Genomic DNA, 41,784 nt, shown 5'->3' on the forward strand with positions numbered 1-41,784 from the left:
CGGACTTCCAGATCGCGCCGCCCTCCGAGCCGGTCAAGGCCCGCCGCACCACCCGCCCCCGCAAGGTCGCGGAGGCCGCTCCGGCCGCCGAGGCCGCTCCGGTGGCCGTGGCCGAGGAGGCCCCGGTCAAGCCGAAGCGCACCCGCAAGGTCGCGGTCGCCGAGACTGCCCCGGAACCGGACTTCCAGATCGCGCCGCCCTCCGAGCCGGTCAAGGCCCGCCGCACCACCCGCCCCCGCAAGGTCGCGGAGGCCGCTCCGGCCGCCGAGGCCGCGGAGGCTCCCGCGAAGCCGAAGCGCACCCGGACCCGCAAGGTCGCCGAGGCGTAGGCCCGCTCCGCCGTACCGACGGCCCCGGTCCCCTGTCGTAGGGGGCCGGGGCCGTTGCCGTACTCCTACGGGCCGGTAACCTCGGGCCATGAGCAAGCCGCCCCGCCTCACGCTGCCGTCCGACGCCCGCGCGTACCGCCTCACCACCGCACGGGGCGCTTTCGCCGTGCACGAGGCCGGAGCGCCGACCCGGGGGACCGCCCTGCTGGTGCCGGGCTTCACGGGCAGCAAGGAGGACTTCATCGGCCTGCTGGAACCGCTGGCGGCTGCCGGTTACCGGGTCGTCGCCGTCGACGGCCGGGGCCAGCACGAGAGCCCCGGCCCCCGGGAGGAGGCGGCGTACGCCCTGGAGGAGCTGGCGCTGGACGTACTCGCGCAGGCCGAGGCCCTCGACGGGGGCCCCGTCCACCTGGTCGGCCACTCCCTGGGCGGACTGATCGCCCGCGCCGCCGTCCTGCGCGACCCGTCGCCCTTTGCCTCGCTCACCCTGATGAGCAGCGGTCCCGCGGCGATCTCCGAGGAGCAGCAGGCCCGTACGAAGCTGCTGGTGGCGGCGCTGGAGGCGATGCGCGGGGACATGGCCGGCATCTGGACGGCGATGCGTGCGCACGATCCGCAGGACGCGGTCCCGGACTCCCCCGAGCTGGCGCGCTTCCTGCGCGAGCGCTGGCTGGCCACCGTCCCGGAGCAGCTGATGGCCACGGGCCGCATCCTGGTCTCCGAGCCGGACCGGGTCGAGGAGCTGAGCCGGGTGGAGCTGCCCAAGCTCGTCGTGTCGGGGGAGGTCGACTACGCGTGGCCGGTGCCGCTGATGGACGACATGACAGATCGGCTCGGCGCTGAGCGCGTGGTGGTGCCGGGTGCCGAACACTCGCCGAACGCGGAGAACCCGCTGGTCACGGCGGGTGCACTGGCCGCGTTCTGGCAGTCGGTCGTTAGCGAGTGAAAAAATTTCCTTAGCGTAGGGAATGTTTGCCTCTTACACTTCGTTGGAACAGTGCAAGGAGAACACTGACGAAGGGAGAAGCCCGTGCGCTTCGAGATTCTGCGCCTGGACGATGTCGACGGATCCGCCGTGGACAGCACCGTCGTGGACGCGGCCTCCGTCAACCGGATCGTGCAGCAGGCCGCGTCGATCGGCCAGCGCATTCTGATCCGACCGGCCGAGAGTGCGTCCTCCTGACACTCCGCACCACCGACGACGTCGACGCCCCCCTGACCGAGAGCCGGCCAGGGGGGCGTTTGCCTGCCCAGGTGCCGGTCAGGCCCCGTGCACGACCTGCAGCACGCCGTTGATGATCTGCTGCACGGCAATGGCGGAGAGCATCATGCCGGCGAGCCGGGTCACGAGGACGACGCCGCCGTCCTTGATGATCCGGATGATCACGAGCGAGTAGCGCATGGTGAGCCACAGGACCACGTGCATGGCGGCGATGGCGGTCCACACCGACAGCTGGCCGCTGAAGCCGTCGGCCTTCTGCACGGCGAGGATGACGGAGACGATCGCACCGGGCCCGGCCAGCAGCGGCATGCCGAGCGGGACGAGCGCGACGTTCACGTCCTTGGTCTGCTTCGGCTCGTCGGTCTTGCCGGTGAGCAGGTCGAGTGCGATGAGCAGGAGCAGCAGACCACCGGCGATCATCAGCGCGGGTACGGAGACGTGCAGGTAGTCCAGGATCTGCTGGCCGCAGACACCGAAGACGGCGATGACGCCGAACGCCACACAGACGGCCTGCCAGGCCATGCGGCGCTGCACCTTGGCGGGGCGGCCGGAGGTCAGGGCGAGGAAGATCGGCGTGATGCCCGGCGGGTCCATAATCACAAAAAGCGTGAGAAAAAGGGATCCGAAGACGGCGAAGTCGAACACAGTGATGCCTTGCAGGAGAGAGGGGTGTTTCCAGGGAAGAGATGAGGGCGCCTAGGCGCGGGCGTCTCCACCGGCGCCGGGAACGGGGAAGGCCCCCGTCGCGCGGCGCGTGATCTCGCCGAAGATCTCGGGGTCGGTCGTGTACTCCCCGAGGCGGCAGGTCTTGCGGCTGCCGTGGTAGTCGCTGGAACCGGTCGTCAGCAGACCCAGCTCGTCGGCCAGGGCGCTCAGCCGGGCGCGCGTGTCGGCGTCGTGGTCCATGTGGTCCACCTCGATGCCGTCCAGGCCCGCGGCGGCGAGCTCGGCTATCGAAGACTCGGGCACGCAGTGGCCGCGCTTGGCGGCGCCGGGGTGCGCGAACACGGTGACGCCGCCGGCCGCCTTGACCAGGCGGATGGCGTCGAAGGGGTCGAGCTCGTGCTTCTCCGCGTACGCGCGGCCGCCGTCGGCGAGCCAGTCCGCGGTGAACGCGTCGGACACGGTGGGCACGACGCCCAGCTCGACGAGGGCGGTGGCGATGTGCGGCCGGCCGACGGAGCCGCCGCCGGCGATGCGGGCCACCTGCTCCCAGGTGACGTCGACGCCGAGGGCCCGCAGCTTGCCGATCATGGCCTGGGCGCGGGGGGTGCGGTCGTCGCGGACGAGCTCCCGCTCACGGGCGAACTCCGGTTCCTCGGCGTCGAAGAGGTACGCCAGCATGTGCACGCCGATGCCGTCGAGCCGGCAGGACAGCTCGATCCCGGGTACGAGGGTGAGACCGGCCGGTACGGCGGCGATGGCCTCGGGGTATCCCCTGACGGTGTCGTGGTCGGTCAGCGCCACCACGTCGAGCCCGGCGGCGGCCGCATTGCGGACCAGCTCGGCGGGGCTGTCGGTCCCGTCGGACGCGGTGGAGTGGGCGTGCAGGTCGATGCGCACGGCCGTGGCTCCAGGGTTAGCGGTGACGGGGGACACCTCAGGATACCTTCCGCCAGGACCGGATGTACCGGGCACGCAGGCGGGGCGGGCCAGGCCGGACACCGGCCCGGCCGGGGCTACGGCCCCAGGATCCGCGGGCTGAGCGCTCCACACGGCAGCAGTTCGAGCTCCGCCCCCGCGTCCCGCAGATCCGCCAGCACCAGTTCGTCGTACATCAGCAGCCCCGACTGCTCGGGCCACACCACCGCCCACAGCCACATCCCGCGCGCCTCGCCCGCGAAGACCGCCCGGTCTTCCGGGACGCCGTTCAGGTGCCACAGCGGCGTCGGCCGGCCCCCCGCCACCACCTTGGCGTGGGGCGGGGACGACACGTCGATGTACGCCCCCGGGTCCGGCCCGTCGATCCCCGCGAACCGCGCGCCCAGGCCGACGCCCAGTTCCTCCGCGATGAGCAGCAGTTCACCCATGCCGCCCAGCGGCCCGGGGCCCGAGCAGGCCACCGCCGTCCCGCGCCCCCCGCTGCGGTCGTCCCCGGCGGCCGCCACTCCGGTGAACAGCCACCCCAGCGGCAGCGGCCACGGCATCCACACCGGCACCTGGGCCCGGTTCACCACCACGCCCAAGCCCTCGACGCTGGGCGGGATCACGGGTTGCAGGGGATACACCGCGCCGTGCACCGCGCACTGCCAGGAGTCGGAGAAGAGGCCGGGCGCCCTGACCCGGCCACCGCATTTCGGGCAACTCGGTTCGCCCCTCATAAGATGCCACGCTCCTCCCCGCCCGGCGCGCCGTCAAGGCGCGATCACCCGTCCGGATGTGTCAGTCCAGCGTCACCGCGGTACGGAGAGGGTCCCGCAGATCCGTGCCGTGCGCGAGCCAGCGTTCCTGGAGGGCGGCGGCGCCGTGGACCCGCTTCCAGGCAGCCTCGTTCGCCGTCATGGGCAGCAGGGGGAGGAACTGGACCGGGTCCATGGGCTCGTCCAGTTCCAGGTCCTCCACGAGCCCGCCCGGCTCCGCGACGAGCACGGAGGTGAAGGGCGCGCCGTCCCACAGCGGCCCGCCCACGTCCAGTGACGCCCCCGGGGCCACCACCAGCCCTTCGACCTGCGGCGACGCGGCCAGCACCGCGAGCGGCCGCAGGAGTTTGTCGGTGGGTGCGAGGCCCGCCCGCACGGTCAGCACCAGCTCGGCGCGCGGTCCGCGCACCGGGTCGGCGACGACGGCGGTCGGGTCGGTCATCGGGTGGGCGGACATGCCCAGGGTCGCGTACCGCACGAGGTCACCCTCGGCGAAGCGGAGCACCTCGATGCGGTCGGTCCCAAGGAAGGTGACGGAGGCGCGGGCGTCGGGTTCGCCGAGCGCACTGCGCAGCCGGGCCTCGACGAGAGCCAGAATTTCTGCCATGGAGCGAGCATAGAACTCGTATCAGGCGGGTAAAGGGCGGGTCTTGACCATCCGTCGGCTGATAGTGTTGATCGCTGATCGGGGCCGCGCGGAGAACTGCGTTTCAAGGCTCCGAAGACAGGACGTCCCTCATGGGGGACCGGCCGGAGGAGGTGGGGCTGCAATGGATCGAAGTCGATCGTGCAGTACCAACCGCTCTTCCACTCCCCGCAGGGGCATGCACCGCCCCGTTTGATCACCCGGCGATCCCTCGTGATCGCCCTCTGATCGGTCGAAGAGCGACGGCAGACCTTTGTCCTCCCGTCCTGTTCCTTCCGTCCGGACGCCCGGCCCTGCCCGCCGGTCCGAGACGGAGGGCCTCCCACCCGTACGGTTCGCAGCCGTGCGTGCGAAGGAGCCTGTCATGTCGATGCTGCCCTACCTGCGCGCCGCCGTCCGTCCCGCGCTGCGCCGGTCCACGCCCGCCCAGCCCGGCTACGACACCACCCGCGATCCGTCGGCGACCAGCGCGGTCGTCGACTGCGCCGTGTACCGCGACGGCCGGCGCGCGCTCGGGTCGGCGTGTCTGACGCCGCGTGAGGCGATGCGGAGGGTCCGCGAGGACGGCGGGTTCGCCTGGATCGGGCTGCACGAGCCGACCGAGGCCGAATTCGCGGGGATCGCCGCCACGTTCGGCCTGCACCCGCTCGCGGTGGAGGACGCGGTCCACGCCCACCAGCGGCCGAAGCTGGAACGCTACGACGACACGCTCTTCACCGTCTTCAAGACGATCCACTACGTCGAGCACGCCGAACTGACCGCCACCAGCGAGGTCGTGGAGACCGGCGAGGTGATGTGCTTCACCGGCCCCGACTTCGTCATCACGGTCCGGCACGGCGGCCAAGGCTCCCTCAAGGGCCTGCGCCACCGCCTGCAGGACGACCCCGATCTGCTGGCGAAGGGCCCCTCGTCGGTCCTGCACTCGATCGCCGACCACGTCGTCGACGGGTACATCGCGGTCGCGGCGGCCGTACAGGACGACATCGACGAGGTGGAGAGCGCGGTCTTCGCCGCGCCCGCCAAGGGCAGTGCGCGCGGGGGCGACGCGGGCCGCATCTACCAGCTCAAGCGGGAGGTGCTGGAGTTCAAGCGGGCGGTCGCCCCGCTGCTGCGGCCGATGGAGCTGCTGAGCGAGCGCCCGATGCGGCTGGTCGACCCGGACATCCAGAAGTACTTCCGCGACGTCGCCGACCACCTGGCGCGGGTGCACGAGCAGGTCGTCGGCTTCGACGAGCTGCTGAACTCGATCCTCCAGGCGAACCTCGCGCAGGCCACGGTCGCCCAGAACGAGGACATGCGCAAGATCACCTCCTGGGCGGCGATCATCGCCGTGCCGACGATGATCTGCGGGGTGTACGGCATGAACTTCGACCACATGCCGGAGCTGCACTGGCGCTACGGCTATCCGATGGTGATGGCCGCGATCGCCGGCAGCTGCTTCGCCATCCACCGGGCCCTGCGCCGCCACGGCTGGCTGTAGGGCCCCGCACGGCACCGCCTAGTCTGTGGGCATGACTCTCAGCACGCTCGACCTGGCCCTCGTCGAGGAGGCCACCAAGAAGTCCGGCCTGATCTGGGTCCGCGGCTCCGGGGCCGACCGCGCCCTGTGGCACGCCTGGGTGGACGGCGCGGCCCACGTGCTGGGCGGCGGCCCCGGGGAGCAGCCGCTGCCTGGGCTCGTCGACGCGGGCTCCGCCGAGGTGACGGTGCGCAGCAAGGACAAGGGCGGCCGGCTGGTGGCCTGGACCGCGGCCGTACGGGAGCTCACACCCCGCGGCGAGGCGTGGGAGGCGGCGGTGGCCGAGCTCAAGGGCAAGCGGCTGAACGCGCCCGACTCGGAGGAGATGACCGACCGCTGGGCGCGCGAGTGCCGGCTGCTGCGTCTGGAGCCGGTGGCGGCGAGCACCGACCTGCCGAGCGGCTCGCTGGCCGCCGCCCCGCCGGCTTCGCCCGCGATCACCCGCAGGCCGGTCCCGGCCGGGCTGCCGAAGCTGCTGCTCAAGCGGAAGAAGGCGGCCCGCTAGCCGGGGCCGCTCCTCCGGCTGCTCCTGCTGCTTTCCCCGCCGGCCGGGCTGCCCCACCTGCTTCCCGGCCCGCCCCGCTCCTCCTACTTGGTGGGGTTCGCGCCCTGCCCGGAGCCCTTGCCCGGGCTCGGACTCGGCGCGGAGTCGCCGCCCTGGTCCTTGGTCGTCGGCAGCTGCGACCCGTAGTCGACCGTCTGGTCCTGCGCGGGCGGGTCCAGCGGGAACGCCTTGCCCCAGTCGGTCAGGTCCACCCGCCCCGCGCCTCCGGCGCGCTCCATGCGCAGCGGGTACGGGGTCCCCTGCAGGGAGACCGAGAGTTTGCCGCCCTTGCCCTGGTCCGCGGTGACCTGGACCGCGCGGGTCGGTCCGACCTTGGTGTAGTCGCCCTTGGCGAGCTTGCCGTCGAGCCCGAGCAGCCCGTCCAGCAGGACGTGCATGTCGGTGAACCCGCGGAACTGCTTGTAGGTGGGGTCGCTCTGGGGGACCTTCACGTACTTGTCGCCGAGCTTGCCCGCCGAGTCCGACTTCCCCCAGAACGCCGCGCTGGCCTTCAGGTACAGCTGGTCGCCCACGCGCAGCAGCTGGAAGGTGTCCTCCTGCGACTTGACCTCGCCGGAGCCGCCGTCCTTGCCGAGCCGCATGTCGAGCGTGAAGGACTTGCCGCCGCTGACGAGCGTGCCGGACAGGTGTACGGAGTCGGCGGATCCTGCCGCGGCCTTCGCCTTGTCCTCGATCTGGTCGGCGGAGAGCTTGCCGACGCCGTTCGTGCCCTCGTCGGGATCCGCCCCGCAGCCCGTGCCGGTGACGGCCAGGCCCGCGCACAGGACACCGACGAAGGCCGCCCGGCGCAGCCGTGCGGCGGGGAAGTAGGCGGTCACGGGCAGGTGCCTCTCGTCGTGCGCGGTCGAGCCGGGTGGGTCCTGGTCGAGCGGGGTGGGAGCGTCGTGGAGCGTTGCCGGGCAGCAGGCAGCGTACCCGCCCGTACCCGCGCACCCGGGGGGTGGTCGGCCGGGCAGCCCGGGCGGACCCGCCTGCCAGGGCGTCCGCTGCGGGCACGGGCTAGCCTGAGGGGCGCAAGGACTGTTGATCGACGCTTGAGGAGGCGCTCGCATGGCCGGTGGCGCCCCACGGATCTTCGTCTCCCATCTGTCGGGTGTGCCCGTCTTCGACCCCAACGGCGACCAGGTGGGCCGCGTCCGCGACCTGGTGGCGATGCTGCGCGTCGGCGGGCGGCCTCCGCGGCTGCTGGGCCTGGTGGTCGAGGTGGTCAGCCGACGGCGGATCTTCCTGCCCATGACCCGGGTCACCGGGGTGGAGTCCGGGCAGGTCATCACGACCGGTGTCGTCAACATGCGGCGGTTCGAACAGCGTCCCACCGAGCGGCTGATCCTCGGTGAGCTGCTGGACCGCCGGGTGAAGCTGGTCTCGACCGGCGAGGAGGTCACCGTCCTGGACGTGGCCATCCAGCAGCTGCCGGCCCGCCGCGACTGGGAGATCGACCGGATCTTCGTCCGCAAGGGCAAGGGCGGCGCACTGCGCCGGCGCGGGGAGACGCTGACCGTGGAGTGGTCGGCGGTCACCGGCTTCTCGCTGGAGGAGGAGGGCCAGGGCGCCGAGAACCTGGTGGCGACCTTCGAGCAGATGCGCCCGGCCGACGTGGCGAGCGTCCTGCACCACCTGACGCCGAAGCGGCGCGCCGAGGTGGCCAGCGCCCTCGACGACGACCGGCTCGCGGACGTCATGGAGGAGCTTCCCGAGGACGAACAGGTGGAGATCCTCGGCAAGCTGAAGGAGGAGCGCGCCGCCGACGTCCTGGAGGCGATGGACCCGGACGACGCGGCCGACCTGCTCTCGGAGCTCCCGGAACACGACCAGGAGCGGCTGCTGACGCTGATGCAGCCCGATGACGCGGCGGACGTGCGCCGCCTGCTGTCGTACGAGGAGAACACCGCGGGCGGCCTGATGACGACCGAGCCGATCGTGCTGCGGCCGGACGCGACGGTGGCGGACGCGCTGGCCCGCGTACGGCAGGCGGACCTGTCGCCCGCGCTGGCGGCGCAGGTGTACGTGTGCCGGCCGCCGGACGAGACGCCGACCGGCAAGTACCTGGGTACGGTGCACTTCCAGCGGCTGCTGCGCGACCCGCCCTTCACCCTGGTCAGCTCGATCGTCGACACGGGCCTGCCGCCGCTGACGCCGGACGCCTCGCTGCCGGTGGTGACCAGCTACCTCGCCGCGTACAACATGGTCGCGGTGCCGGTGGTCGACGAGAGCGGCTCGCTGCTGGGCGCGGTGACGGTGGACGACGTACTGGACCACCTGCTGCCGGAGGACTGGCGCGAGAAGGACTTCCACTCCGAGGAGGTCGTCCGTGGCCGGTGAGCGGGGGCGCGGGGACCAGGCGCGGGACCGCGAGCGGCGCCGGGAGCAGCTGCGCGAGCGGCGGGAGCGGCGCGAGCACGCCCGCGAGCACGGTGTGGCAGAGGCGGCCGAGCGGACCGAGCGGGCGGAGCGGGCGGAGCGGGCGGACCGCGCCGCCGAGCGGGCCGAACGGGCCAAGGCGGGGCTGGCCACCGGGTCGAGTGCGCTGACGCGCTCGCGGGTCCGCCTGGACCTGCCGCGGGCCAAGCGCCGCTCGCTGCTGCCCGAGTACGACCCCGAAGCCTTCGGGCGGCTGTCGGAGCGGGTGGCGCGCTTCCTCGGCACGGGCCGGTTCATCGTCTGGATGACGCTGGTCGTCGTCGTGTGGGTGCTGTGGAACGTCTTCGCGCCGGAGCACCTGCGCTTCGACCAGTACCCGTTCATCTTCCTGACGCTGATGCTGTCGCTGCAGGCCTCCTACGCCGCTCCGCTGATCCTGCTGGCGCAGAACCGGCAGGACGACCGGGACCGGGTCAACCTGGAGCAGGACCGCAAGCAGAACGAGCGTTCGATCGCGGACACCGAGTACCTGACCCGCGAGATCGCGGCGCTGCGCATGGGTCTGGGCGAGGTCGCGACCCGCGACTGGATCCGCTCGGAGTTCCAGGACCTGATCAAGGAGATGGACGAGCGGCGGCTGTTCCCGGCGGAGAGTGACGAAGGCGACCGCTAGCGGCCTTTCCGGAGGCAGGCTACCGAGCCGTACCATCGGGGCATGGCTACCGACACAAGCTCCGCCGCCGTGCCCGAGCAGGACGCGATCCTGGACGCGCTGGCGACGGTGAACGACCCTGAGATCCACCGGCCGATCACCGAGCTCGGCATGGTCAAATCGGTGGAGATCGGCGACGGCGGCGCCGTCGCCGTCACGGTCTACCTGACGGTGTCGGGCTGTCCCATGCGCGAGACCATCACGAAGAACGTCAGCGAGGCCGTGGAGAAGGTCGCGGGCGTCACCTCGGTGGCCGTCACGCTGGACGTGATGAGCGACGAGCAGCGCAAGGAGCTGGCGGCCTCGCTGCGCGGCGGCACCGCCGAGCGCGAGGTCCCGTTCGCCAAGCCGGGCTCGCTGACCCGCGTCTACGCGGTCGCCTCGGGCAAGGGCGGCGTCGGCAAGTCCTCGGTCACCGTCAACCTCGCCGCGGCGATGGCGGCGGACGGCCTGAAGGTCGGCGTCGTGGACGCGGACATCTACGGCCACAGCGTGCCGCGCATGCTGGGCGTGGACGGCCGCCCCACCCAGGTCGAGAACATGATCATGCCGCCGTCGGCGAACGGCGTGAAGGTCATCTCCATCGGCATGTTCACCCCGGGCAACGCCCCGGTGGTGTGGCGCGGGCCGATGCTGCACCGCGCCCTGCAGCAGTTCCTGGCGGACGTGTTCTGGGGCGACCTGGACGTGCTGCTGCTCGACCTGCCGCCGGGTACGGGCGACATCGCGATCTCCGTGGCCCAGCTGGTGCCCAACGCGGAGATCCTGGTCGTGACCACCCCGCAGCAGGCCGCGGCCGAGGTCGCGGAGCGGGCCGGCTCGATCGCCGTGCAGACCCACCAGAAGATCGTCGGCGTGGTCGAGAACATGGCCGGGCTGCCCTGCCCGCACTGCGACGAGATGGTCGACGTGTTCGGGACGGGCGGCGGCCAGAAGGTCGCCGACGGCCTCACCAAGACGGTCGGCGCGACGGTCCCGGTGCTGGGCTCCATCCCGATCGACGTCCGGCTGCGCGAGGGCGGCGACGAGGGCAAGCCCGTCGTCCTGTCGGACCCGGACTCCCCGGCGGGCGCGGCGCTGCGCACCATCGCGGGCAAGCTCGGCGGCCGCGCACGCGGGCTCGCGGGCATGTCGCTGGGCATCACCCCGCGCAACAAGTTCTGAGGGGCGGCGGCCCGGACCCGGGCCGCGCCGTGTGAGCCGTGTGAAGGGCACCGCTGGTCGGCGGTGCCCTTTGCCGTTCGCCCGGTACGTCCCGCGCGCCGCCTACTCGTAGGCGCTCAGGTCGCCGATCACCGAGAAGCCGAGCCCGTACGCGCTCATGCCCCGCCCGTAGGCGCCCAGGTGCACGCCGCCCCGCGTGGAGCCGGCCAGTACCCAGCCGAACTCCGACTCGCGGTAGTGGAAGGGGGTCGGCTCGCCGTCGACCGGCAGCGACAGCGTCGACCAGTCCGGCCCGTCGAGGTCGTCGGCGAGCTCCCAGGCCGCCTCGGTCTGCTGCTCCAGCCAGTCGTTGCGCAGGGTGTGGTCCATCTGGCCGGGCCAGCTGTAGGCCAGCAGCCCGGAACCGGCCAACCAGGCCGCCGAGGACACCGAGGTGGCCTCCAGGGTGCCGGTGCCGTCGCTGCTGCGGCGCAGCGGATTGCTCGCGACCGTGACGACCACCGCGAAGCGCTCCTTCTCGCCCGTCGCGAGCTCCCCGCGTACGGAGGGCTCGTCGCCGTGCCCGGTGGATCCGTGCTCGACGGTGCCGTCGGCTCCGGTGCCGACCTGCATGAGCCAGCGAGGGCCGGTGAAGGCCCCGTCCAGCCCGTACCAGGGGAACTCGGCCCGCAGGTACCCCTGGGCCGTCCGGCGGGCCGTCGGGACGGGCGTGGCCGCCTCCGGGGCGGCCTCGGGCGGCGCCTGCGGGGATGCAGGAGCCGGCGCGGCGGGTGCGGCAGGTGCGGCGGGCTCGGCGGCGGGCGCGGGTGCTTCGGCGGGCTGGGTCGCTACCCGGCTGCTGCTCGTCGTCTCCATCTGGGCGGCCTCTCGTTGCGTGGGGTCCGGAGCCGGCCCTCCCCCCCTCGCTTCGCTGGGGGGACCCTCCCCCTCACTCCGCTGGGGGACCCCCAAACCCTCGGGCGTCCCGGGTCCGGACTCATGGAGGATAGCCATCCGACCCGGGATCGCCTGGCAGGCCGCGCCTCAGGTGGCGTCGGCGTCGAAGGGGGCGCGCTGGTCGACGGCCGGGGCCGCGGGCTTCTTCAGCAGGTCCGGGCCGGTGGCGGCGGTCACGGCGGAGGCCCCGGAGGCGGGTGCGGTCTCCCGGCTGTTGACGGCGTCGGTGACCTCGTTCAGCTCCTTGCGGAGGTCGAAGCTGCTGCGGATCTCCCTGAGGTCCTCGTTCTCCGTCAGCTGCTTGCGGATGAACGTCTTCGGGTTCAGGTCCTCGAACTCGAAGTCCTTGAACTCCGGGCCGAGTTCGGAGCGGATGTCCTGCTTGGCGCTGTCCGAGAACGCGCGGATCTTCCGGATGAACCCGGACACGTCCTGGATCACCTTCGGCAGCTTGTCCGGACCGAAGACGAGAATGGCGAGCACCACGATCGTGACCAGTTCGAGTGCGCCTATGTCGTTGAACACCTTGCCGCTCCTCGGCTGTCTTCACTGCGGGCCCGCACCCACGGTACCCGGCGTTGTCCGACGGCCCCTACCTCGGTGCCGCATCCGCCGGGGTTTCTCCCCCGGACTTCGTCCCGGCGCCCCCGGCTCGTCATGATCCGTTGGCCGAACCGAGGACCATGTCCAGGGTGCGCTCCCGGCCCTCGCGGAGCACGGTCAGTTTCAGCGGGTCACCAGGGCGGTGGGCGCGGATCTTGACGATGAGCTCGTCGCCGCCGTGGACGCGCGTGCCGTCGACCTTGGTGATCACGTCGCCGCCCTTGAGCCCGGCCCGGTCCCCAGGCCCGTCGGGGGTGACGGCCGGTTTGCCGCCCTCGCCTCGGGTGGCGACGCGGGCCCCGTCTCCCGAGTACTCCATGTCGAGGGTGACCCCGATGACGGGGTGGGTGGCGCGGCCGGTGCGGATGAGCTCCTCGGCGACCCGCTTGCCCTGGTTGACCGGGATGGCGAAGCCGAGGCCGATGCTGCCGCTCTGCTTCGCGCTGTCGCCGCCGTTACCGCCCGCGTCGGCGCCGCGGATGGCGCTGTTGATGCCGATCACGTGGGCCTTGGCGTCGAGGAGGGGGCCGCCGGAGTTGCCGGGGTTGATCGGCGCGTCGGTCTGCAGGGCGTCGACGTAGCTGATGTCGCTGCCGTCGCCCTTGTCGCCGCCCGCGGTGATGGGCCGGCCCGTGGCGCTGATGATCCCGGCGGTGACGGTGTTGGAGAGGTCGAAGGGCGCGCCGATGGCCACGACCGGGTCGCCGACCTTGACGTTCTCGGAGTTCCCGAGGGCCAGCGGCCTCAGGCCCCTTACGCCGTCGACCTTGACCACGGCCAGGTCGTAGCCGGTGTCGCGGCCGATGAGTTCGGCGGTGACGCTGTCGCCCGTGCTGAAGGTGACCGTTATGTCCTTGGCCCCTGCGACGACGTGGTTGTTGGTCAGGATGTGCCCCTGCGCGTCGAGCACGAACCCGGTGCCGGTGCCGCCGCCGCCCGCGCTGCCGCGGACGTGCAGGGTCACCACCCCGGGGAGCGCGGCGGCGGCGATGCCGGCCACGCTGTCGGGGGCGCGGTCCTTGGCCTCCGCGGCCGCCTGCGGGAGCTCCAGGCGGGCGCCGGCCCGGCGCTCGGCGAGTACGCCGACGTAGCCGCCGATGCCGCCTGCGAGGAGGGCGGTGCCGAGGCCGAGGGCGACGGCCTGGCGCAGCACGAGGCCGCGGGCGGGCACCGGCGCCGACCTGCCGCCGTCCACCGTGTGGAACGGGCCGGCGGCCCAGGGGTCGTAGCCGGCGGGGGGCGCGCCCGCGGACCCGTCGGGCCGGCTCCACCAGGACGGAGCCGGTTCGGACTGCTGACTGTCGGCCATGGGCGCTCCCCGCGTACCTGTATCTCCGCGGCCGATTCAACCACCCCCAGGGGGTGTCCGGCGGATCACCGGCGGGTCCGAAGTCCGCGCAGGGCCCGGCTCAGGGCCTCAGCGACACCGGCTGCGGCGAGGGGGACAGCCAGGGATGCACCAGGGGTCGGGCGGTGAAGCCCGGCGCGGGGACGCGGTCGCGGGCCACGGCATCGGACACCGGGACCGCGGGTCCCGGCCTCGTCGCGGGGGCCTCGCCGTGCATCCGCGGGTCCACCACCCCGTCCGCCGGCAGGGAGCCGCCCAGCGCGAACGCGGCCAGCGACACCGCCCCGGCCGCGACGAAGGCGAAGCGCCGCCTCGGCCGCCCCACCTCGTGGATGCGGAAGCCCTGCTGCGGCGCGGTCGGTGCCACATGTCCGAACGGTCCCGACGGCCCGTCAGGGCCGTCCTCCGGCAGCCCCTGCAGGCGCGCCAGCAGACCCGCCGACAGGGGCGGCGGGGCACTTTCCACGAACATCGACTTCACCCGGCGCTGCGCGTCGGCCTCGGCCTTGCACTTCGCACAGGTGGCCAGGTGCGCCAGGACCCGCTCCCGCGCGTCATGGCTCAACTCCCCGTCCACCAGGGCGGCGAGACGGTCACCCAGGTGCTGTTCGGCAGGGGACGGACTGACTCCGCTCACTCGGCTCCGCCCTCTCCCCCGGCACCGGGCGTGCCCACCGCCGCCCCCGCCAGCGCACGCTGCTGGGCGCGGGCGCCGGGAGACCGGTGCTTGAGGGCCTTGCGCAGGTGCGAGCGGCCGCGGTGGATGCGGCTGCGCACGGTGCCGAGCTTGACCCCGAGCGTCGCGGCGATCTCCTCGTACGAGAGGCCTTCGATGTCGCACAGCACCACGGCGGCGCGGAACTCGGGCGCGAGCGTGTCGAGCGCCTGCTGCACATCGGCGTCGAAGTGGGTGTCGTGGAGCACCTGCTGCGGGGACGGCTCGCGGCTCGGCAGCCGCTCGGCGGCGTCGTCGGCGAGCGCGTCGAAGCGGATCCGCTGCTTGCGGCGGACCATGTCCAGGAAGAGGTTGGTGGTGATCCGGTGGAGCCAGCCCTCGAAGGTGCCCGGCGTGTAGGTGGACAGCGAGCGGAAGACGCGGACGAAGACCTCCTGAGTCAGGTCCTCGGCATCGTGCTGGTTGCCCGTCAGACGGTAGGCGAGGCGGTAGACCCGCGCACTGTGCGTGCTGACGATCTCCTCCCATGAGGGAGGGGTCCACGCCTGGGTGCCCGCATCGGCGGCAAAGGTCGCGGTGGTTGCGGTGGCAGCGGTGTGGAAGCGGTCAGCAATGTCGGTCACGGATTTCGGCTCACCAGCCGACCAGAAGAGGCGTCGGAATACACCTCCACGATCCACAGGCGCAGCCGCACCTCCCCTATCGGCTCTGGTGGTGTCCAGTGGAGTCCCTACCATAGCCACCCCTCCCGTCAGCTCCGGATAAGTGTTTTTGCAGTAACTTTGCACGGCCCTTCGGCCCTCCGGGCCGCCGATCTGCCCGGTGCCGTCCCATCTATCCCGCTCGGGCCCCGTCCCCGTGTCCCTTTTGCATCACTGTCTTTTCCTCGCTGCTTTCTTCAACGCCCGGTCCCATCTGCGGGTTCCCGACGTCAGCGGATACAGTCACCGTTGCGCCAACTATGGGGACAGGAGAGGGTCATTACCGGCAACCGGCAGACGAGCTGGGCGTTCGCCGACGCGTTTGTCGCCGAGGACGACGCTCTGCGGTGGGCCCGCGACCGGGCCAGGGAAGCGGGCCTGCGCTCCGTCTCCCCCGGCACCGGGGCCGCGCTGCGCCTGCTCGCCGCCACCGCCGACGCCAAGGCGGTCGCCGAAATCGGCACTGGCACCGGCGTCTCCGGCATCCACCTCCTGCACGGCATGCGCCCCGACGGCGTGCTGACCACCGTCGATCCCGAACCCGACCGGCAGGCCTTCGCCCGCCAGGCCTTCCGCGCGGCGGGCTTCGCCGGCAACCGGGCCCGCTTCATCCCCGGCCGCGCCCTCGACGTACTGCCCCGCCTCGCGGACGGCGGCTACGACCTCGTCTTCTGCGACGGGGACCCCACCGAGTCCCTCGACTACCTCGCCGAATCGTTGCGGCTGCTGCGCCCCGGCGGGCTGGTCTGCTTCGAAGGGGTCTTCTCCGACGGACGCACCGTCGACTCCTCGGCCCAGCAGGCGGAGGTCCTGCGCGTACGCGAGCTGCTGCGCAGCGTACGGGAGAGCCCGGCGCTGGAGGCGGCGCTGCTGCCGGTCGGCGACGGGCTGCTGTGCGCGGTCCGGCGCTGAGCCGAGGGCGCCGGACTCCAGGGGCCCGGAACACAACGCTGCCCCGACCGCGGTGAGCGGGTCGGGGCAGCGCAGGGAATACGGAGAATGCGGATGGTGACCGCAGTGCCGACGGCGTTAGCCGACAACCTTCTTCAGGGCGTCACCCAGGGCTTCCGCCTCGTCCGGGGTCAGCTCGACGACAAGCCGACCGCCGCCCTCGAGCGGTACGCGCATGACGATGCCCCGCCCCTCCTTGGTGACCTCGAGCGGGCCGTCGCCCGTCCGCGGCTTCATGGCCGCCATGCTCGTTCCCCTTCCTGAAACCAGCTCATCGTCAGCCGACGGCCCCATTCAGGCGCCTGGAACCCGGCATCGAACACATTGCTTCTTGGCCATTATCCCGCATGTCAGGACCCGATGACCAACATCGGCCGGGAACGCTTGGGCAACGCGCTCGGCCAAAACCACTCATTTCGGGGATGTGCCTGCGATACTTCGCCGCCGCACCCCGCGTCCGCCCCGCGCTCCGTTTGACGCACATCACATGCCCCGGCCCCGCGCGGTCCGCCATGCTGACCCTTGGACCGGCCGGTACCGGCCGGTAGCCAAGCCCGCGACGAAGGGGGACCCCCGCCATGGCCGACAGCGTGCTCTACGAAGTGACCGACGGACTCGCCACCATCACGATCAACCGTCCCGACGCCATGAACGCCATGAACACCGAGGCGAAGGTCGCGCTGCGCGACGCGGTCCAGGCCGCGGCCGCGGACCCGGCCGTACGGGCCGTTCTGCTCACGGCGGCCGGAAACCGCGCCTTCTGCGTCGGCCAGGACCTCAAGGAGCACGTCGAGAACCTGGCGGCGGACCGCGCGAACGGGTCCACGCTGACCATGAACACGGTCGCCGACCACTACAACCCCATCGTGCGGGCGCTCACCGAGATGCCGAAGCCGGTCGTGGCCGGGGTGAACGGGGTAGCGGCCGGGGCGGGCTTCGGCTTCGCGCTGGCGGCGGACTTCCGCGTCGTCGCCGACACCGCCTCCTTCAACACCTCGTTCGCGGGCGTGGCGCTGACCGCCGACTCGGGGGTCTCGTGGACCCTGCCCCGCCTGATCGGCGCCTCCCGCGCCTCCGACCTGCTGCTGTTCCCCCGCTCGGTGAAGGCGCAGGAGGCGTACGAGCTGGGCATCGTGAACCGGCTCGTCCCCTCGGACGCGCTGCATGCGGAGGCGGAGGCGGTGGCCCGCACCCTCGCGGCCGGCCCGACGGTCGCCTACGCCGCGCTGAAGGAGTCCCTCGCCTACGGGGCCTCCCGCTCCCTGCCGGAGGCCCTGGCCCACGAGGACACGCTCCAGGCCCGTGCGGGTGCCTCCGAGGACCACGCGATCGCCGTCGAGGCCTTCCTCTCGAAGCAGGCCCCGAAGTACCTGGGCCGCTGACCCCGGCGCCGCTGCCCCCGGCCCCCGCCGCTCAGGCGGGGGTACGGGCGGTGCAGGCGGCGAGGTGGTCGTTGACCAGGCCGCAGGCCTGCATCAGGGCGTAGGCCGTGGTCGGGCCGACGAACCGGATGCCGGCCTTCTTGAGGGCCTTGGACAGCGCCGTCGACTCGGGCGTGACGGCCGGGACCTCGGCGATCGACTGCGGTGCCGGGCGCCCCGGTTCGGGGGCGTGCGACCAGATCAGGGTGTCCAGTTCGCCCGGCTCCCACGCGGCGAGCACCTTCGCGTTGGCGAGCGTCGCCTCGATCTTGGCCCGGTTGCGGATGATCCCCTCGTCGGCGAGCAGCCGCTCCACGTCCGTCTCGTCGAAGCGGGCGACTGCCGCGATCTCGAAGTCCGCGAAGGCCTTGCGGAAACCCTCCCGCCGCCGAAGGATCGTCAGCCAGGACAGACCCGACTGGAAGGCCTCCAGGCAGAGCCGCTCGTACAGGGCGTCGTCCCCGCGCAGCGGACGGCCCCACTCCGTGTCGTGGTACGCGATGTAGTCCGCGGTGGCGAGCGCCCACGGGCAGCGCAGGCCCCCGTCCGGGCCGGCGAGGGCGGTCACCGGTCACCCCCGGCCTTGTGCAGGTCGACCTCGGACTCCCCGGCCTCCCTCGCGGGCGCAGCCGCAGCCGCATGCCCCGCCGCCGCACGCCCCGCCGGGGAAGGCGCCGCCGCTGCCGCCGTGAGCTCCGCGATCCGCGCCTCCCGCTCGGCGAGCTCGGCCGCGAGGCGCTCCAGCACCTCGTCCACTTCGGCCATGCGGTAGCCGCGCGGCGCCACCGGCAGCCGCAGGGCGTCGATGTCGGCCCGTACGACGGGACGGTTCTCCGGCAGCCCGTCGGCCACCCGGTCCGGCTCCGCCTCCGGCAGGACTGCCTCGGAACCACCGCCGACCACGGCGAGGGTGACCGCGGCGACGACCACGACCAGCGCGATCAGCAAGAACCAGAACACGATCAACTCTCCCTGAGAAGCTGCCGGGGACCTGGGGGACCCACTCCGGTCACCAGGTTAAGGTCGCAGGCGAGGCGCGAGGGCCGCCGGAGGAGGAAAGAACGGAATGCTGCGACTGGGCAGGCGCGAGTTCGACACCCACGAGCCGGTGATCATGGCCATCGTGAACCGGACGCCGGACTCCTTCTACGACCAGGGCGCGACGTTCCGCGACGAGCCCGCCCTGGAGCGGGTCGAGCAGGCCGTGGCCGAAGGCGCCGCGATCATCGACATCGGCGGGGTCAAGGCCGGCCCGGGCGAGCATGTCGACGCGGCCGAGGAGGCCCGGCGCACCGTGGGCTTCGTGGCCGAGGTGCGGCGCCGCCACCCCGACGTGGTGATCAGCGTGGACACCTGGCGGCACGAGGTCGGCGAGGCGGTCTGCGGGGCCGGGGCCGATCTCCTCAACGACGCGTGGGGCGGTGTGGATCCGAAGCTGGCGGAGGTGGCCGCCCGCCACGGAGCCGGGCTGGTCTGCACGCACGCCGGCGGGGTCGAGCCGCGCACCCGCCCGCACCGGACCGCGTACGAGGACGTGATGGCGGACATCCTGCGGGTCACCGTCGGGCTGGCCGAGCGGGCGGCGGCGCTGGGGGTCCCCCGGGACTCGATCATGATCGACCCGGGGCACGACTTCGGGAAGAACACCCGCCACTCCCTGGAGGCGACCCGCCGCCTGGCGGAGATGGCGGAGACGGGCTGGCCGGTGCTGGTGTCCCTGTCCAACAAGGACTTCGTGGGCGAGACCCTGGACCGGCCCGTGAAGGAACGCCTGCTGGGCACCCTGGCCACGACGGCCGTCTCCGCCTGGCTCGGCGCCCAGGTCTACCGGGTCCACGAGGTGGCCGAGACGAAGCAGGTCCTGGACATGGTGGCGTCCATCCAGGGCCACCGGCCCCCCGCAGTCGCCCGCCGGGGCCTGGCCTGACCCGCCGGGGGCTCTGCCGGGCCGCCCCGGCGGCCGGAGGCGGGCGCAGCCGCTCGGCGCCGGGGAGGCGCCCCGGCGCCGAACCGTGCGAGAGGGGCGTCAAGAGCTAGTCGCCGGCCTCCCGGGCCGCCTCCTCGGTGGCGGCCCGGGCGATGCGTTCGCCCGTGCCCTCGCCAACCTCCTTGCTGACCAGCGACACCGCCTCCTCCACGTCGTCCGTGACGTGGAAGAGCATCAGGTCGTACTCGGACGCCTTCCCCTGGGCGATCACCGTGTTCCTCAGCCAGTCGACCAGCCCGCCCCAGTACTCCGTGCCGAACAGCACGATCGGGAAGCGGGTGATCTTCCGGGTCTGGACCAGCGTCAGGGCCTCGAACAACTCGTCCAGCGTGCCGAGTCCGCCCGGCAGGACCACGAAGCCCTGGCTGTACTTCACGAACATCGTCTTGCGGACGAAGAAGTACCGGAAGTTCAGCCCGAGGTCCACGTGCGGGTTGAGCCCCTGCTCGAAGGGCAGCTCGATCCCGAGTCCGACCGAGATCCCGTTCGCCTCGCGGGCCCCCTTGTTGGCGGCTTCCATCGCGCCCGGGCCGCCGCCCGTGATCACCGCGAAGCCGGCCTCGACGAGAGCGCTGCCGATCCGCTCGCCGGCCTCGTACTCCGGCGTGCCCGCGGCGGTGCGGGCCGAGCCGAACACACTGATCGCCGGCGGCAGCTCCGCCAGCGTGCCGAAGCCCTCGATGAACTCCGACTGGATGCGCAGGACCCGCCAGGGATCGGTGTGCACCCACTCGGAGGGCCCGGCCGAGTCCAGCAGCCGCTGGTCCGTCGTACTGCCCGCCTGCACCTGGCCCCGCCTGCGCAGCACCGGCCCGAGCTGCTGCTCCTCGGGCCGGCGACGAGCGAACCCGTCGGAATTGCGGTGGTTGCCCATGATGTGCTCCCTCCTGCTGATCGTTGGATCAGGGTAGGCGCACGAAGGTGACCGGGAGCGGAATTCAGGAGGTCAGCCAGGCGCGGAGTCGTTCCTCGCAGTGCAGGATGGCCTTGGTCTCCACCCGCTCGTCCACCTTGTGCGCCAGCAGGGCGTCCCCCGGGCCGTAGTTGACCGCCGGAACGCCGAGTGCGCTGAAGCGGGAGACGTCGGTCCAGCCGAACTTGGGCATGGCCCGGCCGCCGACCGACTCCATGAAGGCCGCCGCCGCCGGGTGGGAGAGCCCGGGAAGCGCGCCGCCGGAGGAGTCGTCGACGACGAACTCGGCGACACCGCAGTCCGCGAAGACCTCCCGGACGTGCGCGATGGCCTCGGCCTCGGAGCGGTCGGGGGCGTAGCGGAAGTTCACGGTCACCGTGCACGCGTCGGGGATGACGTTGTTGGCGACGCCGCCCTCGATGCGGACCGCGTTGAGGCCCTCGTGGTACTCCAGGCCGTCGATGACGGGCTTGCGCGGCTCGTACTCCGCCAGCCTGGCCAGGATCGGGCTCGCCGCGTGGATGGCGTTGGAGCCCATCCAGCTGCGGGCGGAGTGGGCGCGCTCGCCGGCCGTGCGGAGCAGGACGCGCAGGGTGCCCTGGCAGCCGCCCTCGACCTCGCCGTTCGACGGCTCCAGCAGCACTGCGAAGTCGCCCGTGAGCCAGTCGGGGTGGGCGGCGGCGACCTTGCCGAGGCCGTTGAGGTCGGAGGCGACCTCCTCCTGGTCGTAGAAGACGAAGGTGAGGTCGCGGTTCGGCTCGGGTACGGTCGCGGCGATGCGCAGCTGTACGGCCACGCCGGACTTCATGTCGGTGGTGCCGCAGCCCCACAGGACGTCGTTCTCGTCGAGGCGGGACGGGACGTTGTCGGCGATCGGCACGGTGTCGAGGTGCCCGGCCAGGACGACGCGCTCGGCGCGGCCGAGGTGCGTACGGGCCACGACGTTGTTGCCGTAGCGGTCCACCGTGAGGTGCGGGAGGGCGCGCAGCGCCTGCTCCACCAGGTCGGCGAGGGCCTTCTCGTCGCCGCTCACGGACGGAATGTCGACGAGCCGGGCGGTCAGCTCGGCGGCGTCCAGGGTGAGGTCCAGCTCGGATTCGGACATGCCTCTGACCCTAACGCCCCGGGCTGCGACGAACCTCCCACGTCCGGACGGTGGACGCGTCACCTGGCTCAAGTACGGTGGGCGGCGTGTCCCAGAGCGATCTTCCCCGCCCCCGGCCCCGCCGCCGCCGGCCCCTGCGCACGGCGGCCGGCCTGCTCGTCCTGTGCGCGTTGATCGGCTACCTCGCCGTGCAGTACGACTCGACGGTCGGCGGAGGCGGAGCTCCGCACTGCACGGCGCGGGTGGGGCCCCGGGACTCGTACGACATGTCCCCGGAGCAGGCGGCGAACGCGGCGACGATAGCCGCCGTCGGGGTGGCCAGGGGGCTGCCGGACCGGGCCGTGACCATCGCGCTGGCGACGGCCATGCAGGAGTCGGCGCTGCGCAACCTCGACCACGGCGACCGGGATTCGCTCGGCCTGTTCCAGCAGCGGCCCTCGCAGGGCTGGGGCACCCCGCAGCAGATCATGGACCCGGTGTACTCGGCCGGGATCTTCTACGAGCGGCTGGTCGAGGTGAAGGGCTGGGCGCGGCTCCCGCTGACCGAGGCCGCGCAGCAGGTGCAGCTCAGCGGCTTTCCCCAGGCGTACGCGAAGCACGAGCCGGACGCGGCCGTGGTGACGGGCGCCCTCGCGGGCGACGGCGAACTGTCCTGCGGCGGCCCCGCGCCCACCGGGCCCGGCAATCCGGAGAAGGTGCGGGCGGAGCTGAACCGGATCTTCGGCAAGGACGGGCTGCACACGGCGCCGAAGGAGCCCGCCGCGACCGCGGTCACGGGCCGGGAGATCAAGGAGGCCGAGGTCACCCTGGTGGAGAAGCGGGACGGCGGCGAGTCGGCCGCCCGTGGCAGCCGGGCGATGGCCGGCTGGGCTGTGGCCAACGCGCGGGGGATGAACATCGCCCGGGTGTCGTACGCCTGGCGGGGGTGGATAGCCGGCGAGGCGAAGGGCCAGTGGCAGCAGAAGGGCGGCCGCGGCGCGAAGTCCGGCGACGGCGACCCGCACAACGCGGAGCCCGACGAGGTGCGGATCTTCGTGGCCCGCTGACCCGACCGGGCACCCGTACGAGGCGTCCCCCGTGCGGGGGCGGCCCGGCGAGCGGGCCGATCGGCTCCGGAAAGCACGGAACCCCAGGTGGGAGCCGGTCGGGGCGCCACCAATGGGCTTGTCGCGGAAGCGGATTAAACGATGCGTTACCGATCCTTTACCCGCGGGCTCCGCAACTCATCCCCGCCCCCGGGGGGTTGTACCGGCGTACTCAGCCGCTACCGCTTAGGAGCAACATGTCCCTCCCCCTGACCCGCCGGATCGCCCGTACCGCGCTGCTGCTCGCAGCCGGGGCCGCTCCCGTGGTCGGTGCGGCCGGCGCGGCCAGCGCCGCAGGCCTGGAGTCCGTGCCGCAGCTGGGCGCGCTCACCAGCCCGGACACCGCGCAGGCGACGGGTGCCGCGAGCGAGGCTGTCGGCACCGGTGAGGCCGCCGCCACGACGGCCACGGACACCGCCGCCAAGACCCTGCCGGGCGCCCCCGGCGAGGTCGCCGACACCGCGGGCTCCCTGCTCGGCGGACTGCCGGCGAAGGGGCTGCCGACCGACGCGGTGGCGACCGACACCGTGACCGGTGCCGTTCCCACCCAGGGGCTGCCGCTGCCCGGCGGCCTGCCGGTCCTCGGCGGCTGATCCGCCGCCCCGCACGACGGCCGAGGGGGCCGGGAGCACCTGCTCCCGGCCCCCTCGGGCTTCGTCCGTACCGCTCGCTCAGGACAGGCGCTTGACCGCCGCCTCGACGCGTTCGTCGGTCGCCGTGAAGGCGACCCGCACGAACCGGGCGCCCGCCTCTCCGTAGAAGTCGCCCGGCGCGACCAGGATGCCGAGGCCGGCGAGGTGGGCCACCGTGTCCCAGCAGGGCTCGTCCCGGGTGGCCCACAGGTAGAGGCTGGCCTCGCTGTGCTCGATCCGGAAGCCGTGGGCCTCCAGGGCCGCCCGCAGCGCCTCGCGCCGGGCGGCGTAGCGCCCGCGCTGCTCCTCGACGTGCACGTCGTCGCCTAGCGCCGCCACGGTGGCCGCCTGGACGGGGGCCGGGGTCATCATGCCGCCGTGCTTGCGGATCTCCAGCAGCTCGCCGAGCACCTCCGCGTCGCCCGCGATGAACGCGGCCCGGTAGCCGGCCAGGTTGGAGCGCTTGGAGAGGGAGTGGACGGCCACGATGCCCTCGTAGGAGCCGCCGCACACGTCGTCGTGGAGGACGGAGACCGGCTCGGCCTCCCAGCCCAGCTCCAGGTAGCACTCGTCGCTGAAGAGCAGGATGCCGTGCTCGCGCGCCCAGGCGACGATCCGGACCAGCTCTTCCTTCGGGATGACCTTCCCGGTGGGGTTGGACGGGGAGTTCAGCCACAGCAGCTTCACGCCGGCCGGGTCCAGCTCCGTCGGGTCGTCGTAGACGACGGCCTCGGCGCCGCACAGCCGCGCGCCGACCTCGTACGTGGGGTAGGCGAGCCGCGGGTAGGCGACCTTGTCGCCGGCGCCCAGACCCAGCTGGGTCGGCAGCCAGGCCACCAGTTCCTTCGAGCCGACGACCGGCAGGACGTTGCGGTGTCCGGCGGCGCTCGCACCGAGGCGGCCGTGCAGCCAGCCGGTGATCGCGTCGCGCAGGGCCGCCGTTCCCCACACCGTGGGGTAGCCCGGCGAGTCGGCTGCCGCGACCAGGGCCTCCTGGATCAGCTGCGGCACCGGGTCGACGGGCGTGCCGACGGACAGGTCGACGATGCCGTCGGGGTGGGCCGCCGCCGTCGCCTTGTACGGCTGCAGCTTGTCCCAGGGGAAGGCGGGAAGACGTGCGGATACGGCGGCCACGGTGCTCTCTGCTCTCATCTCGTGCGGGGACTGCGGAAACGGCTCGGTCCCGCGCGGCACAAGGCCGTACGGGACCGAGGCACACCATCCTCCCCCGGACTCGGTCCGGGGGGACGCCCAGGGGCGGTGACCGTCAGTGGCCCTCGCCCATGGGCGGCAGCGCGGCGATGAAGGGGTGATCGCGTTCGATCAGACCCAGCTTGGAAGCACCGCCGGGCGAACCGAGCTCGTCGAAGAACTCGACGTTCGCCTTGTAGTAGTCCTTCCACTCCTCCGGAGTGTCGTCCTCGTAGAAAATGGCCTCGACCGGGCAGACCGGCTCACACGCACCACAGTCGACGCATTCGTCCGGGTGGATGTACAAGGACCGCTGGCCCTCGTAGATGCAGTCGACGGGGCACTCTTCGATGCATGCCTTGTCCTTGACGTCGACACAAGGCTCCGCGATGACGTAGGTCACGCTCTCGTTCCTCCTCGGTAGGGCTTTCCATATCGCGCGGGAGCGCGGCGTCGTCGATGCCCACGCCTAGTATCTCCGTTCCCGGGCACGATCCGAACAGGAGGGGCGGACAGAGCTGTGGAAATCACTGCCGGTGGACTGTTGGAGATCCGTATTACCCGCGCTGACGTGGGTAAACGAGTATCCGTACGACGGGTGGAGAACGGGACGAGCGGGTCGTCGGCGTTCACCGACACGGTAGGGGTTCTCACATCGTGGGACCAGGGTGTGCTGACGATCACACGAAAGAACGGCGAGTCCGTCCGCATCCCGGAATCCTCCCTGGTGGCGGGCAAGGTCGTGCCGCCCGCACCGGCCCGGCGGCGCGGTCCCGCCGCCTCCTTCGAGGAGCTGGCGCGGGTGGGTGCGCGGGCCTGGCAGCCGCTGGAGAGCGAACCGCTGGGCGACTGGACCCTGCGGGCGTCGGCCGGGTTCACCCGCCGGGCCAACTCCGTGCTGCCCCTCGGCGACCCGGGCATACCGCTGGACGAAGCACTCGCGCGAGTGACGTCCTGGTACGCGGAACGAGATCTTCCGGCGTATGTACAGGCCGCCACGGGGGCGGCCGGCACCCAGGAGATGCTGTGTGCCGAGCTGGAGCGCCGGGGCTGGGTGAACGAGGTGTCGGCGGAGGTCCGGATCGCGGCCCTCGCCCCGGTCGCGGACGTGGAGGCGGACGTGGCGCAGGTCCGGCTGACCCGCGCCCCCGACGAGGACTGGCTGGCACGCTACGGCCGGGTCGAGGATCCGGCGGCGGCGCGGAAGGTGCTGGCGGCCGGGGAGTCCGTGTGGTTCGCGGCGGTGCCCGGGCGGGCGATCGGACGGCTGGTGGTGGACGGCCGGTGGGCCGGCTTCGCGGCGGTCGAAGTCGACCCCGCGCACCGGCGCGAGGGCCTGGCGACGGCGGTGATGGCAGCACTGGCGCGGCGGGCGCTGGAGGAGGGCGCCTCGGCGGCCTGGCTCCAGGTGGAGACGGACAACGCGGGGGCGCTGGCGCTGTACGAGCCGCTGGGCTTCGCCCTGCACCACGCGTACCACCACTACCGGGCGGCGCCGTGAGCTCGCCGTGGCGCGGGGAGTTCGCCCGGGAGGCCCGCTCGGAGCGGCCCGACCTGGCCCTGCTGTGCCTGCTGCTGGCCGCCGAGGCGGACCCGGACCTGGACGAACGGGCCATGGACCGGGCGCAGATCGAGCTGGACCGGCTGGCGGGGATGCTGCCGTACGGACTGCGCGGCGGGAAGGCCTGGGCCTCGGCGGTCGCGGAACTGCTGGGCGGACGGCTCGGTTTCCACGGCACCCCCGCGGACTACGACCGGCTCTCCTCCTCCCTCCTGCACGAGGTGCTGCGGCGGCGGCGCGGGCTGCCGATCCTGCTGTCGGTGGTGTGGATGGAGGTGGCGCGGCGGGCGGGAGCGCCGGTGTACGGGCTGGGGCTGCCGGGGCACTTCGTGGTGGGCTTCGGGGACCCGGAGGAGGGTGTCGTGGCGGACCCCTTCGCGGGTGGCGCGTCCCTCGGGGCGGGGCCGGCGGAGCTGGCGGCGGGGGCGCCGCGGGAGCCGGCCCGTACGTTGGACATCGTGCAGCGGATCCTGAACAACGTCCGGGCGTGGGCCGCGACCCGGCCCGAGCAGTCGGCCGTCGCGCTGTGGGCGGTGGACCTGTCCCTGCTGCTGCCGTCGCACGCGGCCTCGCTGCGCTACGAGCGGGCGCGGTTGCTGGTGGAGCGGGGGGAGTTCCTCGCGGGGGCGTCGGAGCTCGACGCGTACGCGGAGGTGGTGCAGGCGGTGGACGCCGATGCCGCGCTCCGCATCCACCGCGAGGCCGCCTCGGCCCGCGCCCTCCTGAACTGACCCGTCTAGAGCCAGCCCTTTTCGCGGGCCACGCGGGCGGCTTCCGTCCGGTTGCGGGAGGCCAGTTTCTGGATCGCGGTCGAGAGGTAGTTGCGGACCGTGCCCTGGGACAGGTGCAGGCGCGCCGCGAGTTCGGCGTTGGTCGCGCCGTCCTCCGCCGCCCGCAGGACCTCCCGCTCCCGGTCGGTCAGCGGGTTCGCGCCCTCCGCGAGGGCCGCCGCCGCGAGTGTGGGGTCGATGACCCGCTCGCCGGCGAGGACCTTGCGCACCGCCTCGGCGAGCTGGGCGGCCGGGGCGTCCTTGACCAGGAAGGCCGACGCGCCGGCCTCCATCGCCCCGCGCAGGTACCCGGGGCGCCCGAAGGTGGTCAGGATGACGATCCGCAGGCCGGGGAGCTCGGAGCGCAGGGCCGCCGCCGCCTCTATGCCCGTCATGCCGGGCATCTCGATGTCCAGCAGCGCGACGTTCACGTCGTGGGCGCGGGCCGCCGCCACCACCTCGTCGCCGCGGGCGACCTGGGCCAGGACCTCGATGTCCGGCTCCAGGCCGAGCAGGGCTGCGAGGGCCTCCCGGACCATGGACTGGTCCTCGGCCAGGAGGATCCGGATGGGGCGTGGGGTCATGATCCCGATCCTAGGGGTACGCGGGCGACCAGCCGGAAGCCCGTCTTGCCCGTCGGACCGGCGGACAGGGTGCCGCCGACCGCCTCCAGGCGTTCGGTCAGGCCGGTCAGGCCGTTGCCGTGGGCGGCGGACCCGCCGCCGCCGTCGTCCGACACCGTCAGCTCCACCAGCCGGCCCGCCAGGGTCTGCCGGGTCTCCAGCGTGACCGTGCACCGCTTGGCCCCGCTGTGGCGGACCACGTTGGTCACCGCCTCGCGCAGCGACCAGGCGAGGGCCGCCTCGGCCTCCTCCGGGAGGTCGTCCTCGGGCTCGGCCGGAAGGTCCGCCGCTACGCCCGCCGCCGTCAGGGCGGTGCGCGCACCGGCCAGTTCGCCGGGCAGGGTCGCCCTCCGGTAGCCGCTCACGGCCTCCCGTACGTCGACCAGCGCCTGGCGGCTGACCCGCTCGATGTCCGCCACCTGCTGGGCCGCCGCCTCCGGCCGCTCGGGCAGCATCCGTCCCGCCAGCTCGCTCTTCAGCGTGATCAGGGACAGCGAGTGGCCCAGCAGGTCGTGCAGGTCCCGGGCCATGCGCAGGCGTTCCTCGTTCGCCGCGAGCTGCGCCACCGTGGCGCGCGCCTCACGCAGTTCGATGGTGGTCCGGATCATCGCCCGGATGCCGACCATCGCGAACCCGCCCATCAGGGCGGGGACCACCAGCCCGGCCAGGTAGGCGTCCCAGCCGGGCAGCGCCGGGGCCACCACCATCATCAGCGCGGTCGCGCCCGGCACCGTCCAGCGGGAGTACTCCCCCGGCAGCGCGGCCCCGGAGGAGATGGACACGTAGACGAAGAGCACCAGCCACTCGCGGCCCAGGGTCAGCGACAGCACGGTGGCCTGCGCGGCGAGCACCGCCACGGAGACCAGGACCTTCGGCACCGCCATCTGCCGGACCGTGCGGAAGACCAGCACCAGGTACCAGGAGGTGAAGGCCACCAGGCCCAGTCCTCCGAGGACCCGGGCCCCGGTGCTGTGTCCCCCGCTGACCAGGTCGGTGACGGGGGCGCTGAGGTAGAAGAGCCAGATGGCGATCCAGAGGCTCTTCACCACCTTGTGCGTGGTGGTCTCCGGTGCCTGTCCGATGCGGCTCAAGCCTGGGGGTTCCTGCGTCAGTGCCACGGGTTCAAGCCTTCAGTGAGTCCTTGCGGTACAGCCAGGCGGCGGCACCGGTGAACACTGCGAAGTAGACCGCGAGCACGGCCACGTCCTTCAGGTGGGGCGCGCCACCCAGTTCGATGGCCTGGCCGAGGCCCGCGTACGCCCGGGTCGGCAGCCACTCGCAGATGTTCCGGAGCCACTGCGGGAAGTTGGCGGTGGGCATCCACAGGCCGCCGAGGATCGACAGGCCGAAGTACACCAGCATCGTGAGGGGGCGGACGGTGTCGCCGTTCGCCATGTAGCCGATGGCCACGCCGAGCGCGGCGAAGACGAGACTGCCGGCCCAGATGGAGCCCGTCAGGGCGAGCCACTGCCAGGCCTCGAACCGTACGCCCTTGATGCCTGCGGCGACTGCGAAAACGACGAGGATCGCGGGCAGGGACAGCACCCCGGCGCTCGCCGTCTTCGCGAGGACGTAGCCGCGGCCGGGCAGGGCAGTCAGCCGCAGCTGGCGGACCCAGCCCTTCTCGCGCTCCTTGGCGATGCGCTCGCTGTTGCCCACCAGGACGGCGGTCAGGGCGCCGAAGGAGGCCATGGCGACCATGTAGAAGGCGGGCATGGTCAGTTGGGTTCCCATGACCTTCGTCGTGCCGTCCAGGGTGCCGCCGAGCATCAGGAAGAGGGCGGCCGGGTAGAGGACGGTGAAGAACAGGTACTTCTTGTTGCGCAGGGCGCGGCGGATCTCAAGCGCGACGAGCTTGGTCATTCCGGTGGTCAGCATGGTTATTCGGCCTCCTCGGCCTCGGTGAGGGCGATGAAGGCCTGCTCCAGGCCCAGTCCGGCGACTTCCAGGTTGCGGGGGTAGAGGCCGAGGGCGTAGACGGCGTGGACCGTCGCGTCGGCGTCGCTGGACTGGAGGCGCACGGTGTCGCCGTGGCGTGCGTAGCCGGTCAGGTACGGGAGGGCGCGCAGCGCCGTCTCGTCGACGCCTTCGCCGGTGAGGTCGAAGGCGATCCGGCGGGCGCCGGCCTTGGCCTTGATCTCGGCGGCGGTGCCGTCGGCGAGCAGCCGGCCCTTGTTGAGGACGAGGACGCGGTCGGCGATCGCGTCGGCCTCCTCCAGGTAGTGGGTGGCGAACAGGACCGTGCGGCCCTGGGCCGCCTGTTCCCGCATGGTGGCCCAGAAGGCCTGGCGGGAGGTCACGTCCATGCCGGTCGTGGGCTCGTCGAGGACGATGAGGTCGTTGTGGCCGGCGGTGGCGAGGGCGAAGCGGACCCGCTGCTCCTGGCCGCCGGAGAGCTTGTTGACGAGCCGGCCCGCGATCTCGGCGATGCCGGCGCGGCTGAGCACCTCCTCCACGGGGTACGGGCGGGGGTGCAGGGCGCAGCCGAGGGTGACGACCTCGCGTACGGTCACGTCCTCCATCAGGCCGCCGCTCTGCAGCATCGCGCCGACCCGGCCGGCCGCGATGGCCTCGCGCGGGGTGGCGCCGAAGAGCCGGACGGTGCCGGAGTCGGCGGGGCGCAGGCCGAGCAGCAGGTCGAGGGTGGAGGATTTGCCGGCGCCGTTCGGGCCGAGCAGTGCGACGGTCTCGCCCGGGTGGAGCTCCAGGGAGAGGCCGTCGACCGCGCGGACCGCACCGTAGCTCTTGGTCACGTCGTGGAAGCTCACCACGGGGCCGGCACCGGGTGCGGTGGCTCGGGCGGCGGTGGTGTGCGCCGGGGTCGTCGTCGTCATGAGGGAAGAATCCCCCGTACGGGGGTGCGCGCGGCAGTGTCTGCGGTCGTGACCAGCGGATGACGGATGTCATGCCGCAGATGTGACGTTACGGCGAAGCCCCGCCTCCCGGGGGGCGGGGCTTCGTCCGCGGGGTGCTGCGCCGTGGCCGTGCGTCAGCTCGCGTTGGTGTCGATGGTGGCGGTCCGCTCGGCCGGGGTCTTGCCGCGCAGTGCCTTGCCGAGGGCCCCGGCCACGTCCTGCGGGGTGACCGCGGTCTTCTCGCCGGTGCCGCGCATGACCAGGACGCCGTCGAAGGTGTTGCCGTAGGTCGCCTTGAGCGCCTCCAGGTCGTACTTCTCGACCAGGTGGCCGTCCACGACCTGCATGCTGAGGATCTTGGGCAGGGACTTGGCGCCGAAGGCGAGGGACTTGTTGCCCGCCTTGACGGTGGCGATGCCGGACATCGCGGGCTCGGCGAACTCCTTCATCGCCCGGTCCAGTTCGGCCTGGTTGACCGCCGGCTCCTTGGTGGTCGTGGGGAGTTCGACGGGGTCCGCCTTCCCGGTGGCGACCATGGTGCGGAAGGCCTTGGTGACCAGGTCGGCCGAGGCGTCCGCGTCGAGGGTCGTGCCGGCCTTGCCGGGGACGGCGACGGGCTTGCCGGTGTCGAACTTGATGGTGCCCTCGGTGGCGGTGCCCGCGGTCCCCGCCAGTTCCTGGAGGGCGACCTGGAGCTTCTCCTCGTCGACCGGCATCACGGGCTCGGCGACGCGCTCCTGGCCCAGGAGCGAGCCGATCACCGTGACGGGGTTGTAGTCGCTGCCCGCGGCGTTGCGGACGGTGGTCTGGCTGTCCAGGCTCAGGCCGGCCTTCTCCGGCTTGAGCTCGACCTGCTTGCCGGCGACGGTCAGCTGGAGCGGGGCGGCGGCGCGGTTGCCGAAGGCCGTCTGGAGCTTGGCGACGGCCTCGTCGCGGCTGCCGCTGATGTCGACGCCGAGGACGGTGGTGCCCTTGGGGACGTCGGAGTGGTTCAGGAGCAGCCCGGCGCCGTACGCGACGCCGACGAGGGCGATGAGACCGCCGCCGATCACGACCAGGCGGGAGCGGCCCCGCTTGATCTTGGTCGGCTTAACGGAGGAGGCCGGCTTCGGGGCGGGGCGGGCGGCGCCGGCCGCGCCCGGACCCGGTGCGGGAACCGGGGTCGGCAGTGGGTCGTCGAGCCCGGGGCCGGGCCAGCGGGGTGCCGCGTCGGCGTGGGGGGCGCCCACGGGGACGCTGCCGAGGGCGGGGCCGCCGGTGGGGCCCGCCGGTCCGGCGGGGCCTGCGGGGCCCGCGGGGCCGCCGCCGTACGCGGGGAACGCCTCGGTGGAGGGGCCGCCGTCGGAGTAGGGCGGCTCGGGCCGGGAGCCGGCGGGACCGCCGGGGCGGTAGCCGCCGCCGAGCGGGGCCGGGGGCGGGAAGCCGCCGGCGGGCGTGTCGAAGCCCGGCCCCGCGGGCGCACCCGTACGCGGTCCGGCGGCGCCGGGGGCACCGGGGCCTGCGGGAGAGCCGGGGCCTGCGGGGGCGCCGGGAACGCCCGGGGCGAAGCCCGCGCCGGGGGCGCCCGGGCGCGGACCGGCCGGGCCCGGCGGCGGGGCCGGGGTGCGGGTGGGCAGCGGCGCCGCCGGGGCGGACGGGGTGCGCGTCGGCAGCGCGGGCGCGGGGCCCGCCGCGGGCGCGGACGGGGTACGGGTGGGCAGCGCGGGCGCAGGACCGGGCGCCGGCGCGGAGCCGGGAGCCGGTGCCGGACCGGCTGCGGGCGTCCCGCCGGCCGGCTTGCGGGGGGCGAACCAGTTGCTGGCCGCCGCCTCCTCCGGCTCGGCCGGTGCGGGCTCCGCCGCGGCCGGCGCGGTCTCGGGCTCGGCCTCCGGCTCGGCGGCGGCCGCCATCGGCTTGCGTACGACCACCGGCGGGATCGGCCGCGAACCCGGGATGTTGATCCGGATCCGGGTCGTCAGGGTGGTCTCGGTCTTCGGTCCGTCGGTGTCGGGCGTGGACGGGTTCGAGGTCACAGAGTTCTCCTCCGAGGCAGTCGCCGCGGCCCGCCGGGGAACCACAGCCGTGGACGGGTTCTGGCCGGCTCCATACGGCGGCGTACCCGAGGGGTAGGCGGCTCCACCGCGCCCCTGGGGCCCGGAGGACGAACTGTCGGTTTCACGACTCAAGGCAGGTTCTCCCGGTTGGCTCCGCCGCCCGTCATACCGTGCGCGGGCAGCTCGGCGGCCCGACCACCATACTGGCCGCCGCCCGCACGCAACTGACCTAGGGGAATCCGAGGTTCCTCTTGGGCCCCTCCGCGCACCCTCCGGAGGCCGTCCGCGCCCGCGCCCAACCGCCGGGAACACACACCCCGACCGAGTTCAACGGCACGTCACTTACCGGCCCGCGCGGCCGGAACCGGCCGGTCGAACGGACTCCGCAGCGTGGCACAGATCACAGCCAGCACAGCACCGCCCAAAAGGTAGGCGTACACACCGATTCCGGACGAACCGAGCAGGAAGTCCCCCTCGGGGCGCGGCACGCTGAGCACCACGTACGCGAGGAACCAGCCGAGGGCTCCCGCGCCCACGCCGAGCCCGGTTCCGACGGCGATCCGCCCTCCGAGGAACAGCCCGAACAAGGCCAGCAGGGCGAGCAGCAGCCCGCCCGGGGACCACAGGTCCACGACGAGCCAGCCGGCCCCGCCGGTCAGCAGCCCCGCGGCCAACAGCCCGAGCAGGACGGCGATCCGGCCCGGGGACAGGGTTCCGGTCACGCCTGCACCCCCGCGAAGAGGTCCTGCTCGCGCTCCCCGGCGGGGGCACCGGCCCGGCCGGCGACCAGCTGGTAGTACTCGCGGGCGAACAGCGGCTGCGCAAGGTCGTTGGAGAGGGCGAAGAAGGGCCCGTCCACGGCGATCTGCGTGGCATGGGCCCGCATGGCGGCCGCCTTGGCCGCGACGAACGACTCGTCGGCGGCGATCTCCGCGGTGATCAGCTCGTCGTCGACGACGCCGGGCACGTCCTCGGGCGAAGCCAGCCCCGGGAAGGGCGCCTTGTCCCCGGCGGCCGCCCGCAGGCGGGCGAAGCCCTCCTCGACCACGGAGCGCGGGACGCGGTTCCAGTAGGTCTTCTCGATGGCGTGCGCCTCGCCGAGGTCGCGGCGGTACGCGGGCTCGGCGGCGAGCTCCGCGGCGCGCATGGCGACGCGGTGGGCCTGGATGTGGTCGGGGTGCCCGTACCCGCCGTCGGGGTCGTAGGTGACCAGGACCTGAGGGCGCAGCTCGCGGATCACCTCGACGAGGTGCGCGGCGGCCTCGTCCACGTCGGCGGACCAGAAGGAGCCGGGGCGGCGGTTCTGCTCGGCCCCCATCATCCCGGAGTCCCGGAAGCGGCCGGGGCCGCCGAGGAACCGGTGGTCGGTGACGCCCAGTTCCGCCATGGCGGCGGCGAGCTCGCCGACGCGGTGGGCGCCGAGGGCGTCGTCCCGGTCGGCCGCCAGGTGGGCCAGCTCCGGCGGGATGACCTCGCCCTCCTCGCCGAGGGTGCAGGTCACCAGGGTGACGTGCGCACCCTCGGCCGCGTACTTGGCCATGGTGACGCCGTTGTTGATCGACTCGTCGTCCGGGTGCGCGTGCACCAGGAGCAGCCGACGGGCGGGAAGACCGTTCATGGAGCCAAGACTACGAGGCCCCGCCTACAACTTGAGGCCACTGATCACGCTCGCCACATTCGTGGTGAGCTGGCTCAGGGTCGGGGCGATGGTCGAACTCGCCAGGTAGAAACCGAGGAGCACACAGACAACGGCGTGTCCCGCCTTCAGGCCCGACCTGCGGACCAGCAGGAAGACGACGATCGCCAGCAGCACCACAGCCGAGATCGAGAGTGCCACGGCGTTTCACCTCCACGTCGAGCGGACATCGGTACGCGTACTCGTACTCAGTGCTCGGCGGAGTCATACCCACCGTGCGCTACGGATCATAACTATCCGTACCAGCGCATCGATCGAATTCCGGCAGCACGAGGGGCGCACGCCGCGCATGCGCAGGGTCACGGGGGAGGCCGGCCGGGGAGTCTGTACGCCTCCCCGGCCGGCTGTCGGCACCCGCACGGCCGCACGGCTTCAGGCTGCCCGCCGCAGATCTCGGGGCAGAAACGGTCAAGTTGCCTGCACGTAAACCGTGTTGCCGCCGACGGCGGACTGACGGATCGCGCCACGCGGCGTATTCACGCGGGTGGCGAGAAATGAGCGGTACCCGCTACTCGTCCGTCAGGTGTGTCGGCGCGGCGGGCGGCGGCGCGGGCGGCGGCGCGAGTTCCCCCGCGGGCGGCACCACCTGTTTCTCCGCGGCGAAGTGGCACGCCGAGGGGTGGGCGGCCGGACCGGAGGGGAAGGCCTCCGGGACCGCGAGGAGCGGGACCTCCTCGGCGCAGCGGCGCTGGGCCTTCCAGCAGCGGGTGCGGAAGGGGCAGCCCGAGGGCGGGTTGGCCGGTGAGGGGACGTCCCCGCTGAGGATGATCCGCTCGCGGTGGGCGCGGGCCTCCGGATCGGGCACCGGGACGGCGGAGAGCAGCGCCTGGGTGTAGGGGTGGGTGGGGTGGTCGTAGATCTGGGTGTCGGTGCCGATCTCCACCACCCGGCCGAGGTACATGACGCCGACCCGGTCCGAGATGTGCCGGACGATCGACAGGTCGTGCGCGATGAAGACGTAGGACAGGTTGAACTCGTCCTGGAGCTTCTCCATCAGGTTGATGACCTGCGCCTGCACCGACACGTCGAGCGCGGAGACCGGCTCGTCGCAGATGATGATCTCCGGGTTGAGCGCGAGGCCGCGGGCGATGCCGATGCGCTGGCGCTGGCCGCCGGAGAACTGGTGCGGATAGCGGTTGATGTACTCGGGGTTGAGGCCGACCACGTCCAGGAGCTCCTGGACCTTGCGGCGCCGATCACCCTTCGGAGCCACCTCGGGGTGGATCTCGTACGGCTCCCCGATGATGTCGCCGACCGTCATGCGCGGGTTCAGCGAGGTGTACGGGTCCTGGAACACCATCTGGATGTTGCGGCGCACGGCCTTGAGGGCCCTGCCGGACAGTCGCGTGATGTCCTCGCCCTTGTACGAGATCGCCCCGGCGGTCGGGCGTTCCAGATTGACCAGCATCCTGGCGACGGTGGACTTGCCGCAGCCCGATTCGCCGACGATGCCCAGGGTCTCCCCCTGGGCGAGGCCGAAGGAGACGCCGTCGACGGCCTTGACCGCGCCGACCTGCTTCTTGAACAGGATGCCCCGGGTCAGCGGGTAGTGCTTGACCAGGCCGCGGACCTCCAGGATGGTCTCAGCCACGGAGGCACTCCTTCCAGAAGTGGCAGGCGCTCGACCGGGGCACCGCGGACTCGGTCACCTCGTACAGCGGCGGCACGTCGGTGCGGCAGACCGGCTGGGCCATCGGGCAGCGCGGGTTGAAGGCGCAGCCGGGCGGGATGGCGAGGAGGTTCGGGGGCAGGCCCTTGATGGCGTACAGCTCCTGGCCCTTCTGGTCCAGACGCGGGATGGAGTCCAGCAGGCCCCGCGTGTACGGGTGGGCAGGGGCCTTGTAGATCTCGTGGACGGGGGCGGACTCGACGATCCGGCCGGCGTACATGACGGCGATCTGGTCGGCCACGTCGGCGACGACGCCGAGGTCGTGGGTGATCAGGATGAGCCCCATGTTGAGCTCGCGCTGGAGCTCGGCGAGCAGGTCCATCACCTGGGCCTGGACGGTGACGTCCAGGGCGGTCGTCGGCTCGTCCGCGATGATCAGGGAGGGTTCCAGGGCCATCGCCATCGCGATCATGATGCGCTGGCGCATTCCTCCGGAGAACTGGTGCGGGTAGTCCCCCACCCGCTGCCGGGCCGCCGGGATCTTCACGCGGTCCATCAGCTCGACGGCCTTGGCCCGGGCGTCCTTGCGGGACATGCCGCGGTGGACTTCGTACATCTCCCCCAGTTGGGCGCCCACGCTCAGGACGGGGTTCAGCGAGGACAGGGCGTCCTGGAAGATCATCGCCATCTCGGCGCCGCGGACCTTGCGCCGCTCTTCCTCCTTCATGGTGAGCAGGTTCCTGCCCTTGAACAGGATCTCGCCGCCCGCGATCCGGCCGGGCGGCATGTCGAGGATCCCCATCACGGCCTGCGCGGTCACCGATTTGCCCGAGCCGGACTCGCCGAGCACGGCGAGGGTCTGGCCCTCGTCCACCGAGTAGTTCACTCCGTTGACGGCCTTGGCGACACCGTCGCGCGTCCTGAATTCCACGTGCAGGTCGCGCACTTCGAGCAGCATGGCGGCAGGGCTCCTCAGCGCAGTTTGGGGTCGAGGGCGTCGCGGACGGCGTCGCCGAGCATGATGAACGCCAGCACGGTCAGGCTCAGCGCGCCCGCCGGGTAGAGCAGCATGTGCGGGGCGTTGCGGATCTGGGAGGCCGCGTTGGAGATGTCGATGCCCCAGGAGACGGTGGGCGGGCGCAGGCCCACGCCGAGGAAGGAGAGGGTGGCCTCCAGCGCGATGTAGGTGCCGAGCGCGATGGTGGCGACGACGATGACCGGGGCGACGGCGTTGGGGGCGACGTGCCGCAGCAGCATCCGGGCGTTGCCTGCGCCGAGGGCGCGGGCGGCCTGTACGTAGTCGTTCTGTTTGGCGGTGATCACGGAGCCGCGGGCGATGCGGGCGATCTGCGGCCAGCCGAGGAGCACGATGAAGCCGACGACGGGCCAGACGGTGCTGCTGGTGACGACGGACAGGAAGACCAGCCCGCCGAGGACGACGGGGATGCCGAAGAAGATGTCCGCGACCCGGGAGAGCAGGGCGTCGCCCCAGCCGCCGAAGAAGCCCGCGAGTCCGCCCAGTGCGGAGCCGAGGAGGGCGGCGCCGAGGGTGGCGCAGACGCCGACGGTGATGGAGGCGCGGGCGCCGTAGACGGTACGGGTGTAGACGTCGCAGCCCTGGGTGTCGTAGCCGAAGGGGTGGCCGGGGGCGGAGCCCTGCTGGGACTTGGACAGGTCGCACTTCAGCGGGTCGCCGCCGGCGATGAGCTGGGGCCAGATCGCGATGGCTACGAGGAAGAGGATCAGCAGCGCCGAGACGACGAAGACGGGGTTGCGGGCCAGTTGGTGCCAGGCGTCGCTCCAGAGGGAGCGGGCCTTCTCGGCGGGTCCGGGGCCCCCGGCCGGTGTGAGGTTCTTCTCCAGGCTCTCGGCCTCTTCCAGTGCGAGGTCCATGCTTCCCCCCTGCCCCGTCGGGGCGATGGCCTCCCGGTCCCCGGGCTGGAGCGGGTCGTACGGCTCAGGCATAGCGGATCCTCGGGTCCAGGACCGCGTACAGCAGGTCGACGAGCAGGTTCGCCAGCAGGAAGACGATGACGAGGATGGTCACGAAGCCGACGACCGTGGGCGAGTTGTTGCGCAGGATGCCCTGGTAGAGCTGGTAGCCGACCCCGTGGATGTTGAAGATCCGCTCGGTGACGATGGCGCCGCCCATCAGGGCGCCGATGTCGGTGCCGATGAACGTGACGACGGGGATGAGCGAGTTGCGCAGCAGGTGGCGGGTGATGACCCGGCGGCGCGGCAGCCCCTTGGCGATGGCGGTGCGGACGTAGTCGGCCCGGACGTTCTCGGCGATGGAGGTGCGCGAGAGCCGGGTGACGTACGCGAGGGAGACGAGCGCGAGCACCACGCCGGGCAGGATCAGCTCGTCGAAGGGGGCGCTCGGCGAGACGGTGGGCCGGACCCAGCCCCATTTGACCCCGAGGACGAACTGCAGCAGGTAGCCGGTCACGAAGGTCGGCACGGAGATGACGACCAGGGTGAGCACGAGCAGGGTGGTGTCGATGGCCTTGCCGCGGCGCAGGCCGCTGACCACGCCGAGGGTGATGCCGACGATGATCTCGATGATGATCGCGACGATGGTCAGGCGCAGGGTGACGGGGAAGGCCGTGGACATCAGCTCGGTGACCTTCTGGCCGTTGAAGGCCGTGCCGAAGTCGCCCTGGAAGATCTGCCCCATGTAGTGGAGGTACTGCTTCCACAGCGGCTGGTCGAGGTAGAGGTCCTTGCGGATGCGTGCGGCGGTGGCGGGGTCGGGGGCCTTGTCGCCGAAGAGGGCGGCGACGGGGTCGCCGAGCGCGTACACCATGAAGAAGATCAGGAACGTGCTGCCGATGAACACCGGGATCATCTGGAGCAGCCGCCGGATCACGTAACGTCCCATGGACTGCTCCAGGTCCGATCCGTAGGAGGGTCAGCTGACCTTGATCTCGTTGTAGACCGGGACGCTGAACTGGTTGAGCGCCACGTCGGAGAGCCGCTCGGCGTAGCCTGCACTGCCGTTCTGGTACCAGAGCGGGATGGCCGGCATCTGGGCCACGAGGATCTTCTCGGCGTCCTGGAACTTGGTGATCGCCTTGGCCGCGTCACCCTCCTGGTTGGCCTCGTCGACGAGCTTGTCGAAGTCCGGGTTGCTGAACTTCCCGTAGTTGGAGGAGGCGCCGGTGTAGTAGAGCGGCTGCAGGAAGTTCTGGATGAGCGGGTAGTCGGCCTGCCAGCCGGAGCGGAAGGGCCCGGTCAGCTTGTACGAGCTCTGCTGGTTGCGGAAGTCCGCGAAGGTGCCGACCGGGTTGACCGTGCAGACGGGTCCCTCGCCGATGGCGTTGTTGATGCTGTTGCAGACGGCGTCCATCCAGTCGCGGTGCGAGCCGGTGTCGACGTTCGAGGTCAGCGTGACCTTGCCGCCGGGCAGTCCGCCGCCCTCCTCGATCAGCTTCTTGGCCGCCGCGGGATCGTACGTACAGGCGTCGCCGCACAGGGCGGCGCTGAAGCCGCCCTTCTCGCCGAGCGCCGGCGAGGTCCAGTCCTTGGCGGGGGTTCGGGTCTCGCGGAAGATCTGCTTGGTGATCTCGTCGCGGTTGATGGCCATGGAGATGCCGCGGCGGACCTTCTCCATGCCCTGCTTGTTCCACTGCGGGTCGTAGAGGGGGAAGGTGAGGGTCTGGATGATGAGCGCGGGCTGGTTGATGTACCGGTCGCCGAGGTCGTTCTTGACGTTCTTGAGCTGCTGCGCCGGGACGTCGTCGACGAGGTCGAGGTTGCCGGAGATCAGGTCGGTGTAGGCGGTGTTGTTGTCGGTGTAGACCTTGAGGTCCACACCGGCGTTCTGGGCCTTGTCCGCGCCGGGGTAGCCGTCCCACTTGCGCAGCTTCATGCCGGTGCCCTTGGTGTACGAGTCCACCGTGTACGGGCCGTTGCCCACGGGCTTGGCGAGCCAGCCCGCGTGGTCGGTGAAGAAGGCCTTGGGCAGCGGGGAGAAGGCCTGGTAGCCGAGGGTCTCGGGCCAGGTGGAGAACTTCGCCTTCAGGGCGACCGTGAAGGTCTTGGCGTCCTTGACGACCAGCCCCGACATGGTCTTGGCCTTGGGTTCGCCGGAGGCGGGGTGCACGTCCGCGTAGCCGACGATGTCGGCGAAGAACGGGGAGTTGTTCTGCTTGTTGCGGACGTCCGCCCCGTAGTTCCAGGCGTCCACGAAGGACTGGGCGGTGACCGGCTCGCCGTTGCTGAAGGTCCAGCCGTCCTTCAGGGTGATCGTGAAGTTCTGGCTGTCGGTCGTGTCGATCTTCTCGGCGAGCATGTTGTCGGCCGCGCCGGTCTTGGGGTCGTACCGCTTGAGGCCCCGGAAGAGCATGTCGAGGACCTTGCCGCCCTGCACCTCGTTCGTGTTGGCGGGCTCCAGAGGGTTTTGGGGGTCACCCCAGGAGGAACTGACGATGCCCGCGCCGCCGCCCCCGCCGCTGTCGCTTCCGCCGCCGCAGGCCGTCGCCACGAGGGCGACGGCCACCGCACCTGCGGCCCACTTGGCATGGGTGGCTCCGCGCATGGAGTGCCTCCTATGGCTCCCAAGACTCACTTAGGGGCCAATGTCACCCCATGAGTGAGCCGGTGCACTCCTGGTTGGACCGATTGCACCCTCGCGTCCCGCCCCTGTCACCCCTGCGAGTGCAACGGCAGCTCCCAGGTGTCGACCGCATAGTGCAGACCCATGCCGTGCGCCTCGTACAGCGCGAGGGCGCGGCTCTCGTTGAGGGTGTCCACGCCGAGCCCCACGGTGTCCCGGCCGCGGGCGGCGTAGGCGGCGAAGCCGTGGCGCAGCAGGAACCCGCCGATGCCCCGGCCGCGCAGGCCTCCCCGTACGCCGATGTGGCTCAGCCAGCCCATGCTGGTGCGGTCGTCGCGGGTGAGCAGCACGGCCACGTCGCCCTGCTCGGGCAGGCTCGCGATCCACACCAGCGACCAGTCGAGGGCGCGGGCGTCCAGGTGGTCGAGCCACTGCTCGTACGGTCGCTCCACATGGCCGAAGTGGGCGGCGAAGGTCTCCTCCACCAGGGCGTGGGCCCGGCGGCGGTCGGCCTCGTCGGCGGCGCAGTCGCGGAGCACGAGTCCGGGCGGCGGGGTGGGCGGGCGGTCGGCGGCCGGACTGAGGGAGCGGGTCATCACCTGGTAGCGGCGCACGGTGCGGTAGCCGCGGCCGGTGAGCAGGGAGAGGTCGAGGGTGGGCTTCACGTTGAGCTGGAGCCGCAGGACGGCCGGCCCGGCTCCGGCGGCCATCTCGCGGGCCCGGGCCTCCATCCGCTCCAGCAGGGTGAGGGCGGACCGGCGGTGCCCGGGCAGTACGTAGTGGTCGCAGTCGACCCGGCCCGGCCCGGAGTCCGCCCAGACCAGGGCGTAGCCGACGAGCCGGCCGTCTGCGAAGGCCAGCCAGGAGTCGGTGGCGAGGTCGACGCCGGGATGGTTGAGGTCGGCTTCGACGGTGCCCAGATCCGTCTCGGGCCTGCCGATCTCGATCAGGTCGACGGCGTTGAGCAGGGCGCAGATGTCGGGGGCGTCCCCGGGCCCGGCGGGCCGGACGATGAACGGCATGTGCCCCACTGTCGGGCCGCCACCGCCCGGACCGCAACGCAATTCCGCGATCGGGCCGGCCGCTGCTCGCGCCGCCGGCGGGTGCCGACCCTTACCGCGGGTTTCCGTACCGGTGTCCGCGGCCGAAATACGGCTGGTCCCCGGTGCTTTGGGGCACCGGGGACCAGACCGTTCGGACGAGCAGCGGGATCAGACGGCCAGGATGGCCTTCTCCTCCGCGAAGTGGCAGGCCGACTCGTGCGCGGCCAGGGTGTTCAGACCCTTGAAGCGCTCCGGGACCGCCAGCAGCGGCTCCTCGGTGGCGCACTTGTCGACGGCCTTCCAGCAGCGGGTGCGGAAGCGGCAGCCCGACGGCGGGTTGGCCGGCGACGGGACGTCACCGGTGAGGATGATCCGCTCGCGGCCCTCGCGGGCGTCCGGGTCCGGGACCGGGACGGCGGAGAGCAGCGCCTGGGTGTACGGGTGGGTGGGGTGGTCGTAGATCTGGGCGTCGGTGCCGATCTCGGCCATCTTGCCCAGGTACATGACGCCCACGCGGTCCGAGATGTGCCGGACGATCGACAGGTCGTGCGCGATGAAGACGTAGGACAGGTTGAACTCGTCCTGGAGCTTCTCCATCAGGTTGATGAC

44 protein-coding genes and 3 pseudogenes are annotated in these 41,784 nt (G+C 72.3%); 15 read left to right on the forward strand and 32 right to left on the reverse strand.

Going from position 1 to position 41,784, the window contains the following annotated elements; genetic code table 11:
• From AB0B01_RS22715 to AB0B01_RS22725, 3 genes and pseudogenes are all read left to right on the forward strand, one after another.
• Positions 1 to 329: pseudogene (locus AB0B01_RS22715) on the forward strand (hypothetical protein); the annotation flags it as partial.
• An 88-nt stretch (positions 330 to 417) separates the two neighbouring features.
• Positions 418 to 1,275, forward strand: coding sequence for an alpha/beta hydrolase (locus AB0B01_RS22720; RefSeq protein ID WP_361721952.1), 858 nt, complete (start codon positions 418 to 420; stop codon positions 1,273 to 1,275).
• 84 nt (positions 1,276 to 1,359) lie between these two features.
• Positions 1,360 to 1,512, forward strand: a complete 153-nt coding sequence (locus AB0B01_RS22725) for a hypothetical protein (protein WP_174250346.1) — start codon at positions 1,360 to 1,362, stop codon at positions 1,510 to 1,512.
• A gap of 78 nt (positions 1,513 to 1,590) precedes the next feature.
• Here AB0B01_RS22725 and AB0B01_RS22730 read toward each other — a convergent pair whose 3' ends face one another.
• From AB0B01_RS22730 to AB0B01_RS22745, 4 genes are all read right to left on the reverse strand, one after another.
• Positions 1,591 to 2,196, reverse strand: a complete 606-nt coding sequence (locus tag AB0B01_RS22730; protein WP_361721955.1) for a MarC family protein — start codon at positions 2,194 to 2,196, stop codon at positions 1,591 to 1,593.
• Between the two features lie 51 nt (positions 2,197 to 2,247).
• Complete coding sequence (locus AB0B01_RS22735) at positions 2,248 to 3,114, reverse strand: PHP domain-containing protein (protein ID WP_361721958.1); 867 nt, start codon at positions 3,112 to 3,114, stop codon at positions 2,248 to 2,250.
• Positions 3,115 to 3,230: 116 nt separating this feature from the next.
• Positions 3,231 to 3,872, reverse strand: coding sequence for a DUF6758 family protein (locus AB0B01_RS22740; protein ID WP_361721961.1), 642 nt, complete (start codon positions 3,870 to 3,872; stop codon positions 3,231 to 3,233).
• A 61-nt stretch (positions 3,873 to 3,933) separates the two neighbouring features.
• Complete coding sequence (locus tag AB0B01_RS22745) at positions 3,934 to 4,518, reverse strand: suppressor of fused domain protein (RefSeq protein WP_361721964.1); 585 nt, start codon at positions 4,516 to 4,518, stop codon at positions 3,934 to 3,936.
• A 403-nt stretch (positions 4,519 to 4,921) separates the two neighbouring features.
• Here AB0B01_RS22745 and AB0B01_RS22750 point away from each other — a divergent pair, with 403 nt between their 5' ends.
• Together AB0B01_RS22750 and AB0B01_RS22755 are read left to right on the forward strand one after the other, a co-directional pair.
• Positions 4,922 to 6,037, forward strand: coding sequence for a magnesium and cobalt transport protein CorA (locus AB0B01_RS22750; RefSeq protein WP_361721967.1), 1,116 nt, complete (start codon positions 4,922 to 4,924; stop codon positions 6,035 to 6,037).
• Positions 6,038 to 6,068: 31 nt separating this feature from the next.
• Positions 6,069 to 6,581 carry a hypothetical protein gene (locus AB0B01_RS22755; protein ID WP_361721970.1) on the forward strand — a complete coding sequence of 171 codons (513 nt, stop codon included), beginning with the start codon at positions 6,069 to 6,071 and terminating at the stop codon, positions 6,579 to 6,581.
• An 83-nt stretch (positions 6,582 to 6,664) separates the two neighbouring features.
• Here the strand turns inward: AB0B01_RS22755 and AB0B01_RS22760 are convergent, their stop codons facing one another.
• On the reverse strand, positions 6,665 to 7,459 hold the full coding sequence (locus AB0B01_RS22760; protein ID WP_361721973.1) for a hypothetical protein: 795 nt from the start codon (positions 7,457 to 7,459) through the stop codon (positions 6,665 to 6,667).
• 232 nt (positions 7,460 to 7,691) lie between these two features.
• Between AB0B01_RS22760 and AB0B01_RS22765 the strand changes: the two genes are divergently transcribed.
• The 3 genes from AB0B01_RS22765 to AB0B01_RS22775 all read left to right on the forward strand — a co-directional run bounded on the left by AB0B01_RS22765 (position 7,692) and on the right by AB0B01_RS22775 (position 10,878).
• Complete coding sequence (locus AB0B01_RS22765; RefSeq protein WP_361721976.1) at positions 7,692 to 8,963, forward strand: CBS domain-containing protein; 1,272 nt, start codon at positions 7,692 to 7,694, stop codon at positions 8,961 to 8,963.
• Positions 8,964 to 9,147: 184 nt separating this feature from the next.
• Positions 9,148 to 9,675, forward strand: a complete 528-nt coding sequence (locus AB0B01_RS22770) for a DUF1003 domain-containing protein (RefSeq protein WP_361722069.1) — start codon at positions 9,148 to 9,150, stop codon at positions 9,673 to 9,675.
• A 69-nt stretch (positions 9,676 to 9,744) separates the two neighbouring features.
• The gene (locus AB0B01_RS22775; RefSeq protein ID WP_361722072.1) at positions 9,745 to 10,878 is read left to right on the forward strand and encodes an Mrp/NBP35 family ATP-binding protein; all 1,134 of its coding nucleotides are present in this window, start codon (positions 9,745 to 9,747) and stop codon (positions 10,876 to 10,878) included.
• Between the two features lie 102 nt (positions 10,879 to 10,980).
• Here AB0B01_RS22775 and AB0B01_RS22780 read toward each other — a convergent pair whose 3' ends face one another.
• From AB0B01_RS22780 to sigE, 5 genes and pseudogenes are all read right to left on the reverse strand, one after another.
• On the reverse strand, positions 10,981 to 11,733 hold the full coding sequence (locus AB0B01_RS22780) for a hypothetical protein (protein WP_361721979.1): 753 nt from the start codon (positions 11,731 to 11,733) through the stop codon (positions 10,981 to 10,983).
• 168 nt (positions 11,734 to 11,901) lie between these two features.
• Positions 11,902 to 12,339: a sec-independent translocase gene (locus AB0B01_RS22785; protein WP_361721982.1), complete on the reverse strand. Its 438-nt coding sequence runs from the start codon at positions 12,337 to 12,339 to the stop codon at positions 11,902 to 11,904.
• A gap of 130 nt (positions 12,340 to 12,469) precedes the next feature.
• Positions 12,470 to 13,534, reverse strand: a pseudogene (locus AB0B01_RS22790) (trypsin-like peptidase domain-containing protein); the annotation flags it as partial.
• A 472-nt stretch (positions 13,535 to 14,006) separates the two neighbouring features.
• A pseudogene (locus AB0B01_RS22795) lies at positions 14,007 to 14,402 on the reverse strand (zf-HC2 domain-containing protein); the annotation flags it as partial.
• Positions 14,399 to 15,178 carry an RNA polymerase sigma factor SigE gene (sigE, locus tag AB0B01_RS22800; protein WP_361721985.1) on the reverse strand — a complete coding sequence of 260 codons (780 nt, stop codon included), beginning with the start codon at positions 15,176 to 15,178 and terminating at the stop codon, positions 14,399 to 14,401. The pseudogene AB0B01_RS22795 and the gene sigE, both read right to left, overlap by 4 nt.
• Before the next feature lie 213 nt (positions 15,179 to 15,391).
• Between sigE and AB0B01_RS22805 the strand changes: the two genes are divergently transcribed.
• Positions 15,392 to 16,054, forward strand: a complete 663-nt coding sequence (locus AB0B01_RS22805; RefSeq protein WP_361721988.1) for a class I SAM-dependent methyltransferase — start codon at positions 15,392 to 15,394, stop codon at positions 16,052 to 16,054.
• Positions 16,055 to 16,171: 117 nt separating this feature from the next.
• On the opposite strand, the gene AB0B01_RS22810 is transcribed toward AB0B01_RS22805, so the two are convergent.
• Positions 16,172 to 16,339, reverse strand: coding sequence for a DUF3117 domain-containing protein (locus AB0B01_RS22810; RefSeq protein ID WP_009997451.1), 168 nt, complete (start codon positions 16,337 to 16,339; stop codon positions 16,172 to 16,174).
• 332 nt (positions 16,340 to 16,671) lie between these two features.
• On the opposite strand from AB0B01_RS22810, the gene AB0B01_RS22815 reads away from it, so the two are divergent.
• Positions 16,672 to 17,475 carry an enoyl-CoA hydratase-related protein gene (locus tag AB0B01_RS22815; protein WP_361721991.1) on the forward strand — a complete coding sequence of 268 codons (804 nt, stop codon included), beginning with the start codon at positions 16,672 to 16,674 and terminating at the stop codon, positions 17,473 to 17,475.
• 31 nt (positions 17,476 to 17,506) lie between these two features.
• Here AB0B01_RS22815 and AB0B01_RS22820 read toward each other — a convergent pair whose 3' ends face one another.
• Positions 17,507 to 18,082, reverse strand: a complete 576-nt coding sequence (locus tag AB0B01_RS22820) for a DNA-3-methyladenine glycosylase I (RefSeq protein WP_361721994.1) — start codon at positions 18,080 to 18,082, stop codon at positions 17,507 to 17,509.
• Positions 18,079 to 18,480, reverse strand: a complete 402-nt coding sequence (locus AB0B01_RS22825; protein WP_361721997.1) for a DivIVA domain-containing protein — start codon at positions 18,478 to 18,480, stop codon at positions 18,079 to 18,081. Before AB0B01_RS22825 ends, AB0B01_RS22820 begins: the two co-directional genes overlap by 4 nt.
• 100 nt (positions 18,481 to 18,580) lie before the next feature.
• On the opposite strand from AB0B01_RS22825, the gene folP reads away from it, so the two are divergent.
• On the forward strand, positions 18,581 to 19,441 hold the full coding sequence (gene folP, locus AB0B01_RS22830) for a dihydropteroate synthase (RefSeq protein WP_361721999.1): 861 nt from the start codon (positions 18,581 to 18,583) through the stop codon (positions 19,439 to 19,441).
• A gap of 106 nt (positions 19,442 to 19,547) precedes the next feature.
• On the opposite strand, the gene AB0B01_RS22835 is transcribed toward folP, so the two are convergent.
• Positions 19,548 to 20,375: a TIGR00730 family Rossman fold protein gene (locus tag AB0B01_RS22835; RefSeq protein ID WP_361722002.1), complete on the reverse strand. Its 828-nt coding sequence runs from the start codon at positions 20,373 to 20,375 to the stop codon at positions 19,548 to 19,550.
• A 64-nt stretch (positions 20,376 to 20,439) separates the two neighbouring features.
• Positions 20,440 to 21,519, reverse strand: a complete 1,080-nt coding sequence (dapE, locus tag AB0B01_RS22840; RefSeq protein ID WP_361722005.1) for a succinyl-diaminopimelate desuccinylase — start codon at positions 21,517 to 21,519, stop codon at positions 20,440 to 20,442.
• 86 nt (positions 21,520 to 21,605) lie between these two features.
• On the opposite strand from dapE, the gene AB0B01_RS22845 reads away from it, so the two are divergent.
• Together AB0B01_RS22845 and AB0B01_RS22850 are read left to right on the forward strand one after the other, a co-directional pair.
• Complete coding sequence (locus AB0B01_RS22845) at positions 21,606 to 22,565, forward strand: hypothetical protein (RefSeq protein ID WP_361722008.1); 960 nt, start codon at positions 21,606 to 21,608, stop codon at positions 22,563 to 22,565.
• A 236-nt stretch (positions 22,566 to 22,801) separates the two neighbouring features.
• Positions 22,802 to 23,197 carry an ATP-binding protein gene (locus AB0B01_RS22850; RefSeq protein WP_361722011.1) on the forward strand — a complete coding sequence of 132 codons (396 nt, stop codon included), beginning with the start codon at positions 22,802 to 22,804 and terminating at the stop codon, positions 23,195 to 23,197.
• 78 nt (positions 23,198 to 23,275) lie between these two features.
• Here AB0B01_RS22850 and dapC read toward each other — a convergent pair whose 3' ends face one another.
• Complete coding sequence (gene dapC / locus AB0B01_RS22855) at positions 23,276 to 24,370, reverse strand: succinyldiaminopimelate transaminase (RefSeq protein WP_361722014.1); 1,095 nt, start codon at positions 24,368 to 24,370, stop codon at positions 23,276 to 23,278.
• A 133-nt stretch (positions 24,371 to 24,503) separates the two neighbouring features.
• On the reverse strand, positions 24,504 to 24,830 hold the full coding sequence (gene fdxA / locus AB0B01_RS22860; protein WP_030291119.1) for a ferredoxin: 327 nt from the start codon (positions 24,828 to 24,830) through the stop codon (positions 24,504 to 24,506).
• Positions 24,831 to 24,947: 117 nt separating this feature from the next.
• On the opposite strand from fdxA, the gene AB0B01_RS22865 reads away from it, so the two are divergent.
• Entirely contained in the window at positions 24,948 to 25,928 is a 981-nt protein-coding gene (locus AB0B01_RS22865; RefSeq protein ID WP_361722018.1) for a GNAT family N-acetyltransferase, read from the forward strand.
• Positions 25,925 to 26,719: a transglutaminase-like domain-containing protein gene (locus tag AB0B01_RS22870; RefSeq protein WP_361722021.1), complete on the forward strand. Its 795-nt coding sequence runs from the start codon at positions 25,925 to 25,927 to the stop codon at positions 26,717 to 26,719. Before AB0B01_RS22865 ends, AB0B01_RS22870 begins: the two co-directional genes overlap by 4 nt.
• A gap of 5 nt (positions 26,720 to 26,724) precedes the next feature.
• On the opposite strand, the gene AB0B01_RS22875 is transcribed toward AB0B01_RS22870, so the two are convergent.
• From AB0B01_RS22875 to AB0B01_RS22945, 15 genes are all read right to left on the reverse strand, one after another.
• The gene (locus AB0B01_RS22875; RefSeq protein ID WP_361722024.1) at positions 26,725 to 27,342 is read right to left on the reverse strand and encodes a response regulator transcription factor; all 618 of its coding nucleotides are present in this window, start codon (positions 27,340 to 27,342) and stop codon (positions 26,725 to 26,727) included.
• A complete protein-coding gene (locus AB0B01_RS22880; protein WP_361722027.1) occupies positions 27,339 to 28,472 on the reverse strand; it encodes a sensor histidine kinase in 1,134 nt (377 codons plus the stop codon). Before AB0B01_RS22880 ends, AB0B01_RS22875 begins: the two co-directional genes overlap by 4 nt.
• A gap of 31 nt (positions 28,473 to 28,503) precedes the next feature.
• A complete protein-coding gene (locus tag AB0B01_RS22885) occupies positions 28,504 to 29,244 on the reverse strand; it encodes an ABC transporter permease (protein WP_361722075.1) in 741 nt (246 codons plus the stop codon).
• Between the two features lie 17 nt (positions 29,245 to 29,261).
• Entirely contained in the window at positions 29,262 to 30,215 is a 954-nt protein-coding gene (locus tag AB0B01_RS22890; RefSeq protein WP_361722030.1) for an ABC transporter ATP-binding protein, read from the reverse strand.
• A gap of 155 nt (positions 30,216 to 30,370) precedes the next feature.
• Positions 30,371 to 32,248, reverse strand: coding sequence for a hypothetical protein (locus tag AB0B01_RS22895; RefSeq protein WP_361722033.1), 1,878 nt, complete (start codon positions 32,246 to 32,248; stop codon positions 30,371 to 30,373).
• Positions 32,249 to 32,607: 359 nt separating this feature from the next.
• Entirely contained in the window at positions 32,608 to 32,991 is a 384-nt protein-coding gene (locus AB0B01_RS22900; protein ID WP_361722036.1) for a DUF6113 family protein, read from the reverse strand.
• On the reverse strand, positions 32,988 to 33,887 hold the full coding sequence (gene mshB / locus AB0B01_RS22905; RefSeq protein ID WP_361722038.1) for an N-acetyl-1-D-myo-inositol-2-amino-2-deoxy-alpha-D-glucopyranoside deacetylase: 900 nt from the start codon (positions 33,885 to 33,887) through the stop codon (positions 32,988 to 32,990). The genes AB0B01_RS22900 and mshB overlap by 4 nt, the downstream gene beginning before the upstream one ends.
• Before the next feature lie 24 nt (positions 33,888 to 33,911).
• Positions 33,912 to 34,106 carry a hypothetical protein gene (locus tag AB0B01_RS22910; protein ID WP_361722041.1) on the reverse strand — a complete coding sequence of 65 codons (195 nt, stop codon included), beginning with the start codon at positions 34,104 to 34,106 and terminating at the stop codon, positions 33,912 to 33,914.
• Between the two features lie 367 nt (positions 34,107 to 34,473).
• A complete protein-coding gene (locus AB0B01_RS22915; RefSeq protein WP_361722043.1) occupies positions 34,474 to 35,556 on the reverse strand; it encodes a dipeptide ABC transporter ATP-binding protein in 1,083 nt (360 codons plus the stop codon).
• On the reverse strand, positions 35,549 to 36,532 hold the full coding sequence (locus AB0B01_RS22920) for an ABC transporter ATP-binding protein (protein ID WP_361722046.1): 984 nt from the start codon (positions 36,530 to 36,532) through the stop codon (positions 35,549 to 35,551). Before AB0B01_RS22920 ends, AB0B01_RS22915 begins: the two co-directional genes overlap by 8 nt.
• Positions 36,533 to 36,546: 14 nt before the next feature.
• Complete coding sequence (locus AB0B01_RS22925; RefSeq protein WP_361722049.1) at positions 36,547 to 37,539, reverse strand: ABC transporter permease; 993 nt, start codon at positions 37,537 to 37,539, stop codon at positions 36,547 to 36,549.
• Positions 37,532 to 38,455, reverse strand: coding sequence for an ABC transporter permease (locus AB0B01_RS22930; RefSeq protein ID WP_361722052.1), 924 nt, complete (start codon positions 38,453 to 38,455; stop codon positions 37,532 to 37,534). Before AB0B01_RS22930 ends, AB0B01_RS22925 begins: the two co-directional genes overlap by 8 nt.
• A 30-nt stretch (positions 38,456 to 38,485) precedes the next feature.
• Complete coding sequence (locus tag AB0B01_RS22935; RefSeq protein ID WP_361722055.1) at positions 38,486 to 40,114, reverse strand: ABC transporter substrate-binding protein; 1,629 nt, start codon at positions 40,112 to 40,114, stop codon at positions 38,486 to 38,488.
• Between the two features lie 107 nt (positions 40,115 to 40,221).
• Entirely contained in the window at positions 40,222 to 41,154 is a 933-nt protein-coding gene (locus AB0B01_RS22940; protein ID WP_361722058.1) for a GNAT family N-acetyltransferase, read from the reverse strand.
• 189 nt (positions 41,155 to 41,343) lie between these two features.
• Positions 41,344 to 41,784 (reverse strand): ABC transporter ATP-binding protein (locus AB0B01_RS22945; protein ID WP_361722060.1); only part of this gene is annotated, 441 nt, incomplete at its 5' end.

It is taken from the genome of Streptomyces sp. NPDC044571, from assembly GCF_040647115.1.
In the GTDB taxonomy this organism is placed as follows: domain Bacteria; phylum Actinomycetota; class Actinomycetes; order Streptomycetales; family Streptomycetaceae; genus Streptomyces.

Bases quoted from the DNA above. Each gene is read 5' to 3' on its own strand.
- AB0B01_RS22875 (WP_361722024.1), bottom strand. From the start codon at position 27,342: ATGACCCCACGCCCCATCCGGATCCTCCTGGCCGAGGACCAGTCCATG.
- AB0B01_RS22930 (WP_361722052.1), bottom strand. From the start codon at position 38,455: ATGGGACGTTACGTGATCCGGCGGCTGCTCCAGATGATCCCGGTGTTC.
- AB0B01_RS22755 (WP_361721970.1), top strand. From the start codon at position 6,069: ATGACTCTCAGCACGCTCGACCTGGCCCTCGTCGAGGAGGCCACCAAG.
- AB0B01_RS22720 (WP_361721952.1), top strand. From the start codon at position 418: ATGAGCAAGCCGCCCCGCCTCACGCTGCCGTCCGACGCCCGCGCGTAC.
- mshB (WP_361722038.1), bottom strand. From the start codon at position 33,887: ATGAACGGTCTTCCCGCCCGTCGGCTGCTCCTGGTGCACGCGCACCCG.
- AB0B01_RS22935 (WP_361722055.1), bottom strand. From the start codon at position 40,114: ATGCGCGGAGCCACCCATGCCAAGTGGGCCGCAGGTGCGGTGGCCGTC.
- AB0B01_RS22750 (WP_361721967.1), top strand. From the start codon at position 4,922: ATGTCGATGCTGCCCTACCTGCGCGCCGCCGTCCGTCCCGCGCTGCGC.
- AB0B01_RS22815 (WP_361721991.1), top strand. From the start codon at position 16,672: ATGGCCGACAGCGTGCTCTACGAAGTGACCGACGGACTCGCCACCATC.
- AB0B01_RS22925 (WP_361722049.1), bottom strand. From the start codon at position 37,539: ATGCCTGAGCCGTACGACCCGCTCCAGCCCGGGGACCGGGAGGCCATC.
- sigE (WP_361721985.1), bottom strand. From the start codon at position 15,178: ATGGTAGGGACTCCACTGGACACCACCAGAGCCGATAGGGGAGGTGCG.
- AB0B01_RS22885 (WP_361722075.1), bottom strand. From the start codon at position 29,244: ATGACCAAGCTCGTCGCGCTTGAGATCCGCCGCGCCCTGCGCAACAAG.
- AB0B01_RS22850 (WP_361722011.1), top strand. From the start codon at position 22,802: ATGTCCCTCCCCCTGACCCGCCGGATCGCCCGTACCGCGCTGCTGCTC.
- AB0B01_RS22810 (WP_009997451.1), bottom strand. From the start codon at position 16,339: ATGGCGGCCATGAAGCCGCGGACGGGCGACGGCCCGCTCGAGGTCACC.
- AB0B01_RS22740 (WP_361721961.1), bottom strand. From the start codon at position 3,872: ATGAGGGGCGAACCGAGTTGCCCGAAATGCGGTGGCCGGGTCAGGGCG.
- folP (WP_361721999.1), top strand. From the start codon at position 18,581: ATGCTGCGACTGGGCAGGCGCGAGTTCGACACCCACGAGCCGGTGATC.
- AB0B01_RS22835 (WP_361722002.1), bottom strand. From the start codon at position 20,375: ATGGGCAACCACCGCAATTCCGACGGGTTCGCTCGTCGCCGGCCCGAG.
- AB0B01_RS22765 (WP_361721976.1), top strand. From the start codon at position 7,692: ATGGCCGGTGGCGCCCCACGGATCTTCGTCTCCCATCTGTCGGGTGTG.
- AB0B01_RS22920 (WP_361722046.1), bottom strand. From the start codon at position 36,532: ATGCTGCTCGAAGTGCGCGACCTGCACGTGGAATTCAGGACGCGCGAC.
- AB0B01_RS22745 (WP_361721964.1), bottom strand. From the start codon at position 4,518: ATGGCAGAAATTCTGGCTCTCGTCGAGGCCCGGCTGCGCAGTGCGCTC.
- dapE (WP_361722005.1), bottom strand. From the start codon at position 21,519: ATGTCCGAATCCGAGCTGGACCTCACCCTGGACGCCGCCGAGCTGACC.
- AB0B01_RS22890 (WP_361722030.1), bottom strand. From the start codon at position 30,215: ATGACGACGACGACCCCGGCGCACACCACCGCCGCCCGAGCCACCGCA.
- AB0B01_RS22940 (WP_361722058.1), bottom strand. From the start codon at position 41,154: ATGCCGTTCATCGTCCGGCCCGCCGGGCCCGGGGACGCCCCCGACATC.
- AB0B01_RS22780 (WP_361721979.1), bottom strand. From the start codon at position 11,733: ATGGAGACGACGAGCAGCAGCCGGGTAGCGACCCAGCCCGCCGAAGCA.